The following is a 57,671-nucleotide window of genomic DNA, read 5'->3' on the forward strand; positions in this document are numbered from 1 at the left end:
TACGATTCATGCCGACTGCTGGCTATCAATCTTTACTCATATGTTGTAAATCCATTTACAAAGGATGCATACTTTGATTTTGATTTGTTCAAGACACACGTAAGATATGCACAAAGAATAATGGACGATATTATCGACCTCGAACTGGAAAAGATTGGTCTCATCCTTGAAAAGATTGACTCTGACCCGGAAAACGATGAAGTTAAAAATACAGAACGTCATCTTTGGGAAAAGATATACAGAAAGTCAGGACTTGGAAGACGTACAGGAGTGGGTATTACAGCCGAAGGTGACATGCTTGCTGCTATGGGACTGAGATACGGAACCGAAGAAGCTACAGAATTCTCAGAAAAGGTACACAAGACCATTGCTATCGAAGCATACCGTTCGTCAGTTATTATGGCCAAAGAACGTGGCGCATTCGAAATCTATGACAGCGAAAGAGAAAAGAACAATCCTTTCGTAAACCGTATAAAGGAAGCCGATCCGGCACTGTACGAAGATATGGTGAAATACGGACGTAGAAACATTGCGTGTCTTACTATTGCTCCTACTGGTACTACAAGTCTTATGACACAGACCACTTCCGGTATCGAACCGGTATTCATGCCTGTATATAAAAGACGTCGCAAGGTAAATCCTAACGACGAAAACGTAAGAATTGATTTCGTTGATGAGACAGGTGATGCTTTTGAAGAATATATCGTATTCCATCACAAGTTCCTCACTTGGATGAAAATCAACGGTCTGGACACAACAAAGAACTATACTCAGGAAGAAATAGACGAACTTGTAGCGAAATCACCATACTACAAAGCTACATCAAACGATGTTGACTGGCTGATGAAAGTCAAGATGCAGGGACGCATCCAGAAATGGGTTGACCATTCAATCAGTGTTACTATCAACTTACCTAACAATGTTGATGAAGAGCTAGTAAACAATCTTTACGTAGAAGCATGGCGTTCAGGCTGTAAGGGATGTACAGTCTATCGCGACGGTTCGCGTGCCGGAGTACTTGTGTCAACACAAAAGACAGACAAGGAAGAAAAGCGCAAAGAAAAAGAAGAAGAATGCAGATGCAAACGTCCTGAAGTTGTAGAAGTAAGACCAAAGGTACTCGAAGCAGACGTTGTACGCTTCCAGAACAACAAAGAGAAATGGGTAGCATTTGTAGGCTTACTCGACGGTCATCCATACGAAATCTTCACCGGTCTTCAGGATGATGAAGAAGGTATAGTGCTTCCTAAATCTGTAACTTGTGGTAAAATCATCAAGAACATTGATGAGAATGGAAACAAGCGCTATGACTTCCAGTTCGAAAACAAACGTGGCTACAAAATGACAGTAGAAGGATTGTCAGAACGTTTCAACAAAGAATACTGGAACTATGCTAAACTTATTTCAGGAGTATTGCGCTGGAGAATGCCAATCGATCAGGTTATCAAACTTGTAGGTTCACTTCAGCTTGACAGCGAAAACATCAACACATGGAAAGTCGGTGTTGAACGTGCCCTGAAGAAATATGTACAGGACGGAACAGAAGCCAAAGGTATGAAATGCCCTAACTGCGGAAACGAAACATTGGTTTATCAGGAAGGCTGTCTTATCTGTACAACTTGCGGTTCTTCAAGATGCGGATAATATACTTAAAACATAAATGACAAACCTAGGCGAAGAATACCTACAAAATAACGGAATTCTTCGCCTTTTCTTTTAAACCATAGCATATATGAAAGCCCAATCAATGAACATCATCCTGAATGAGATGAAATTCTACTCTTATCATGGCGTACTTCCACAAGAAAACACCGTTGGTGCAGAGTATAAAGTCAGTCTTGACATAGAAACAGATTTCAGCGAAGCTGCTGCTACAGACAATCTCGAAGGTACTATCAATTATGCGGAGATACATCAGGCAGTAAAGGAAGAAATGAATATACCGGCAAAGCTCCTTGAACACCTGGCTTACAGGATATCCAAACGTCTGTTCACTGATTTCCCGACCATCAAAAGCATAGAGATAACCATATTCAAGGAAAACCCGCCAATGGGCGCCGACTGCAAGAATGTCGGAGTCAAAGTGAAATATTTTCAATAAAAAATCAGCCAAATGTTTGGATTATAAAAAATAATACATACATTTGCCGCAGAAACAATAAACAACATAACATTTATGACAAATTCAATGGTAAATACATTCTTCTGGTGGCGCCACTTACAACTCCAAAAGTCGTAAGGGCATCAGTCGCGTGTATATACCAAATTTAAAGATATAAGTAATTTTAAAAAGCAGAGCGGGCTGTCGTACTTTACGGCAGCCCGTTCTGCTTTTTTGCATTTTCAGAAACAATTTAAAAAACAATAACGATATGAAATCTTACCAAGTAAACGAAAAAGGTTATTACGGAGAATTCGGTGGAGCATACATCCCCGAAATACTGCACAGATGTGTAAGCGAACTTCAGGAAGCGTATTCAAAGGTGCTTGAAGATGAAGGATTCAAGAAAGAATACGCGCAGTTGTTGAAAGACTATGTGGGCCGCCCTTCCCCACTCTATCTAGCCAAACGCCTGTCCGAAAAATACGGATGTAAGATTTATCTGAAAAGAGAAGATTTGAACCACACGGGAGCCCACAAAATCAATAATGCCATAGGTCAGGTACTGCTTGCCAAACGTATGGGAAAAACCAGAATCATAGCAGAAACGGGAGCCGGTCAGCATGGTGTGGCTACAGCTACTGTATGCGCACTGATGGGAATGGAATGTGTAGTATATATGGGAAAAACCGATGTGGAACGCCAGCACGTAAACGTGGAACGGATGAAGATGCTTGGAGCTACAGTCTGCCCGGTAACTTCCGGCAACATGACTCTGAAAGATGCCACAAACGAAGCCATACGCGACTGGTGCTGCCATCCTGCCGATACCTACTACGTGATAGGCTCAACCGTCGGCCCTCACCCCTATCCTGATATGGTGGCAAGACTTCAGTCCGTCATCAGCGAAGAAATCAAGAAGCAGCTCATGGAACACGAAGGACGCGATTATCCTGATTATCTGATGGCTTGCATAGGCGGAGGAAGCAATGCAGCAGGGACGATATTCCATTATCTGGACGATGAGAGAGTGAAAATAGTACTTGCCGAAGCAGGCGGACTGGGATTGAACAGCGGTATGTCGGCTGCCACAATCCAACTGGGTAAAATCGGTATCATTCATGGTTTCAAGACTCTGGTCATGCAGGATGCTAACGGACAGATTCTCGAACCTTATTCCATCTCTGCCGGTCTGGACTATCCGGGAATAGGTCCTATGCACGCCAATCTTGCCAAAGAACATCGCGCTACAGTATTGGCTATAAACGATGATGAAGCAATCAAGGCTGCTTACGAACTTACACTTCTAGAAGGAATAATACCGGCTCTTGAATCGGCACATGCTTTGGGAGCTTTAGAGAAAATGAACTTCAAGCCTACAGATATTGTTGTACTTACAGTGTCGGGAAGAGGAGACAAGGATATTGAGACTTATTTGAAGTATAAGGGTTATTAGTTGTTAGTTGTTAATTGTTAATTATTAATTCTTAATTTTTAATTTTTAATTATCCAAAGATGAATACAAAATACCAATACACCACCATACATAAATCAATACTGGGCGATCTACATACCCCGGTAAGCACATATCTGAAAGTACGCGACCTTTTCCCCCAGAGTGTACTGATGGAGAGTTCGGACTATCACGGTACTGAAAACAACAAGTCCTTCATCGGCCTCAACCCGATAGCAAGCATAAGTATCAACCATGGGAAAGCCATCGCCACTTACCCCGACGGAACTACAGAAGAAACATCTGTAAATGATAAGAAAAGCGTGGAAGATGCCATAAATGCCTTCCTCGGACATTTCGGTATAGAAGGTGAATATTCATCATACTGCGGAGTGTATGGCTACACTACTTTCAATGCAGTCCGCTATTTCGAAAACATAGACGTTCAGGACAGTATCGACGAGAAGAACGACGCACCGGAAATTCTATACATATTATATAAATACCTCATCGTTTTCCACGGATTCAAAAGCGAGATGGTACTCCTCGAACTGCAGTCGCCCGGTGAAGCGAGCCATATAGACGAGATAGAAAAAGCCATAAACAACCGCAACTTCACAGCATACGAGTTCAGGGCTGTAGGAGAAACCACCAGCACACTGACAGACGACGAACACCGCGAGAACATACGCCGCGGTATAAGCCACTGCATGAGAGGCGACGTATTTCAGATAGTCATGTCAAGACGGTTTATACAGAGATACGAAGGCGATGACTTCAAGCTTTACCGTGCCTTACGGAGCATAAACCCGTCGCCATATCTGTTCTATTTCGATTTCGGCGGATTCAGAATATTCGGTTCGTCACCTGAAACTCATTGCAAGATTGAAGATGGCATAGCAAGCATCGATCCGATTGCAGGAACCACCAAAAGGACAGGAAGTAAGGAAGCCGACCGCAAAGCAGCAGAGGCCCTGCTTGCCGACCCAAAGGAGAATGCCGAACACGTCATGCTGGTAGATCTGGCAAGAAACGACCTTAGCCGCAACTGCCACGATGTGAAAGTTGATTTCTACAAGGAGCCTCAATACTACAGCCACGTGATACACCTCGTGAGCCGTGTGAGCGGAAAAGTAAACACCGGAGCCGACGCTGTAAGTACATTCATCGACACCTTCCCGGCAGGAACACTGAGCGGAGCACCAAAAGTAATGGCTATGCAACTCATAAGCAAGTACGAACCACACAACCGCGGAGTTTACGGCGGATGCATAGGATTTATCAGCCTTGACGGTAAAAGCATTAATCAGGCGATAACGATACGCACATTCGTAAGCCGCAACAACGAGCTATGGTTTCAGGCAGGAGGCGGAATAGTGGCAAAAAGTAATGTAGAAAACGAACTGCAGGAAGTAAACAACAAGCTCGGAGCACTGAAAAAAGCCATCGAACTGGCAGAGAAATTATAAAACACTAAATAACATCAAATATGAAAATAGTAATCATAGACAATTACGACTCATTCACATACAACCTCAGCCACCTCGTAAAGGAACTTGGCGCAGAAGTGACAGTACTCAGAAACGACTGTTTCAGTATGGAAGAACTTGAGGAGTTCGACAAGATACTCCTCTCTCCCGGCCCGGGAATACCCGAAGAGGCAGGACTCCTTCTCGACGTGATACGCACCTACTCCGGCCACAAGCCTATCCTCGGTGTATGTCTTGGCGAACAGGCCATAGGCGAAGTGTTCGGAGGAAAACTAATAAACCTGAAAGAAGTCTATCACGGCATACAGAGTAAAATCCGCATCACAGCCGATGACTATATTTTCAATGGTCTGCCAGAAGAAATCCCCGTAGGAAGATACCACTCATGGGTTGTTGATAACGATTCTCTCCCCGACTGTCTGGAAGTGACAGCCGTAAGCGCGGAAGGCTACATAATGGCAATCCGACATAAAGAATACGATGTACGAGGAATTCAGTTCCACCCGGAATCGGTACTCACACCCGATGGAAAGAAGATGATAGAGAACTGGATTTCTATGAATTAAAAATTAAAAATTAAAAATTAATTCATCCACTAATTCTTAATTATTCATTCTTAATTATTAATTAAAATACGCTACAATGAAAGAAATACTTAAACTACTATTCAATCATGAGGAACTTACACGCGAGGAAGCATGTTCGCTCATGAAAAACATAACGGGAGAGAAATACAACAACACCCAGATAGCATCACTCCTCACGGTCTTCCAGATGAGGGGAATAACAGTAGAAGAACTGATAGGTTTCCGCGAAGCACTCCTCAGCACACGTGTCAATGTCGATTTGAGCGAATACAAACCAATCGACATTGTAGGCACGGGAGGTGACGGCAAGAACACATTCAATATCTCCACATGTGCCTGCTTCGTAGTGGCGGGAGCCGGATATAAGGTAGCCAAACACGGTAACTACGGCAGTACCTCCGTGAGCGGAGCAAGCAACGTGATGGAGGAACACGGAGTGAAATTCACCAACGACAATTCCCGTCTGAGAAAGTCGATGGAAGAATGCGGAATGGTATATATGCACGCGCCCCTCTTCAATCCGGCGATGAAGACCGTGGCATCCGTAAGAAAGGAACTCGGAGTGAGAAGCATCTTCAACCTGCTCGGTCCGCTCATCAACCCATGCATCCCGGCATACCAGTTGCTCGGAGTGGCCGACCTTACACTGATGCGCCTATACACCAACACACTGCAACGCCTCGGAATAGGTTTCGCCGTAGTAAACAACCTTGACGGATACGACGAAATATCCCTCACCGACGAGTTCAAGGTTATGACCAACCGCTACGAGACCATCTGTAAACCTTCCGACATAGGTTTCACCATAGCGCGCCGCGAAGAGCTGTACGGAGGAAACACCACGCGCGAGGCGGCAAAGATATTCGACAATGTGCTGGACAACCGCGCCACAAAGGCACAGACCGAATGCGTACTGATAAACGCATCGTTCGCCATCCAGGCCATAGAGCCTCAACTGCCGATAGAGGAATGTGTAGCCAAGGCACGCGAATCGCTAGAAAGCGGACGTGCCATGCAGACACTCAAGAAATTCATCGAGATAAACCAATAATCACCCCACCAGTATGAAAGAAGATATTCTCACACAGATAATAGCCAACAAGCGCAAGGAAATCAGCCGGCAGATGGAAGCCGTAAGCATGAAGCAGCTCGAAGCTATAATAGCCATGCGTGAAACACGAGAGCCTTTAAGCCTCAGCCGTTCGGTAATGTCATCACCCACCGGAATAATATCAGAATTCAAAAGACGTTCTCCATCAAAGGGCTGGATAAACCGCGAAGCCGATATCCGGCTGATAACCGGAGGATATGCCGAAGCCGGAGCCGCAGGACTGTCAGTCCTGACAGACACAGATTTCTTTGGAGGCAGCGAAGGCGACCTACTCAAAGCCCGCCTTTCAGCTCCATCCACCCCTATCCTGAGAAAAGATTTCATCATCTCGGAATATCATATATTACAGTCCGTAGCCATTCAGGCAGATGCCATACTCCTGATAGCCGCCGCACTTGAAAAGGACGAATGCAGACACCTCGCAGAAATGGCACACAGACTGGGACTTGAAGTTTTATTGGAAATACATTCGGAAGACGAACTGGAATATGCGACAGACTGTATCGACCTTATAGGAGTGAACAACCGAAATCTAGGCAGCTTCCATACCGATGTGGAAAACTCATTTTGCCTTGCCGAAAAACTTCCGAAAGGAATACCGCACATATCGGAAAGCGGCATCTCAGAAGCAGAAACAATCATCAAACTCCGACAGGCCGGATACAACGGATTCCTCATGGGAGAATCATTCATGAAGACCGCAGAACCGGCCGGAGCGCTAAGAACACTTATCGAGAAACTTGAAACAGTCCGGAAGCAATAAAAAACTTCAATATAGTCATCGTTACACGTACGTGTGACGAGCGTAACACGAATGTGTGACTTGTGTGACACGAACGTGTGACGAGAGTGACACGAACGTGTAACACTAAATATACACTATCATTTAACAATACAATAATGATTATCAAAGTATGTGGCATGAAATATGCCGAGAATATAAGAGCATTGGACAAACTGAAACCGGACATGACAGGTTTCATCTTCCATTCTTCCTCCCCGCGTTTCGCAGATTCGGTTCCGGAGTACATGCCATCTTCATCGCTCCGCGTCGGTGTATTCGTAAACAGCGAAACGGACTATATACTATATAAGGTAAGGGAATTCAGTCTCAACCTCGTTCAGCTACACGGAAATGAATCGCCCGAGCAATGCAGAGCCATACGAAGCAAAGGCATAGACATAATAAAAACCTTCTCTCTAAAAACTGACAATGCCGACACCATAACAGCCCCATATGACGGACTGTGCCGATACTATCTGTTCGACACACCATGTGCTGCCTATGGAGGATCAGGCAAGACATTCGACTGGACTCTCACACAGAGTTATCACGGCAAGACACCATTCCTGCTAAGTGGTGGAATAAGACCTGAAAGCCTGGAGCAGATCTCTTCATTCCGCCATCCGTTCTTCGCCGGAATAGACATCAACAGCGGTTTCGAAACGGCTCCGGGCATGAAAGACACCGAAGCAATCTACGAATTCATAAAACGATTAAGATAACTATAAAAACAGATACAACTATGGACAGAATAAACAAACTCTTCAGCAACAAAAAACATGACATCCTCTCAATTTATTTCTGTGCAGGCGCACCTAAGGCCAATAATACAGCAGAAGTGATAACATCCCTCGAAAAAAACGGAGTGGATATGATTGAGATAGGAATACCTTTCAGCGATCCTCTTGCCGACGGTCCTGTGATTCAGGACGCATCATGTCAGGCGTTACGCAACGGCATGACACTGACCGGCCTGTTCGCACAACTGGAAGGTATCCGCAACACAGTGAGCATACCTCTCATCCTGATGGGTTATCTCAATCCGATAATGCAGTACGGAATGGAACAGTTCTTCATGAGTTGCAGCAGCACAGGCATCGACGGGGCAATCATCCCCGACCTGCCTTTCGATGAGTACATGCAATCAGTTAAGCCAATAGCCGAAAAGTACGGCATCAAAGTGATAATGCTCATCACCCCCGAAACATCGGAAGAAAGAATACGCCTCATCGACGATAATACCGAAGGATTCATCTACATGGTATCGTCGGCAGCCGTAACCGGAGCACAGAAGGACTTTGACGCCCGGAAACAGGAATACTTCAAGAGGATAGAAGGCATGAACCTGCGCAACCCGCGCATGATAGGTTTCGGCATCTCAAACCGCCGTACATACGAGGCGGCGGCAGCACACGCCGCAGGGTGCATCATCGGAAGCCGGTTCGTGACCCTACTCAACGAAGAAAGCGGAAACGCTGAGCGGGCGATAGAACGGCTGAAAATGAATCTGGAAATACAGTAAAAAAATATTTATTTCCCTGATTTATACTTTATTTATCGTCAAAATACGCTATCTTTGCGGCAGTTAATAAATTGAATTAAAATGTATTCCGGTTTGCGGCCCATTTTTGGAAATATAGTAATCTGTTCAGACAATGTTCTGTTGTCTGCCGCATCCTGCATATATTTTCCTTCAAAAAAATGTGCTGATAATTTGGAAATGTGTGAGATTTGCGTAAACACACACACACACACACACATTGCGACCGGCGAATCTTCGCGCGTTAATATACGTATTATCATCCATACATGCAAGGGTGGGAACTCCTTTTTACAGGGGTTTCCACCCTTTTTCCGTATTCATATCCCCCTTTTTATCCACTACAAGTCCTTAAACAACATCAAACAATAATTATCATAACATGAAAAAAAGGAACTATATCCTGTTACTCTGCATCCTGCTCTGTGCAGCTCCGCTCATGGCCCAGGATGCTTCTGAAAATACCAAATTTCCCGGCTGGTATGTGGGTCTGCAAGGTGGCGTACCCTTCGGTGTGAGCCAGTTCAGCAGTTTCGGTTTCGACAAGACCCGTGCGGGATTCAGCGGCGGAGTTTATGGAGGCTACCGTTTCAATCCTGTACTTTCTTTGGAGGCTCTGGCTGTTTTCGGGAAAATGAGCATGAGCCAGAGAGATTGCTGCATCTCCGGCAATTACTGGCTTGGTTCGGACGGTGTCCGTTATCATGCTCCGGTACTCGGAATGGAAGGCTGGGACTACGCCGGCCTGAAAAGCAGTGTGACGACGCAACGCTACGGTTTGCAGCTCAATGCCGATGTGCTTGGTTTTTTCCCGTCCACCCGTCAAAGCCGGTGGAGCGTGGAGGTGTCGCCCCTGCTGGCAGCCGTTGGCACGAAAGCCTCCCTGTCCACCCTTGACGGCGGAAAAGAGGCATGCAAGGAAAATACGGAATGGCATCTGGGTGCAGGCGGAAACATTCAGGCAGGATACCGTTTTGCCTGCGGTATAGGTGTCGGCATTTACAGTGGTGTCACTTACCTTACGGGCGACGGCATGGACGGACTTCCCAAGAGCGGGCACAAAGCCAACTATATATGGGAAAGCGGCATACGTGTCAGTTTCGCGTTCGGCAAGAAAAGCGGAAAGAAAGCAGACCACGGCATTGCTTACCCGGCATCTACCGGTCAGCCGCAGGATGAGAGGGACAATGCCGTAGAAACAGCCCCGGCGGAAATACCGGAACAGACCGTCACGGACAGTACGGCACAGAAAACTGTTGTCACGGCAGCAGACAATTCAACCGAAACCGATTTTGAATTCCCGACTGTCTATTTCGATTTCAACAGCACTTCGCTTCGTCCGTCCGAGACATCCAAGCTTGAAACGATACTCGGCATACTGAAAGAACATCCCGACATGCACATAGTCGTGACGGGCTGGTGCGACACCCGTGGCTGCCGGAGCGTAAACGAACGCTATTCCATCCGACGCGCCGAAGCGGTTAAACAGTGGCTTGAAGGCCGCGGCATCGCAGCCGGACGCATTACAGCCGTAGGGCGTGGCAGCGACGTGAACGAGAAGGACGCGGAGAAAGCCCGCCGTGCCGAAGTGACAGACAAGGAAAGAAAGGAGGACAGACGATGAAAAAGACAATCAGACATTGCCTATATGTATCCCTGCTCATGCTGTTGCCGCTATGGACGGCCTGCGACAAGGATATACACGAAAATGACAGGCACGGACTTGCCGTCGGCATGGAATGGATTGAAGGCATCGAGCCGACCGACATCACAAGTCCGGTAAACCTGTGGATATACGATGCGGAGGGGCATGAAGTGGAAGCGCACGAGTTTTCCTCTCCGCAAGAACTGGCATCCGGCCTGTTCAGCCTGCCGGAGGGCGACTATACGCTTGTAGGCGTCTGCGGCCTGACAGAGCCGTACCGGTATGATTACGAGAACGGTACACGGACAGCCGACATGCTGCGCGTTTCGCTTGCCGACCCGTCGGCTTCGCCCGCACACGCCGTCGGCGGCGTGGCCGTGGCAAGCGTGACCGACACCAGAATCAATCTCCGTTCCGTCATCCGTGTCGCTCCGTTGCTGGCAGAGCTTGCCGTCCGTATCGACGGCGCGCCCGAAGGAGCGTCGCTTGCCGTCACGGTACGCAATGCCGCCACCTGCCTTTATCCGGCACGGCGCGGCGATGACAACAGCTACGTCGTACCTTCCGCCGAAAAGACAGATGCGCTCCTGCCGCAAGCCGTTGCCGACAGGGGGACGCTCTCTACCGATGCCCGCCTGATGCCGACGGCACAGGGCGAAACCTGCACGATGCTCTACATGGTCATGACCTTTGCCGACGGCTCCCGTCATGAATACACGGCAGAAGCTCCCCTGATGCTTGCCGGAAAACGCTACGAGCTGGCATTGGAATACGACAGGATGCAGCCCTACATGTATATCACCGCCACCGACATTAACCCCTGGGGCGAAGGCTGGATTACGAGTGATGACATCTTTAATCCCGGAATATAATTAACAAATAAAATAAAGATAGAGTTATGATGAAGAGCATGTTATCCGTTGCAGCCGCACTCCTTGTACTGGCGGCATGCACGAACGACCATGAACCCGGCTATGCTCCGGCAAAAGAGATCCGGGTGGATGCTTCCATCGGGCAGATGACCCGTGTGACAACCGACGGCGACGAATCGGTGTTTGAGACGGGCGACCGTATCAGCGTCTATGCCTGGTTGGGTGCAGCCGACGATGCACAGCAGCTTGTGGTGGACAATTCCGTCAACACCTTAGGCGACGACGGCACATGGACGGCCAGCCCGCAAATGCTGTGGGCAAACAGCAGTTCGGCGCATTACTTTCTGGGCATTTATCCGGTGCAGGAGGTAAGCGACCTGAAAGCCATGAACTATGTACTGACCCCTGAAGACCAGGAGGCAAGCGACCTTCTTTATGCCATGAATGCCGGCACTGAGAACAAGGGCATAACGCCCACTAACACGCCCGTGGCGCTGACCTTCAGCCACCTGATGTCGAAATTAGTCATCAACCTGAATTTCCGCAGCCAGTGGTCCGGAACACCGGTCGTGGAATCGGTCAGAGCCATTGCAAAGGCGGAGGCAAGCGTCAATCTCCTCTCCGGAGAGATTACGCCACAGGGCGACAATAAGGCGATAGACATCCCGGCTTTGGAAACACCGGCACCCAACTATGCTTGCAGCTATGCCGGTATCATGATTCCTAACAGCAATTTAATTGAAATACAGATCAAGGTAAAAGACATTGACGAGCCATACGTCTATAACGTAGGGGTTTCCATCCCGTTGGAAACAGGCAAGTACACCACCGTCAACCTGACATTGGGACGCGACGAAATCACCTTAGACAATGACATCACCATCACCGACTGGGCTCCGCTCGAAGGCGACTATGGCGGTAACATATTTTTTCCGGGTGCGTAAACCGCTGTGCTGACTATATATTTATAACTGATTAAAACAGCAAACGTATGAATATAAAGAATCTATTATTGGCAACAACCGCTATCCTGTTGGCTGCGTGCAGCACCGACAGCGATGTACTGCCACCGCAAGACCTTGGACAGATAAGGGTAACGGCATCCGTGGGAGCCATGACCCGTGTGGCCCATAGCGGCAACTCGACCACCTTCGAGACGAATGACCGGATCAGTGTCTATGCCTGGCTGGGAGCCGACAACGACATGCAGCGGCTTGTGGTGGACAACTCCATCAATACATTAGGCGGCGACGGCACATGGACAGCCGACCCGCAGATGCTTTGGGCCGACAATACGTCCGACCACTATTTCCTCGGCATCTATCCCGAGCGCAACGGAGCTACCGATTACGATGCCGACCCCTATACGCTGGACTTCAATAACCAGACCGCGAGCGACCTGCTGGTGGCGAGGACCACGGCCAAGCCCACCGGTTCTGCCGTGAAGCTGGAGTTTGAGCATGTAATGGCCAAGCTCGTGGTAAACCTTTCGTTCCGCAACGAGTGGACAACCGCACCCGAAGTGGCTTCGGTAACGGCAACCGCATGCACCGAAGCCACCGTGAATTATTTAGAGAATCCTGTCGAGGTAACCCCGGCCACCGGTCAAAACCTTGTGGTGATTCCCTTCACGGGCACATCCGCCAGCTTTGCCGGCATCATGATTCCCGGGCAGAGCGGGTTCCGCACCATCAACGTCACGCTGGAGAACGGCAAGGTATATACCTATACCCACTCTGCGGACATCGACCTGCAACCGGGCAGATACACTACGGTGAACCTTGTGCTGGGACGCGACAGGATCGAACTGGACGATGCGGGCATCAACGTGTCGGACTGGGAAAACGGTACTTCCATTGATGGCGCAGAAGCGAACGAAGCCTACTCATACGATTCCAATACCAAAACCATCACCATTTACAGCGGTGAAGGACTGAAGGTAGCGGCAGATGTGGTGAACAGCGGTGATAACGACATCAACATCATCCTCGACAATGACATCGACCTCTCGGACATCGACTGGACGCCGATAGGAACTGAAAGCCGACCATACACCGGCACCTTCGACGGCGGCACCTATACCATCACGGGGCTGACCGTAAACCAAACAAGAGAGAATGTAGGGTTGATTGGGTGTATTGGTTCTAATGGAACAGTGAAGAATGTGAAACTGGAGAATGTGAATATAACCGGTGACGGCTATTTCGTCGGTGGTGTTGCAGGAACAAACTATGGCACAATAGAAAATTGTTCGGTTGATGGCACTTTAACAAACAATAGACATTACCTCGGTGGTGTGGTTGGAAATAATTATGGTAGTATCATAGGCTGTTCATCGTCGGGAACAATAACGGGTACCAGCCCGAATGTAGGTGGGATAGGCGGACAATCTGTAGGTGGAACTATCATGGCCTGCTACTCCGTAGCCAATATAAAAGGATGGAGCAGTTCTGGCGGAGTGCTTGGACAAACGAATAGAGAAACGGTCGTTATAGCCTGTTATCACGCCAAGGGCAATGTTACAGGTGAACAGTCTCGGATGATAGGCGGTGTGATAGGATGGAATTATGGTAAAGTCACCGCTTGCTACTGGGAAAACAATCAGGGACAAGGCATCGGCGACAATCAGGGCAGCACCACCATCGAAACCACCAAGGTGGACGGCACTGACGTTACCTGGCAGACGGCAGTTGCCGCCATGAATACCGCCTTGCAGAGTGCAGGCTCAGGTTGGCACTACGTACTCAACGGAGCGCTGCCGACATTGGAGGAAAAATAATAAACCGTCGGGCGGAATTCCGGTTCCATCCGAAAAAAGGAATCTTTGAAAGATAAATAATTAACAACTTAACAGAAAATAGTTCAAATGAAAAAAGCAAACATTTTGGCAACAGCAGCGCTGGCCACCCTTTTGGCAGCCTGCTCCAACGACAGCGACGTATTCAATACGCCCGACTATGCCGACACGCCTATCGGACTGAATGTGAACGTAAGCCCGATGGCCACCCGTGCCGGTTATGAACAGGGAGCATTGACCGAAGGAAGTTTCGGACTTTATCTGACAACGGAAGGCACGAACAGCGACGAACGCTACAACTGCACGAACCGGGAAGTGAAATATGACAATGGCTGGACGATTCAGGGCGGACAACTCCTGTGGAAAAGCAATGATGCAACAGTAACCTATTACGCCTATCTGCCCTATACAGGAACAGTGAGAGATGCTGTAAACTATGCCTTTGCGGTACAGACCGACCAGAGCACCGAAGATAACGTCAAGGCTTCCGACCTGCTTTGTACCGGACAGCAACCCGCCACACCCGGAACGGCACTCGACATTACATTCAAACATGCGCTGTCCAAGCTAAACGTGACTCTGAAAAAAGGCTCTGAGCTTGAAGACGGACAGAACCTGACCTTCACATCGGTAAGGCTCTCCAACTGCGCCACGACCGCTACCGTGAATCTGACTGACGGAACAACCGGTAACACTACCAACAGCGGACAGACCATCACCCTGTATGCTGCAACGCCAAACGAGCAATACGAGTGCATCCTCGTACCGCAGACCTTCGCTCAGAGCCTGAAGGTGGAAATCACCGACAACAACGGAAAGGTATATACATTCACATCCAACAAAGACCTTACGTTTGCCAGCGGCAAACAGTACACGCTGAATCTTACCGTAGGCCGCGACAAAGTGACGACGGGCACCATTTCTGCCGAGTCATGGGGTGAGGAACAGCAAGGCGGCGACTTAGTAACAGAATAAAAGTAAACAACGTTCATAAACATAACAAGAATGAAAATAGCAAAATATATTCCGGCTGCCGCCCTCGCACTGGTGTTGGCAGGCTGCCAAAGTGAAGATGATTTCATCTCTTCCGACTATGCCAACGACCCGATGGCCGTACACATCCGTGCAGGCATCGAGACTCTGCAGACCCGTGTGAACACGACAGGAGCAGGCAACGCATGGGACGAGAACGACCAGATTTCGGTAACAAACACCTCGCCAGAAGCGATAACAGGCAAGGACAAGGCGGTTTACGAATACAGCAATGGCGCATGGAGTCCGGCAGGAACCGACTACATAGTCTGGTCTGACGATGTCGAAAACACCTTTGAAGCCTATTATCCCGTCGTGGAAGGGAAAACGGACTCCTACACGCAGTTTGAACTCCCGGCCGACCAGAGCAGCAGCAATCCAACTGAAACCAATTACATAGGCCGTGCGGACTATATGACGGCGGCAGCGTCACAAAGTAAGAGCGACGCGCTGAACCTGACATTCAAGCACCACCTGACCAAGGTTACCGTGAAGATAAGCGGTTACGGCAACCAGTACGCCACACAGAAACCTGTATTCCAGGCTCCTACATTCACGGTACCTACCGCAACGACTACAGTAGATGGAAAGACACTGACCGTTGCCGGCAATGGAACGACAGTAACCGGACTATTCAGCGAGGACACTTCGGCAGAAGCCAAACACAGCTTCACCGCCGTCCTGCTGCCGGCAAAGTATGCTGCTGACAATACGTTTGTCCAGCTGAACATTCAGGGCGGCACTCCGCTTATCGTCAAAGCCAACGAGCAACTGACTACCGGTTTGGAATCGGGCAAAGCCTATACCTTCAACGTGACCGTAGGTAAGAATGGTGCCACCATCAACAGCGTTACGGTTGGCGACTGGGGTACCGACGGCTGGACGGAAAGCGGAACGGCAGACACAGCCCTTTCATTCAGCATCCAGACTTCGACGGACGGACTGACACCTGACGATGGCGAGTATATCCTTGCCGATTGACAAACAATAAAATTCAGACCATAAAATAAACGGAATAACAAAATGAAGACAAGAAACAAACTATACGATAAGAGCCGGCTGCGCCTCCTTTGTCTGCTGACAGCGTTGCTCGGCATATTCGGTGCCGGACAGACATGGGCGGGCAATCCCACCACCCTCACCGTGGGCGGCACCAATGCACTTAACGGCGGCTACTGGACGACCGACGAAAGCGGCACCCTGACCGAGGCCAGCGCAGACAACTACAATGTCTACTACGACGGCAACGGCACCCTGACCCTGAAGGGCGCCACCATCAACGGCACGAATATCATCGGTCATGTCGGAGCGGGCATCTACGCAGAGGGCGACCTGACCATCGTGCTGGAGGGCACCAGCACCGTCACGGGCGTTCAGGATCCAAACGACGAATCCCAGAGCATCCGTGTGTCTGGGAACCTGACCATCCAAGGCGGCGGCAGCCTGACCGCGCAGGGCGCTGAGACAAGCTCAGGCAGCAGTTATGGTGTCTTTGTCATTGGATCATTCACCCAGCAAAGCGGCAGCGTCACCGCCATCGGCGGCGACGTTAGCGGAAACTATACTTCGACAGGTCTCTATGTATACGGTGGCACAGTTACGGCGCAGGACGGGACGCTGACCGCCACCGGCGGTGACACCAGTGGCAGCAGTTACGGCATCTCTATGCCTTCGTCTTCGTCTGTCACCGTGGGCAGTGCCACCGTGACCGTCACCGGCGGCACAGGCAATTACAGTTATGGCCTTTATGTTAACCCCTCTTCCCCTTCCGTTTCCCCTTCCGTGACCCTATCCGGCAGCGGCTCCCTCACCGCCCGGAGCGGATCGGGGACGGACACGGCGGTCGGCATCTACCTTGTTAACATTTGGAGCAGCACAGGGTCTGTGACCGTCGGGAACGGCTCCACCCTGCTGACCAACAGTGTGATATTTAGGGATTCGTCTTTCAATGAAAATCCGCTGGCCCCCACCGGCGACGGCAGCTGGCTGATCTACGGCCAGAGCGGCCAGACCAGCGCCGTGGGCGGCACCTATACCCTGACCGATAACCTCACCATTGAAAGCGGGAACACCCTCACCATCCCGGCGGGCAGCACCCTGACGATTCCGGAAGATAAGACTTTGACTGCCGATGCCAACCAGTTGGTTGTAAACGGAGAACTGGTATTGGAAGGTACGTTCGATAATGCAAAGGAATTGGAAGGTTCGGGAAATCTTGTTTTGGGCGAAATAACGCTGACGGACGATAAGGGTATGGATGAGTATAAGGATTACCAACTCAAGTTGAAAAGCAAAAAGGTTACTTATGTCCGTGCCCTGTCAGATAACTCCCAATATGGAACCATCTGTCTACCGTTCGTTCCTACTTCTGTAGCTGACGGTCAGGTTACTTACTATCAGGTCGAGAAGTTGGGAAGCAACGTGATTACCCTCGTAGAAACCGATTTTGAAGCCGGCAAGCCGCTGTTCTATCAAACACCCGGTACAGGCAGCATCACCTTCAGCGCCGAAAGTGCCGCAGGCGTGGAACTGGTAACCATCCCTGCGACAGACAGCTTCATGGTAGGTACAATGAGTGAGGTTATACCCAACGCGGGCTACTTCCTGAAGAACGGCAACTTCTATCCGATAGCCAATGGAGACAAAGTAAAGGTGAAGCCTTTCCGTGCGTATGTGAAGGGGCAGAATGATGCTTCGCAAGCAAGCGTCATGTCTGTCAATGTGGCAAGACCGTAACAAATCAAACAATGCTTAACCGGCGTTTAAACGGTATTTAAATACTGTTTAAACGCCGGTTAAGTTTATTTAGGCATAATAGAGAACTATAATCCTAACATCGCAGATGGCTTGATATTAAGAATCTGGCACAATAATCTGGCAATTCTCAAAGTTGGTTCCGAACGTCCTGAGATGTAATCACTTACCCTTGAAGGACTTACCCCAAGCTTTGTAGCAAGTTGTTTTTGTGTCATACCTTTCTCTTCTAACGAAAGTTCTATTAGCTCCGATACCGTAGGTTTATCAATAGGGAAATGTTCTTTCTCGTAAGCAATCACTATATCAGACATCATCGTGAGTTCTATAGCCTTATTATCATTGGCCGGAGTATCATCACCTACCAGAGGAAGAAGTTCCTCGATACGTTCTAACGCAAATTCATATTGTTCCTTAGTAATATTACTCATATTATCCATAAAATTCGTTTTTGTAAAGTTATCAATTATTCTGAAATTCAAAACTATTACGCTAAGATATTTTCAAATCCAATATTAACGTTATCACTTTAACATTACAATATTTACAGACCAGATAAATATTTTAGTTTTTTTATAATATCATCAACCGTAAAACATATAGCAGATTTACCTTTCATAATACACAAAGGCTAGAGCATAATCCCGACAAATAGTAAGCGAATTAGTAGTACAATCATCACTCAACAATACTTTCAATTGACAATAGACACATTCCATACACAAATTAAATTGATTAACATTTTTAAATAAGGCATAAAATTCCTACCTTTGCACCATTAATTAAGATACAAAAACCGCATTATGATTAAACCGGATTACCCGTCAGTACTGCTTATATACACAGGAGGTACCATAGGTATGATAGAAAACCCTGAGACAGGGGCACTGGAAGCATTCAATTTTGACCAACTGCAGGAAAACGTTCCTGAACTGAAAAGATTTAACTACCGAATATCATCATATCAGTTTAACCCGCCTATCGACTCATCGGATATGGAGCCTGCACTTTGGGCTAAAATGGTGAAAATAATCGACTACAATTATGACAATTTCGACGGCTTCGTGATACTTCACGGAACTGACACCATGGCATATACAGCGTCGGCACTCAGTTTCATGCTAGAAAATCTGAGTAAACCAGTAATCCTAACAGGAAGCCAGCTTCCTATCGGAGTTCTGCGCACCGACGGTAAGGAAAACCTCATAACATCAATAGAAATTGCAGCTGCAAAACATCCGGACGGAACAGCCGTGGTACCCGAAGTATGTATCTTTTTCGAGAACCATCTGCTGAGGGGTAACCGCACAACAAAAATCAACGCAGAAAATTTCAATGCCTTCCGTTCATACAACTATCCGGCACTTGCCACTGCCGGAATACACATAAAATATGAGTATGACAAGATAAAGAAGGTACAGCCTGGAGTGCCGATGCACCCTCACTATGTGTTCGACACCAACGTTCTGGTATTGACCATATTCCCTGGAATTCAGGAGAAACTGGTACGCACAGTACTCAACACTCCGGGCCTGAAAGCTGTTGTGCTGAAGACATACGGCTCGGGAAACGCACCACAGAAAGAGTGGTTCATAAAACTACTGGCAGAAGCGACACGTAACGGAATTGTAATAGTTAATATAACACAATGTCAGACAGGAATGGTGGAAATGGGACGTTACGAAACAGGTCTCCATCTTCTTGACGCAGGAGTGATAAGCGGCTATGACGCTACTGTAGAGAGTGTTTTGACAAAACTCATGTTCCTGCTCGGTCACGGACTGACACCGCGTGAGGTAAGAAACGAAATGAGCCGCTCAATAGCCGGAGAATTCACAAAACCGGTGTTGTAACACAATTGTAATATTTATTTCACACATCAGTAATAAAATCGCATCATCTTTGCACCTGAAAATAATATTGAATACATTTGTGAAACAATAAATAAAGGCATTATGAACGATTACAGAATTTTAGTCGTAGATGATGAAGAAGATTTGTGTGAAATCTTGAAATTCAACTTAGAGACCGAAGGCTATCTGGTGGATACGGCCAATTCGGCAGAGGAAGCTTTGAAACTGGACCTGACCCAATATAATGTCCTTCTACTGGACGTAATGATGGGCGAAATTTCAGGTTTCAGAATGGCAAGCATGATGAAAAAGAACAAGGATACGGCAAATATCCCTATCATTTTCATCACTGCAAAGGACACGGAAAACGACACACTCACAGGATTTAACCTGGGAGCGGACGACTACATATCCAAACCTTTCTCACTGCGAGAAGTACTGGCCAGGGTAAAAGCAGTAATCCGACGTACAGCAAGCGTACAGAACAAGAGTAACGACCAGCTGGTATTCAAGGATCTGGTAGTTGACTCCGGTAAAAAGAAAGTAGTCATACGAGGGGAAGAAATATCACTGACAAAAAAAGAATTTGAAATACTCCTGCTCCTACTGCAAAATCAGGGACGAGTATTTTCTCGCGAGGACATACTGGCAAAAGTATGGCATGACGAAGTATATGTACTGGACCGCACTATCGACGTAAACATCACACGATTAAGAAAGAAAATAGGAGAATACGGAAAATACATTGTAACACGTCTGGGATATGGATATTGTTTCGAATGTGAATAATTAATTGTAAACAAAAAAATGACAAAGTTTAACATACGTCTCCTCACTTTCAGCCGTAAGTTGTTCTTGTCTGTCATAACTCTGTTCGTAGCATTTGCAGCTTGCTTCATGCTGTTCCAATATCAACGCGAAAAATCATACAAGACAGAACTTCTGAACACCCAATTACAAAACTACAACGAACAGCTATACAGCTACATGGCTGATGCCGGTTCATTAGACTCGCTGAAAAACTATATAATGACCCACATGATTCCAAATCTAAGGGTTACTATAATCACTCCTGAAGGTAAAGTTATCTTCGACTCTACAGACAAGAACCTGGAAGAATTCCAGAACCATTCTTCCAGAAAGGAAGTACAGGACGCACTCATGTACGGCAGCGGATATGCCATAAACAGGTTCTCTGAAAGTATTGACGGAGAAGAATTCTTCTACTCTGCAAAATACTTTCCTAAACATCGTATAATCTTACGCTCGGCACTGCCATACAATCTAAGCCTCACCGAACATCTGGAAGCCGACATGGGATATGTGTGGTTTACAATACTCATCTGCATAATTCTGATGGTTATATTCTACAGATTTACCTACAAGCTGGGAAAATCAATCACCAACCTGCAGCAATTCGCCCTGAAAGCCGACAAGAATGAACCTATAGACATGGATATTCTGCGTACATTCCCCAAAAACGAACTGGGAGAAATTTCGCAGCACATCATTACCATCTACAAAAGACTGCACAGAGCCAAAGAAGCACTCTACATAGAAAGAGAAAAGCTGATTTCGCACTTGCAGACATCGCACGAGGGGCTTGGTGTATTTACTAAAGAAAGAAAGGAAATCCTGGTTAACAGCCTGTTCACACAATATATCAATAATATTTCGGACCGTAACCTGAGTTCTACCAACGAGATTTTTACAATACCGGAACTCAAACCGATAATAGAATTCCTCAACAAAAACGAAGGCAACTACAGTAAGGAAGAGAAAAGAACAGTACTACACCTCAACAAAAATGCGCGAACATTCACCATAGAATGTATAATTTTCCAGGATCTGTCGTTCGAAATATCAATAAACGACATAACACAGGAAGAAGAGCAGGCACGCCTGAAGAGACAGCTCACCCAGAACATCGCACACGAACTGAAGACACCGGTAAGCAGCATACAGGGATATTTGGAAACGATTCTAAGCAATCCGAACATTCCGAAAGAAACAGTCAAGACATTTCTGGAAAGAAGCTATGCACAAAGCAACCGACTCACTACCCTGCTGCGCGACATATCCGTACTGACAAGAATGGACGAAGCACCGGAAATGATGGAAAGAGAAGCCGTGAACCTGAGCCTGGTAGTAGAAAACATAATCAATGAGGTTAATCTGGGACTGGAAGAAAAGCATATAAAGGTTATAAATCTGATGCCACAGGCATTGATGATAAATGGTAATCACTCATTGCTATACTCCATATTCAGAAACCTGATGGACAACGCAATAGCATATGCCGGAACAAACATACAGATAACCATCAACTGTTTCCGCCAAGACGATACGTTCTATTATTTCAGTTTCTCTGATTCCGGAGTCGGTGTAGAAGAAGAACATCTGACACGTCTGTTCGAACGATTCTACAGAGTCGATAAAGGGCGTTCAAGAAAACTTGGAGGTACAGGTTTGGGACTTGCGATAGTCAAAAACGCCGTACTCTTCCACGGAGGAACGATATTTGCAAAGAATGCTCCAAACGGGGGACTCGAATTCGTATTTACCCTGCAAAAATAGGAACTATCAACGGGACTGCCCTGCAAGAAACGGCAGCCCCGTTTCTTTATATATATAATAAGGTAAACATACTATATAGAAATATAAAAAACATTTTGACAAGTGGAGTTTGCAAAATGACAGAAGCACATAAAAATAATTATAAAATGCAAGAAAAAGTTTGCATCCTAGGGTTGCAAAAAAGAATAAAAGAAGTAAATTTGCGTTCGGAAAAGACAAGTGTGCCTATCCAAAGTTTTACGAAATAACTTATTTTTTTATTATCAATAAAAACGTAAAGAATATGACTTATTCACACGAAGTTGAACACATGTGTGTTGTAAAAAAAGGACCTAATCATGGTCCGGCTCCAATTCCTGAAGAAGGAAAATGGGTTAAATCAAAAGAAATCAAAGACATTTCAGGTTTGACTCACGGTATCGGTTGGTGTGCTCCTCAGCAGGGTGCTTGTAAACTGACTCTTAACGTGAAAGAAGGTATCATCCAGGAAGCATTGGTTGAAACAATCGGTTGCTCTGGTATGACTCACTCTGCAGCTATGGCTTCAGAAATCCTTCCAGGTAAGACAGTTCTCGAAGCATTGAACACAGACTTGGTTTGCGACGCTATCAACACTGCAATGCGTGAATTGTTCTTGCAGATTGTTTACGGTCGTACTCAGTCAGCTTTCTCTGAAGGCGGTTTGATGATCGGTGCAGGTCTTGAAGACTTGGGTAAAGGTCTCCGTAGCCAGGTAGGTACATTGTACGGAACATTGGCTAAAGGTCCTCGTTACCTTGAAATGGCTGAAGGATATATCAAGACTATCGCTTTGGATGAAAACGATGAAATCTGCGGATACGAATTCGTTCACCTTGGCAAGTTCATGGATGAAATCAAGAAAGGTACAGACGCTAACGAAGCATTGAAGAAAGTAACAGGTACTTACGGACGCTTCACAGCAGAACAGGGTGCAGTTAAACACATTGATCCACGTCACGAATAATATAAGGAGGAAAGAACATTATGATTAGAGAAGTAAAATTTGAAAGCCAGGACCGTCGTATCAAACAGATTCTTGCTGCTTTGAACGCTAACGGTATCAAAGACATCGAAGAAGCTAACGCTATCTGCGAACAGTATGGTCTTGATCCTTATAAAACTTGTGAAGAAACTCAGCCTATCTGCTTCGAAAATGCTAAATGGGCATACGTTGTAGGTTGTGCTATCGCTTTGAAGAAAGGTTGCAAAAACGCTGCTGAAGCTGCTGAAGCTATCGGTATCGGTTTGCAGTCATTCTGTATCCCAGGTTCAGTAGCTGACGACCGTAAAGTAGGTCTTGGCCACGGTAACTTGGCTGCTATGTTGCTTCGCGAAGAAACTAAATGTTTCGCATTCTTGGCAGGTCACGAATCATTCGCTGCTGCTGAAGGTGCTATCAAAATCGCTGCAAAAGCAGACAAAGTACGTAAAGAACCTCTCCGTTGTATCTTGAACGGTCTTGGAAAAGACGCTGCTCAGATTATCTCTCGTATCAACGGATTTACATACGTTCAGACTCAGTTCGACTACTACACTGGCGAATTGAAAGTAGTTCGTGAAATCGCTTACTCAAACGGTCCTCGTGCAAAAGTAAAATGCTACGGAGCTGACGATGTTCGCGAAGGTGTAGCTATCATGTGGAAAGAAGGCGTAGATGTATCAATCACTGGTAACTCTACTAACCCTACTCGTTTCCAGCACCCAGTAGCAGGTACTTACAAGAAAGAACGTGTTCTTGCTGGTAAGCCATACTTCTCAGTAGCTTCAGGTGGTGGTACAGGTCGTACACTTCACCCAGATAACATGGCTGCTGGTCCTGCTTCTTACGGTATGACAGATACTATGGGTCGTATGCACTCAGATGCTCAGTTCGCTGGTTCTTCATCAGTTCCTGCTCACGTAGAAATGATGGGATTCTTGGGTATCGGTAACAACCCTATGGTAGGATGTACAGTTGCATGTGCAGTTGACGTTGCTACTGCTTTGAATAAGTAATCTATACTTAATCAAATATATAAACTCCTGTAATCTAAATGGTTGCAGGAGTTTTTTTGTCATTTGCCTTAACGTAAATGGAATGCAAATAAATACGCAAATTAGTCTAAAACCATAATTTATACTATCTTTGCAGCATAAATCATTGATAATCATGTGTGAATACGCTGAAATAGAAAAAATCAAACTATCCAACGGAAAGACCATCAAAGAAGTAAATGAAGAAGTACGCAAAGAAGTAGAGCGCATTTACTTGGAAGGATGGGCTAAAGGAATTTCCATACCATTTTGGGATAAAGAAGGAAATTACTATTTAGCAAATCCAGATGGTAGTGAAGATTTGGTAAGCTATGATATAAATACAAGAAGCTATCAAATTATTTCACGAACTGCTGATAAAGGAAAAGGCAGATATGCTTATTTATTAAATAAATAAAGGAATGGAAGCACGTCCAGAATTTACAGTCATAGCAGGTCCTAACGGAGCTGGGAAAAGTAGATTATCCCCTTATTACATTCACTGCAAATCTTTTGATGGCGATTTACTTGCACTCAACTTACGTAAAGAACATCCAGAATGGGAAGAACGGTGGATTGGTGGTACAGTAGCCGGCGAGTTACAAAAACAAATACATCTATTGCACTTCCAATGCAATAAATAAATTTTTAAGAATATCATGCCGAAATCAAGCCCTATACAGATAAGCATAAAATTAAGACTTAAAATAATTATATTTTCCACTATTTGTATCCTGTTGACATGTCAGGCACAAGAAAACATTCTTCCAGCCATACAGCAGCAGGAACAGATATTAAAACGCAATCCGAAAGATGTACAAGTATTAAAAGAACTTTGTTTTTTGTATTTACACAAAGCTGATTACCGCAAAGTAATAGAGTATGGGGAAGAATTATTTCGTATAGGATATGAAAAACAAGATTATGAATATAGCTTGCTGTATGCACATATCGCATTAGGGCAAGCACACGTCATGTTAGGTGATTCGAGCGCAATAAATCATCTCGGGCAAGCATCTTTACTGGGAAAAAGCACCAATAACTATTCGGCTTTATGTTCCGTTTATAACGGAATGGGGTTATATGCCAGTAACATTAACAAAGACTATTATTCTGCCCTGCATTATTTCTTTAAAGGAATAGAAGCGGCCCACAAAAGTGAAAACAGTGAACTTGAAGCTATTCTGCTGGGAAATATCTCCAGTATTTATTTTTTACAAAACAATCCTGAGGGCCTGACTTATGCACTGCAAACTTACGAAATGGGGCATAAACAAAATTCAGCCTATCTTATATTTATCGGTTCATTAAACACTTCATATATGTATTATCTGCGTAAGGAATATGATAAAGCTTTACCGTATATAAAGGAAGCCGAATTTATCATGAACCAGAACGAGTATTACAATCAAGGAAATGTGTACGCAATATACGGCATGATAGAATTTGCTAAAGGTAATAAAAAACAGGCGATTGAATATTACAGGAAAGGATTATCGCTGAATACTATGAACCAGACCTCATACAAAGTAATTTTACTGAATGAATATGCGATAGCATTAAAGGAAGATGGATACAATAAGCAGGCTATAGATTTACTTCTAAAAGCCTTATCACTCACAAAAGAAGAGAACTGTGCGGTATATAGAAACCAAGTAATCAATACATTGTCTGTCTGTTATGAAAACATGGGACAGTATGCCGAAGCACTTGCCTGGCAACGAAAGTTACAGCAGGAAACAGACAGTATTTTCAATATTGATAAAGAAAAAATGCTGAGTGAACTTCGCATAAAGTACGATACAGAACGTCAGGCAAATGAAATCCGGGAAGGGAAACTTGTTTTGCTACAGAAAGAAAAAAAGGAACAAGCCCTTTTTAGCGTCCTTATAGTGATTCTGATTGTCACCTTTACGTTATGGCTTATGTATAGGAGGAAAAACATTTTATATACCAGTATCGTGCGACAGCATCAGGAATCAATCCGCAAGGAGGAACATCTCAAAGCCATAATTAATTCCTTACAGCAGGAACATATAAATACAGCAGCAAGTGTAACTTCTTCTACCAATGAAAAGTATGCGGCCTCTTCATTGAGTAATGAAAAGAAAACTTTCCTGTTTCAACGACTGGAAAAACTAATGCAGGAACAAAAGGTATATAAAGAAAACTTATTGACAAAAGAGCGTGTTGCCGACTTACTTGAAACAAACCGCACTTATCTGTCGCAAGTAATCAATGAGCAGACACAACAGAATTTTACGCAATACGTCAACAGCTATCGAATTCAGGAAGCCATCCGTTTACTTAGCGATCCTAAAAATGATATACCATTAAAGGCTGTAGCTTCTGAAGTGGGCTTTAATTCCATGAGCACATTCTATAAAATTTTTCAGGATATTGTAGGGATTCCACCAAAACAATATCGCAATAAGGTTATTACCATGCATAAAAAAGAAGGATGAAAAACGTTTTAACAAAAAATCTTCTCCTAAAGTAACAATTGTCGAATTTGAATGCGTATTTAGTATCAATATTATATCTTTTTTTTACATTTTTGCACATGAGCAAAATTCAAGTTTAAATCTATAACCTTAAAAAAAGATATAAGTATGGAGAAAGTAGCATTACATGAAACTCGTTTCAGAATCCTCTTCCTGCTTTGGCTATGTACGTTTATTATGTTTGTCTGCGAAACTCATGCGCAGGGCAACCGCACAATTCATGGCATTGTAGTGGATGAAAACAACGAGCCGCTGCCTGCAGCCCACGTAAAACAGGTAAATGATGACGCCAAAGGATCTGTTGCAGCTGTCATTACGGATGTTCAGGGACACTTTACACTGACATTTCCATCTGATACAAAAGAGATTGAAGCTTCCTATCTGGGATATAAAACACATCGGGTGAAACTGAATGCCGATAATGATTATTTTATCGTTTTACAGCCTTCATCAGAACTTCTTGATGAGGTAGTCGTAACAGGTTATCAAACCATTTCTAAAGAACGTGCAACAGGAGCATTTTCAAAAGTTGACTCCAAAAAGTTGGAGACACAACGCCTTAGCAATATGGGAGCAATACTCGAAGGCCGTGTTGCAGGATACAGTGATGGAAAAATCCGAGGAGTTACCTCAATGAACGGACTTACTACCCCATTGTACGTAATTGACGGCTTCCCCGTAGAGAAAACGACCAACGATGGTTATGGTAACTGGATAGAAAGTGTACCAGATCTTAATATGGAAGACATTGAGAGCATCACTGTACTAAAAGACGCTGCCGCTACTTCTATTTACGGAGCTCGCGCTGCAAATGGAGTCGTTGTAATCACAACAAAAAGAGCAAAAAAAGACGAGCTTAATGTATCATTTTCCGCTACACTGACAGTTAATCCTTATGACACGTATGCTGATAAATATCTGGCAGGATCGGCTACGATGATTGAACTGGAACGTGAATGGGCTGCACAGAACCCCCAACTACATGAAGGTGATGTAAGAAGCTACGCTAACACAGTTTTGGATAACATGTCATATTCAACTCAGGGAATACGTAATATACTAAACTATTATGCCGGAAATATCACTCAGGACCAACTTGAAAGCAATCTGAAAGGACTGGCTTCACAAGGCTACCGTTATTACAAGGATATAGAAAAATACGGCAAACACAATCCGTTTTCTCAACAATATAACCTGAACATCGGAAAAGGAACAGAGAAAAACACTTTCAACGCATCCGTATCATATCGCCAAAACCAGCTGGAGGATAAGTTCTCAGAAAATAACACTATCGGTATTAATTTGCAGAACTCAACACAAATGACTTCGTGGCTTACTCTGGATATAGGAACTTATCTGAATTATGGAAAAGGAACCACACAATCATTTAATATCTTTTCGCCGGGCTATACTTATATGCCTTATGACGGACTGATGAACAGTGACGGTACGTATTATACAAATACAGAAGAAGACCGTTACAGTCTGTACAATCTGAATCTGTTGCACAACAACGGCTTATATAATCTGGACATAACACCGCTGGATGAAATCGGAATGAATCTGACGAAAAGCCGTGATTTCAGCAACCGTACATTCGCCAGACTCACTTTCAAGTTTACCGACTGGCTAAAATACACAGCGTCCTTCCAGTATGAATATGCAGAATATAAAACTGAGCAATTGAAAGGAAAAGACTCTTTTGAGGTGAGAAACATGGTAAATACATTTTCTACATCAAATAATGACGGTACTTCCACATTTGCCTTACCTTATGGCAATGTATTTTTTACATCAGCAAATACGACACATGCTTATAATTTCCGTCAACAGTTGGATTTTAACAAAACAATTGCCGGGAAACATGATATAACCATGATTCTGGGTACGGAAACCCGAGAAAACAAAATGGAATATAACGACCGTACACTCTACAATTATGATCCACAACTGCTGACTTACAGCATGATTAATGCCGGACAACTAAGCAACTTCAATGGGCAATGGGGATATGCGTCCTTTAGCCAACAAAAATTTGCTTACATTCGTGAACTTGTAAACCGTTATGTATCGGTCTATAGCAATGCCGCCTATACTTACGACGGAAAGTACATGGTAAGTGGAAGTATTCGTTGGGACAAGACGAATCTGTTCTCAACCGGTTCCAAATATCAGAAAAGACCTATTTGGTCGGTAGGAGCCGGCTGGAATATTGATCGTGAAGCATTCTTCAATGTTGCTTGGATAAACATGCTAAAACTTCGTGCAAGTTATGGTATCGGCGGTAACATTGCAAAAAACTCAGCTCCTTACATGATAGCATATTATAACAATAACAACCAGGTAGGAGGTATTCAGGGTACTATTTCAAGTCGTCCGAATCCCAATTTACGTTGGGAAAAGACTACAACTCTCAATGTAGGAATAGACTTTGCATTGTTAGGTAACCGCCTGAACGGTTCTATTGAATATTACAATAAAAAAGGAACAGACCTTCTTGCCAATACCAATGGCGTACCGACTGAAGGATGGGGATATAGCACATATTCCATCAATAACGGAGAAATGACGAATAAAGGTTTTGAACTGACACTGTCGGGAGATGTTATTCGCAATAACGACTGGAACTGGAATGTAAGCGGTGTATTAGGTTACAACAAAAATAAAGTAACGTATGTAAATGTGAAAGCTCCGGTAGCATATCTGGTAATTGACTACCCTACCGCATATCCACGGGTAGGAAATCCATACAATGCCATTTATGGCTATCAATGGGCAGGATTGAGTGAGACCGGAACTCCGCAAGTATATGACGCAGAAGGAAAATTATATACAGATATGACTCCTTCGGAAATTGAGGACCTCGTTTACCTGGGAACTACCGTACCAATATATAATGGTTCTGTCAGTACAAATCTACGCTGGAAGAACTGGGAACTGGCTGCTCAGTTCCTGTTTGAAGGCGGACATAAAATGCGTAACACAAACACAGCATTTATTTCGTCGGGTATGGGAGTAGTCAGCAAAGACATAGAAAATCGCTGGCGTGAACCTGGTGACGAAGCTCATACTGATATACCACGCTATATATCTACGGAAAGCCCACTCTACAACTATAACTACCAAAGTATGTATGCCAACTCCTCTATAAACGTAATTGATGCAACAAACTGGCGTTTAAGAAACCTTTCATTGACCTACCGCATTCCTTCAAAATGGTGTCATAAACTATATCTGAAGAATGCACGTATCATGCTGGGCATGGAGAATGTGTTTACAATGGCCAAAAGCAGCAATGCCAAGTATTTGCTTGGCGGATATACCAAGCCTAACTACCTGTGTGGCGTTTACCTGAATTTCTAACCATTTATATTGCATGACATTTATGACTAAATTTATAAATCTTTTGATTGTACTCACATGCATTATATGCAGTGCATGCAACGATTACTTGAACATACCGCCGAAAGGCTCCAAAATACCAACTACACTGGCTGACTTCGAAGCACTGTTACGAGACCAGTACACAAATGGCCGTACACCTATTTTGAACGCTTTGTATCTGCTGAACGACGTTTACCTGAAAAATGCACAAGTCAACTCACCAAGCCTCAATCGGGCCAACTACATGTGGGATGAGTCTGCCGACCGTATCATGCTGAACAATTCAGATGAAGATACTTATTATGCACTATATGCGACAATATCCAACTGTAACCTGATTGTAGAAAATGCTCCGACAGCCACTGAAGCTACAGACGCAGAACGGAACGAGGTGATAGCATACGCCAAAGTGATACGGTCGCTTTGCTATGATGTCCTGACTAACTATTATGCAGATACCTACGATGCCTCTACTGCCGAAGAAAAGCTAAGTGTACCCCTTATTACAAGTGCCAATATTGATGCACCCTATAAACAGGTTTCTATTCAATATTTGTATGACTTCATGTTAAATGATATTAAAGAAGCCATTGAAATGGGATTACCAGCTCAATCAATGACAGCAATTCATCCTAATTTAGGGGCTGGTTATGCTTTACTTGCCAGGATATATCTGCAAATGCAGAATTATGAAGAAGCATTACGCTATTCCAATTTGGCCTTGGAACAGAACAATCAGCTATATGACTGGAATTCTTTTTACGAAGAACATCATATCGCTATTGAAGACCCCGATAACTACGACAAGCTCGCCACCCCTATGCAATATGATTACGTGGAAAACTATTATTTACGCTACGGTGGACAGTCAAACTACGACAGCTATGAATATAACATTCCTGTAGAAAGAGCCGCACGCTTTGAAGATGGAGATGCCAGATTCCTTTCACGCTGGAAACTTAAGGTAGATAATAACGACACATATTATGCGGCTTTGACTTCCGGTTTCTTCAATCATGGAGGACTAACCACATGCGAGGCATATCTCATCAAAGCCGAATGTCAGGCAAGACTAACAACGCAAAATGATTTTACAGAAGCGATGAATACGCTCAATGCAGTACGCGCTACACGCATCCGCCCCGAGATGTATCGTCCTGCAACTGCAAGTACACTTGAGGAAGCTCTTTCTTTAATTCGGGACACTAAAGACAATGAGTTGATATTCTCCATAGTTCCTTTTGCAGATGCCCGTCGTTTTAACAGCGAAGGAAAGTACTTACGTAGAATGACAAAAAATTACAATGGAACAGAATATACTCTAAGCCCGACTTCACATTTGTGGACTATGCCTTTCCCAGCCGGCGCTTTGAATAATCCTGGAAACGGAACAATTGAACAGAATGTATCTAAATAAAACCACGTTATGAAAAAGAAAAATCTCTCTTGGATGGCCTTTTTAAGTTTGGCCATGATGGCATGTACAGGTCAGCCTGTAACCGATGGATATGTATTGAAAGGAAGTATTGAAGGATTACCTGATGGAACACATGTACAACTGGTACCAGTGAGCCACGACAACGAAGCTCCAATGGCAGACACAACAGTAACCAATGGACAGTTTATATTTCAAGGAAAAGTGGAAGAACCAAGGGCTGTGCGCCTGATAGTGAAAGATGCCTACGGATGGCGTAGCCTTATATTGGAAAACACACCAATAGAAATAAGTGGAGCTGTAACTGAACAAGAGACAAACGGTAATCTATCTTACAATCTTTCCGGTTTATCAGTTAGCGGTTCGCCACTCAGCTCAAAGTATGATTCGTTATTGTCTGTACGTACTTATTTGGATTCACTGTATGCTGATAATGCACGTCAGTTTGCAGATTACGATAGTCTGATGATGAAAGCATACCAGCAAAAGGATCAAGGCATGATTCAAGAACTGCAACAAAGTGAAAGAGGAAAAGCTAGAATGTCAGCTGACAAGAAATTCTTAAACATAGTAGATTCTATATATTATCAGACAGTAATGGCTAATAAAGACTCATTTTGGGGACCTTTAATGATGATATCATTTACGAGTTATCTAAGTGAAGATATGAAGCCATGGTATGAAGCACTTTCTCCATCAGCCAAGCAATCTTACTACGGACAGAAGGTAAAGGAAGAGCTCTATCCTGCCGGAAAAGAAGGAACCAAAGTCCCTGAATTTACCGTTAAAGACAAAAACGGAAACGATGTTACTCTTTCTACTTTGCGTCAAGGAAAGAAATATTTACTAATTGATTTTTGGGCATCCTGGTGCAATCCTTGTCGAAAGGAAATACCTAATCTAAAAAAACTATATGCTCAATATAGCGAAAAGGGATTCGAAATTGTCAGTATCTCAATCGACAAGAAAAAAGAGGACTGGGAAAAGGCTTTAAAAGAAGAACAACTTGCTTGGCCTAACTTTTTAGACGAGACCGGTGTAGCCAGCCTTTATAAGGTAAGATTTGTACCGACTACATACTTGATTGATTCAGAAGGTGTAATGATAGGAGAAAACATTTTAGGAGAAGAACTCGCCAATAGGTTAAAAGAACTTCTTCAATAAAATTTAGAAGGAAACCTTTTTGAATAAGACAAATTAAACAATCTTAATTCTGGAACAATATCATCACATTTTAATTATAATTCACTGTTTCTAGTTGGGTAACTTACTATACAAAAAAATAGTTACCCAACAATGGCAGAAATGTGCGTTTTCTATTTTTTTATTTGATATGACTATCTCAATAAATAAGTATAGCATATACAAAAAAAATCCGTCAAGCAATAGCTTAACGGATTTTCATGCGGAGAGACAGGGATTCGAACCCCGGGTACCTCGCGGTACAACGGTTTTCAAGACCGCCGCAATCGACCACTCTGCCACCTCTCCAAAACTCCTTTCGAAGTGCTTTATTTCTCAAAAGCGATGCAAAGGTAGGGATTTTTTTTGAATCTGCAAACTTTTACAGAAAAAATCATTCATTTTTTCTCAAAAAAGGTCTAAACCACCAGTAAAACACATAAAAAATCATATAAGAGAATTAGCAAAATTATAAATCATATAAAAAATGCGTATCTTTGCATAGAAATTATCAACTCTTAATTTTATTGTAAAAAATGACGAAAAGACTATTGTTCTACTGGCTATTGTCAGTCCTCTTAGCCTTACCGGCTCTAGCTCAAATACAAGAGCCAATAAAATTTAAAACTGAATGGAAACAAAATTCAGACAGTGAGGCTGAAATTATTTTTAATGCCACAATTGATAAAGGATGGCATGTCTATTCAACAGAATTAGAAGAAGGTGGTCCGATTTCCGCATCTTTCAACATTGATCAAATCCAAGGAGCTGAAACTATAGGTAAACTGACTCCTGTTGGAAATGAGATAAACGAAATGGATCCTATTTTCGGTATGAAAGTAAGATATTTCAAAGATAAGGCTACATTCATACAGAAAATAAAAATAACAGATAAGAACTATAGTATTAAAGGTTATCTGGAATACGGTGCATGTAATGATGAAAATTGCCTCCCTCCTACCAGCGTGGATTTCAGCTTTAACGGAACAAGTACAAGTCCTGCTACTGCAAGTGAAAGTAAAGAAGATATTACTAATAATGCAGATAGCAGCTCTGAAATAAGCATGACTCCTCTAAAAATTGCTTCGTCTGAAAAAACTGACTATTGGAAACCTGTAATAAACGAACTTAACAGTTTCGGCGAGCATGCGGGAGAAGAATCAATGTCGTGGATATATATATTCCTGACAGGTTTGGCCGGAGGTCTTCTTGCACTGTTCACTCCTTGTGTATGGCCTATAATACCTATGACAGTAAGTTTCTTCCTCAAACGTACTAAGGACAAGAAGAAAGGAATACGCGACGCATGGACATACGGTGCTTCAATAGTAGTTATATATCTTACCCTTGGACTTGCCATCACACTTATTTTCGGCGCTAGTGCCCTTAACGCATTATCAACTAATGCTGTATTCAATATACTTTTCTGTCTGATGCTTCTTGTTTTTGCCGCATCATTCTTCGGAGCTTTCGAAATAACACTTCCTTCAAAATGGAGCAATGCAGTTGACAGCAAGGCAGAACAGACAACAGGTCTGTTAAGCATATTCCTCATGGCATTCACATTGTCACTTGTATCATTCTCTTGTACAGGTCCTATAATCGGTTTCTTGCTGGTAGAAGTTTCTACTACTGGCAGCGTTATTGCACCTGCCATAGGTATGCTTGGTTTCGCCATAGCTCTTGCCTTACCGTTCACACTCTTCGCCCTATTCCCGTCATGGCTTAAATCAATGCCTAAATCAGGTGGATGGATGAATGTCATCAAAGTGACATTAGGTTTCCTTGAACTGGCTTTCGCACTGAAATTCCTTTCTGTTGCCGATCTTGCATACGGATGGAGAATACTTGACCGCGAGACATTCCTCGCATTGTGGATTGTTATATTCGGTCTGCTTGGTATGTATCTGTTGGGTAAAATCAAATTCCCTCATGATGATGACGACCAGAAAGTAAGCGTACCGAGATTTTTCATGGCGCTTATATCACTATCATTTGCCATATATATGATTCCTGGTCTTTGGGGTGCACCTCTAAAGGCTGTCAGTGCTTTTGCTCCACCTATGCAGACACAGGATTTCAACTTATATAAAAATGAAGTACATGCAAAATTCACAGATTATGAAGCAGGTATGGAATACGCACGTATGAATAAGAAACCGGTAATGCTAGACTTCACAGGATATGGATGCGTAAACTGCAGAAAGATGGAACTGGCGGTTTGGACAGACCAGAATGTGAGCAAGCTGCTGACAGAAGATTATGTACTTATCACACTATACGTTGACGACAAGACTAAATTGGCTGAGCCTATTACTGTAACAGAAAACGGTAAGGAACGTACATTGCGTACTGTAGGCGACAAGTGGAGCTATCTGCAACGTTCTAAGTTCGGAGCAAACGCGCAACCTTTCTACGTATTGGTTGACAATGAAGGTATGCCTCTGAACAAATCATATTCTTACGATGAGGATATTAAACTTTATATAGATTTCCTCGAAACAGGATTAAAGAACTACAAAAAATAAAAATCCGAAAATGATTTCAAAATCAGAAAGAGAGCAAATAATAGCACTCATAAAAAAAGAAGTAGTCCCGGCAATAGGTTGTACAGAACCTATTGCTGTGGCTCTTTGTGTAGCAAAAGCCACTGAGACACTAGGTGAAAGACCTAAAAAGATTTCTGTACTTCTAAGTGCTAACATACTAAAAAATGCTATGGGAGTAGGAATACCCGGCACCGGTATGATAGGTCTTCCGATAGCCATAGCACTGGGGGCAATCATAGGAAAATCGGAATATCAACTTGAAGTCTTGAAAGACTGTACTCCAGAGGCTGTGGAAGAAGGTAAAAAAATGATTGAATCGCAGGCTATAGACATTAGTCTGAAGTATGGAATAGAAGAAAAGCTTTATATTGAAGTGAAATGTTCATCTGATAAAGGCGAAGCAACAGCAATAATAAGCGGCGGACACACACACTTCATATATGTAAGCAAAAACGAGGAAATACTTCTGAATGAAAAAGTTTCAGAAAACAATGAAACAAACGAGGAAGAACTAAACCTCAACCTATACAAGGTTTACGAATTTGCCACAACTGCCCCTCTTGATGAAATACGATTCATACTTGAGTCAAAACGACTGAACAAGCAGGCAGCTGAACGCTCTATTAACGGACATTATGGACATGAATTAGGCAAAACCCTGATGGAATGCAAGAACGAGAGAGAGATAATGGGTAACAATACATTCACTCATATCTTGTCTTATACCTCGGCCGCTTGCGACGCCAGAATGGCAGGAGCTATGATTCCAGTAATGAGTAATTCAGGCAGTGGCAACCAGGGTATAGCAGCCACTCTACCAGTTGTAGTTTATGCGGAAGACAACAACAAGTCTGAAGAGGAACTTATACGTGCACTTGTCCTGAGTCATCTTTCTGTTATATATATAAAACAAAGCCTTGGTCGCCTTTCAGCATTGTGCGGATGTGTAGTTGCAGCCACAGGAAGCAGTTGCGGAATAACATATCTGATGGGGGGAAAATACAAACAGATAGTATATGCTGTACAGAACATGATTGCAAACCTCACAGGAATGATTTGCGACGGTGCAAAGCCTAGTTGCGCACTGAAAGTAACAAGTGGAGTATCAACTGCGGTATTCTCAGCCATAATGGCTATGGAAGAAAAGTGTGTGACATCTGTAGAAGGTATCATTGAAGACAACGTAGATCTAAGTATAAGAAACCTCACAAGAATAGGCTCTGTAGGTATGAACGAGACAGATAAGGTTGTACTCGACATAATGACACATAAAACATGTGAATACTAAAAATACATTAATACACCACACACAAGCGCAAGACTAAACGAAATATTATGCTCCCTACTGACGAATACTATATCCAAAAACTGATAGACGAAGGAGAACATGTCCATCAGGATTTTAAATTCGCTATTTCGGATGCAAGAAAAATAGCCAAAAGCATATCCGCCTTCTCGAATACGGAAGGCGGCAGGCTGTTGGTTGGAGTAAAAGACAACGGCAAAATAGCCGGTGTACGCTCAGAAGAAGAAATATACATGATAGAGGCTGCAGCCAAAATGTACTGCACCCCTGAAGTCAACATATCAAACAAAATATTCAGAGTCCAAGGTAAAGATGTTCTGGAAGTCTGCATAGAAGAAAGCAAAAACAAGCCTGTTTGTGCAATTGATGAGAACAATAAGCTATGGGCATACGTTAGAATAAATGACGAGAATATTCTTGCCGACACTGTTTTCCTAAACAGATGGAAACATAACAAACAGGAAGAAAAGGTAATTGTAACATACTCTGAAAGGGAAAAATATCTTCTTGATATCCTGTCAAAAAACAAGGAACTTACATTAAACCAATGCAGCAGACTCTCAAGAATTCCACGTATAACAACAAGCAGATTACTGGCCGATTTCATACGCTTTGATTTAGTGGAACAAATCTTCAGAGAGCACACATTCTATTTCAGACTTAAAGAAGAAAATACAAAATAATATGCATTTTTAAATTCAAGGAACAAACATGAATTTCATTACAGAATTAATAAACCAGGCTAATTATATACTTTGGACATACATACTTGTGGCTATGTTGCTAGGATGTGCCCTATGGTTCAGTTTCAAGACCAGGTTTGTACAGTTCAGAATGATATCTGAAATGGTAAGACTCCTAGGAGACTCAACAGCAAAAATTGACGGTCACGAGAAACATATATCTTCCTTTCAGGCATTTACAATATCTTTGGCAAGCCGAGTCGGAACCGGAAATCTGGCAGGAGTTGCAACTGCTATAACCGTAGGAGGCCCTGGAGCTATATTCTGGATGTGGGTAATAGCATTGCTTGGTGCAAGCAGCGCTTTCGTTGAATCTACTTTAGCACAACTTTTTAAGGTGAGAAGCAAACATTCATACATTGGCGGACCTGCCTATTATATGGAAAAAGGTCTTAAAAAAAGATGGATGGGAGTAATTTTCGCCATACTGATAACCATCACATTCGGTTTCGCATTCAACTCCGTACAGAGTAACACTATATGCGCCGCTTTCGACAGTGCATTCAACATACCTCCTATATATATGGGAATAGGAATTACGATACTTACTATCATTATTATATTCGGGGGCGTACATTGGATAGCCAATGTCAGCAGTATCCTTGTTCCTATAATGGCTCTTGGATATATAATTCTTGCATTATATATAGTGATAAGCAATATTACCCATCTTCCTGATATCTTCGGTATAATAATAAAGAACGCTTTTGGCTTTGAGCAAGCCTTAGGAGGAGGTATAGGCGCGGCATTAATGCAAGGCATTAAACGAGGATTGTTCAGCAACGAAGCCGGAATGGGTTCTGCGCCTAATGCAGCAGCTACAGCACACGTCACCCACCCTGCCAAACAAGGTTTCATTCAAGCTCTCGGGGTTTTCACAGACACACTGCTCATCTGCACATGCACTGCATTTATAATTCTTTTCAGTGGGAAACATTTCAACACTGACCTTGACGGAATACAGCTCACACAAGCTGCACTGAACAGCCAGATAGGTAACATTGGAAGCACATATATAGCAATAGCGATACTGTTCTTTGCATACAGCAGCATTCTAGGCAACTATTATTACGGTGAGGCCAACATACGTTTCATTACCAAAAGAAAAGAAGTTATACATATATATAGAATACTTGTAGGCGGAATGGTGTTTTTCGGTTCTATAGCAAGTCTAAAATTTGTATGGAGCCTTGCAGACGTCACAATGGCACTGATGGCTATATGTAATCTGATAGCAATCATTATGCTTGGCAAATATGCATTCAGACTACTTGATGACTATCTGACACAAAAGAAAAACGGAATAAAAAGCCCAGTCTTTTCTAAAGATAAGATGAAAGACATTGAGGAAGATATCACTTGTTGGTGATATTCTGTTGCAATTTCAACGAAACAATATAATTAGAATACACAGTTAACAGATACATTGGAAACAATAGTGTTCAAAATCAATTTATTTCCGTATATTTGCACCAGTAAAAAATAAATAACATTTAAATATATGAGCATATTTTCAAAACTATTCGGGAAAAAAAATGCCGAAAATGCAGAAGAACCTGTAAGAGTAGGTGGAATGGAAGATTTTATGACCCTTATACGTGTGTATTACCAAGCCGTAATGGCATCACAGATGGGCATAAGCAATATAAACTTTTTGCCTGACTTGGCAGTATTCAAACGTACACTTAAAGTACCTACTCAAAACAACAAGCTTGGTATTGCAGAAAAATCACGCTGCAAAAAAATGCTTATTGATATTTACGGGTTGAATGACGGTTTCTTTAAGGAAATAGATGCATCAGTAAAGAAAAACTGTAAAAACGTAAACGACATCAAATCATACCTGTTCATGTTCCAAGGTTTCAGCCAAGACCTGATGATGGTTATCGGCAATTTGATGCAATGGAAATTCCGTATGCCTAGCCTTCTGAAAAAGATGCTTCGCAACATGACAGAAAAAGCCATAAACGATATACTTACGAAAACAGACTGGAAAGACGATGGAGTACGTAAGACTTGTAATAATATCCGTCAATACAAACACGCATTAGGATATTCACAAGAATGGATGAATGATTATGTATATAACATTGTCCTTCTGGCTAAGAAAGAGCCAAAACCAAAAGCATAAGATTAAATATAGAACGAACTGTAGGCGGAGTTGGTAAATCACAAGCAATCAACCCCGCCTTAATATTATAGGTATGATGACAAACCCTAAAGACATTGAACAACACCCGTTGGAACCATTCCTTCCGGCCAATGCCTCAATACTTATGTTAGGAAGTTTTCCACCTCAACGTAAAAGATGGAGTATGGACTTCTTCTACCCTAACCTCCAGAACGATATGTGGAGAATATTCGGTTACATTTTCTTCAACGATAAAGAACATTTTCTTACTGAAGACAAAAAAGCATTCAACAAAGAGCAACTTGAATCATTCCTCACAGAAAAAGGTATTGCATTATATGATACAGCTACAGCAGTAATAAGACTTCAGGACAATGCTTCTGACAAATTTCTGGAAGTTGTAGAAGCAACAGATATCGAACTACTGTTAAGACAGCTGCCGAAATGCAAAGCCATAATCACAACAGGACAAAAGGCTACAGATATTATATGCGAATATTTTTCTGTCAAACAACCATCCATAGGCAATAAAACAGAAATATTATTCCACGACAGAAAGCTTCTGCTGTATAGAATGCCATCATCCAGTAGAGCATATCCATTAAAGCTGGAAAAAAAATCAGAACTATATCGTCAGGCTTTCAATGACTTAGATATTTAGAACAAAATATTTTCATTTTTTATTTCATTAAAGGCTTGCCAATATAAAAAAAAGTACTACCTTTGCACACGCAAACACGGGAATAGCTCAGTTGGTAGAGCATCGGTCTCCAAAACCGAGTGTCGGGAGTTCGAGCCTCTCTTCCCGTGCGAAAGTAAAAAGCTGTAACTCAATAAGTTGCAGCTTTTGCTGTTTTAGAGGTCGGACAAATGTCGGACACGAATTTTCGGGGATCAACGTAAAAACCTGAGGGATTCTGAAATTAAGCATAAACTTTCAATAGTCTAAGCAGAAAGGAAGCCTCATCTCTCCGGACATCAAACCATATCAAGATATCCAACACAGAAAAACTATCATAGTTTACTATAATTCTACTCTTATTTTCCACAAAAATCAGCAATTCATACGTTTTTAAAAAACGATCTGTCATTTTTTTAACAGATATTTACATTGCAGATAGGAAGAAAACTCAATAAAACATCAACCTAGAATCTATAAGTGTAAAAATAACACTTTAATGCTGTATAACATATATTTTTTTGAACAATGGAATAAAATAAGTGTTACTTTTACACCGTGAAAAAACATTTACCATTTAATATATTAATGAGAAACATGAAAAAGTCATTTTTAAGTATTGGAGCTGCAATCATACTATTGAGTGGATGCGCCTCACAAGAGAAAAAAACTGAGTTGACACTTTCAGGACTTGACCCAGCTAAATTTGAAACTATTATTGACGGAAACAAGAAAACGGGTCTATACAGACTTACCAACAATAACGGAATGGAGGTCTGCGTAACAAACTTCGGAGGTAGAATAGTTTCCATCATGGTGCCTAACAATAACGGAAAAATGACTGACGTGGTACTTGGATTCGATAATATAAATGACTATCAGAATATACCAAGTGACTTCGGAGCAAGCATAGGCAGATATGCAAACAGAATAAACAAGGGGAAAATAAATATTGACGGACAGGAAATACAACTTCCTACAAACAACTTCGGACATTGCCTGCATGGCGGACCTACCGGATGGCAATATCAGGTATATGAGGCAAATCAAACAAACGACAGCACTATCGTACTTACAATGAAATCGGCTGATGGAGACAACAATTTCCCTGGCAATGTTACAGCTAACGTGACATATACTCTGACATCAGACAATGCAATAGACATTAAATATGATGCTACAACAGATAAGACAACTGTCATAAACATGACTAATCACTCTTATTTCAACTTAAGCGGAGATATGTCGAAACCTGCAACCGATCATATACTATATGTAGCATCCGACAGTATAACTCCAGTTGACAGTACATACATGACCACAGGTGAAATGATGGCAGTAAAAGATACTCCTTTCGACTTCAATACACCAAAAACAATTGCTCCGGACGTAACTGCATTCGACAACGAACAGGTGAAATTCGGAAATGGCTTCGATCACAACTGGGTACTGAACACAAAAGGTGATGATACAAAAGTGGCAGCCAGACTTACAAGTCCTATAAGCGGCATAACACTGGAAGTTTATACTAACGAACCGGGGATACAGGTTTATACAGGAAATTTCCTTACAGGAGAAGTTAAAGGAAAACAAGGTATAGCATACCCACAGCGTGCTTCAGTATGTCTTGAAACACAACATTATCCTGACAGCCCAAACAAACCACAATGGCCTTCTGTAATACTGAAACCTGGTGAAACATATTACAGCCATTGCATTTTCAAATTCGGAACTGAGAAATAAATAAAAGTATAATATCATAAAAAACACATTTTCATTATGAATTGGAGTTCAAAAGAATTTATATGGTTAGACTGGGTTGTTCTGATCATAGGTATATTTGGAGTAGCATGGGCTGTATGGCGAGCAGTGCGTAAAGATAAACTTGCTATGCAAGGTGCCGACAGCCAGGACTATCTGTTTGGTAAAGGTGAACCATGGTATGTGATAGGTGCTGCAATATTTGCTGCAAATATCGGTTCTGAACATCTTGTAGGTCTTGCCGGAACAGGAGCAAAAGACGGTGTAGGCATGGCACACTGGGAAATGCAGGGTTGGATGATTCTTATCCTGGGATGGTTATTCGTTCCTTTCTATCAGTTACTTAACAATAAGATGGGTAAAATCATCACTATGCCTGACTTCCTGAAATACCGTTACACACAGAGAACAGGTTCATGGTTGAGTATAATTACACTTATCGCATATATCCTTACAAAGGTTAGTGTTACAGCTTTCACCGGCGGTATTTTCTTCGAATATCTTTTAGGACTTCCATTCTGGTGGGGAGCTTTGGGACTGATTGCAGTAACAGCCGTATTTACAGTATTGGGTGGTATGAAAGGGGTGATGACAATGTCAGCTATACAGACCCCTATTCTGATTATCGGTTCATTCCTTGTTCTCTTCCTCGGATTGTCTGCACTTGGACAAGGAAGCATAGCCGACGGATGGAGCAACATGATGGATTACGCACGTTCCGCTCACGACGGATATGGAATAAACCATATGTTCCATTGGGATGAAGGCGATCCTATGTATCCTAAATTCCCTGGATTTGCAGTATTTATCGGAGCATCTATCATCGGTTTCTGGTACTGGTGTACAGACCAGCACATAGTTCAGCGTGTACTCGGACAGCAGAAAGGCGAATCGGACGACGTAGTAATGAAACGTGCCCGCAGAGGTAGTATAGCTGCTGGTTATTTCAAACTTCTTCCTGTTTTCATGTTCCTTATCCCAGGTATGGTAGCTGTTGCTTTGGCACAAGATCCAAACAGCGGTATTGTAATGGATCTTACAAACCAGCACGACACTGACGGAGCATTTGCAATGATGGTGAAAAATATTCTTCCTGCAGGAGTGAAAGGATTGGTAACAATCGGTTTCATATGTGCCTTGGTTACATCTCTTGCAGCGTTCTTCAACAGTTGTGCAACTCTGTTTACAGAAGACTTCTACAAACCAATGCGTCAGGGCAAGAGCGAAGCACACTATGTATTCGTAGGACGTGTGGCTACAGTAGTGGTTGTTATCCTCGGATTGCTATGGTTACCTATAATGATGAACATGGATAATCTGTACAGCTACTTGCAAGACATCCAATCACTGTTGGCACCTGCAATGGTAGCAGTGTTCACACTTGGTATATTCTCTAAGAAAATCACTCCTAAAGCGGGTGAATGGGGACTTATCGGTGGTTTCATCATAGGTATGATAAGACTCATTACAAACGTAATAACAAAGAGTGGTACAGCAGCCATGGAAGGCTCTTTCTGGGATGCTACAGCTTGGTTCTGGCAGACCAACTGGTTGATTTTCGAAATATGGTTACTGGTATTCCTGATTGTATTTATGATTGTTGTGTCTTGCTTCACTCCTAAACCATCAGCACAACAGATAGAAGCAATAACATTTACAGACAGCTATAAAGAACTTATCAGAAAGAGCTGGAACAAATGGGACGTAATAGCAACACTTGGAGTTATAGTCCTTTGCGGATTATTCTATGCATATTTCTGGTAATAAAAATAAATATTGTTCTACATTTGCATATTCAATGTAGAACAATATAAAATCTGTATTTACATGACAGCTTATTACAAACAAAATCCAAAATTCTACGTCGGCATTGACTGTATAATATTCGGTTTCGACAAAGGCGAACTGAACCTCCTACTGTTAAAGAGAAATTTTGAGCCGGCTAAAGGGAAATGGTCTCTTATGGGAGGGTTTATACAGGAAAATGAAAACGCAGATGATGCCGCAAAACGTGTGTTGAGCGAACTTACAGGACTGGAAAATGTCTATATGGAACAAATCGGTGCTTTTGGAGATGTTGACAGAGATCCGGGAGAAAGAGTTATATCGCTGGCCTATTACGCACTTATAAACATAAACGAATACGACCGTGAACTGGTTCAGCAACACAATGCACATTGGGTAAACATTAACGAAGTTCCCGAATTGATTTTCGACCACTCGGAAATGGTAAGGAAAGCCAGAAAGATAATGAAGGAAAAGGCATCGCACAAACCTATAGGTTTCAACCTGCTTCCGGAACTTTTCACCCTGACCCAACTGCAAAATCTTTATGAAGCCATTTACGGTGAGACCATGGACAAGAGAAACTTCCGCAAGCGCATAGCAGAAATGGATTTTATAGAACAGACTGACAAAATAGACAAGACAGGATCAAAAAGAGGTGCACGCCTGTTCAAGTTTAATGACAAGGCATACGAAAAGGATCCGAAATTCAAAATTTGACTTTAAAAAAAACAACTCAAATATGTTAGAAGCATTAAAAGAAAAAGTATTCCATGCCAATCTTGATTTGGTGAAACATGGACTTGTTATTTTTACATGGGGAAACGTTTCTGCCATTGACCGCGAGTCAGGACTGGTAGTTATAAAACCAAGTGGAGTGTCTTACGACGAAATGAAGGCTGAAGATATGGTAGTGGTTGACCTCGACGGCAACGTAGTAGAAGGCAACCTTCGTCCTTCAAGCGACACCCCTACTCATCTTGTCCTTTATAAAGCATTCCCGGAAATTGGTGGTGTAGTACACACTCACTCTACATACGCTACAGCTTGGGCTCAGGCAGGTCTTGATATTCCTAACATTGGAACAACTCATGCCGATTATTTCCACGAGGCTATCCCATGCACTGCTGATATGACAGAAGAAGAAGTTAAGGGTGAATATGAAAAAGAAACAGGTAACGTAATAGTAAAACGTTTCGAAGGCATGAACCCTGTCCATACTCCTGGAGTTCTGGTAAAAAATCATGGTCCTTTCTCATGGGGTAAAGACGCACACGACGCTGTCCACAATGCCGTAGTGATGGAACAGGTAGCTAAAATGGCAAGCATAGCGTTTGCTGCAAATCCAAATCTTACAATGAATCCGCTTTTGGTTGAAAAACACTTCAACCGCAAACACGGTCCTAACGCATATTACGGACAGAAAAAATAATATTTACAAAACAAATTCCAAAACAATAATAAACTAACCTTTTAATAAAATAAAAATTATGAACGCATTCAGCCAGTATGAAGTATGGTTCGTAACAGGAGCACAGCTCCTTTACGGAGGTGACGCTGTAATAGCAGTAGATGCACACAGCAACGAAATGGTAGCAGGTCTTAACGAAAGTGGCAAACTCCCTGTCAAGGTTGTTTACAAAGGCACCGCAAACTCTTCAAAAGAAGTTGAAGCAGTATTCAAAGCAGCAAACAATGATGAGAAATGTGTCGGTGTAATCACATGGATGCACACATTCTCTCCTGCCAAGATGTGGATACACGGACTTCAGCAGTTGAAGAAACCGTTGTTGCACCTTCACACTCAGTTCAACAAGGAAATTCCTTGGGATACAATGGACATGGACTTCATGAACTTGAACCAGAGCGCTCACGGCGACCGCGAATTCGGACATATCTGCTCTCGTATGCGTGTGCGTCGTAAAGTAGTTGTAGGCTACTGGAAAGAAGAAGAAACTCTCAAGAAAATCGCAGTTTGGATGAGAGTTTGTGCTGCGTGGGCAGATTCTCAGGATATGCTTATCTTGCGTTTCGGCGACCAGATGAACAATGTAGCCGTTACAGATGGTGACAAGGTTGAAGCTGAACAGCGCATGGGATACCATGTTGACTACTGTCCTGTAAGCGAACTGATGGAATATCACAAGAATGTAAAAGACGAAGAAGTTGAAGCATTGGTTAAGACATACTTCAATGAATATGATCATGATGCAGAAATTGAAGACAAATCAACTGAAGCATACCAGAAAGTATGGAATGCGGCTAAAGCTGAACTTGCTCTTCGTGCTATCCTGAAAGATAAAGGCGCTAAAGGTTTCACTACAAACTTCGACGACCTCGGACAGACTGACGGTAGCTACTTCGACCAGATTCCGGGTCTTGCTTCACAGCGTCTGATGGCCGAAGGTTATGGCTTCGGAGCTGAAGGTGACTGGAAATCTGCAGCACTTTACCGTACAGTATGGGTTATGAACCAGGGACTTGCAAACGGTTGCTCTTTCCTTGAAGACTATACTTTGAACTTCGACGGAGAAAACAGCTCTATCCTTCAGGCTCACATGTTGGAAGTTTGTCCACTTATCGCTGCCAAGAAACCTCGTCTTGAAGTTCACTTCCTCGGCATCGGTGTACGCAAGAGCCAGACTGCACGCCTTGTATTCACTTCAAAGGTTGGTACAGGATGTACAGCTACAGTCGTTGACCTCGGAAACCGTTTCCGTCTGATTGTAAACGACGTAGAATGCATCGAGCCAAAACCACTTCCAAAACTTCCTGTAGCTTCTGCTTTGTGGAAACCTATGCCTAACTTCGAAGTAGGTGCAGGCGCATGGATTCTTGCAGGTGGTACTCACCACTCTTGCTTCTCATACGATCTGACAGCTGAATACTGGGAAGACTATGCAGAAATCGCTGGCATAGAAATGGTTCATATCAACAAAGACACTACAATCAGCGAATTCAAGAAAGAACTCCGTATGAACGAAGTTTACTACATGCTGAACAAAGCTCTTTGCTAATTCATAAGTTATATATAACCCTAATTAAAAGTGCTCGGCGAGCAATCGTTTGAAGCACTTTTAATTTTTTAAAACTTAAGAGTTCAAAAACTTAGAAACTCGTAAACTTAAAAACTTAAAATCTATGAGTCTTAATACTAAATCTACAATAGAAAACGGTAAAGCCATATTGGGTATCGAATTTGGTTCAACAAGAATCAAGGCCGTTCTGATTGACGAAGAAAACAAACCTATTGCACAAGGTAGCCACACATGGGAAAACCAGCTGGAAAACGGCTTGTGGACATATAGTATCGATGCTATCTGGAACGGAGTACAGGATTGCTACTCTGACCTTAGAGCCAATGTAAAAAAAGAATACGGAATTGAAATCGAAAACCTGGCTGCAATTGGTGTCAGCGCCATGATGCACGGATATATGGCTTTCAACGACAAAGAAGAAATCCTCGTTCCGTTCCGTACCTGGAGAAATACAAATACTGGCAAAGCTGCCGCTGAATTGTCCGAACTTTTTGTATATAACATCCCTCTGAGATGGAGTATCTCACATCTGTACCAGGCTATCCTGAACAAGGAAGAACACGTAAAAGACATCACATTCCTTACAACACTGGCAGGATACGTTCACTGGCAAATCACTGGAGAAAAGGTTTTGGGTATAGGTGATGCTTCAGGTATGCTGCCTATCGACCCTGAGACTAAGAACTATTCAGCCGAAATGGTTAATAAATTCAATAACCTTATCAAGCCATACGGATTTAGCTGGACACTCGAGGATATCCTTCCAAAAGTTCTGCTTGCTGGCGAAAACGCAGGTTGCCTGACAGAAAAGGGAGCCAAGAAACTTGACGTTTCCGGACATCTGAAAGCAGGGGTTCCTGTATGTCCTCCTGAAGGAGACGCAGGTACAGGTATGGTAGCTACAAATGCAGTAAAACAACGTACCGGTAACGTTTCTGCAGGTACTTCATCATTCTCTATGATTGTTTTGGAAAAAGATTTGTCCAAACCTTACGAAATGATTGATATGGTGACAACACCTGACGGAAGCCTTGTTGCCATGGTACACTGCAACAACTGTACTTCAGATCTTAACGCTTGGGTAAACCTGTTCAAGGAATATCAGGAGCTGATGGGTATGCCTGTTGATATGGACGAAATCTTCGGAAAACTTTACAACAATGCACTAACCGGTGATGCCGACTGCGGTGGTCTGATTTCGTACAACTACTTCTCTGGCGAACCTGTAACAGGACTTGCAGAAGGTCGTCCTTTGTTCATCCGTACTGCCGGCGACAAATTCAATCTTGCAAACTTCATGCGTGCCCACCTGTATGCTTCCGTAGGTGTACTTAAAATAGGTAACGACATCCTGTTCAACGAAGAAAAGATTAAGGTTGACAGAATCACTGGTCACGGAGGTTTGTTCAGAACCAAAGGTGTAGGACAAAGAGTCCTTGCTGCCGCAATCAACTCTCCTATCTCTGTAATGGAAACTGCAGGCGAAGGTGGAGCATGGGGTATCGCGCTTTTGGGTTCATATCTTGTAAACAATGACAAGAAACAGTCTCTGTCCGACTTCCTGGATGAAAAGGTATTCGCTGGAAATACAGGTACAGAGGTAGCTCCTACAGCAGAAGATGTAGCCGGATTCAATAAATACATAGAAGAATACAAGGCTTGCATTCCAGTGGAAGAGGCAGCTGTAAAATACAAAAAGTAACATGTATAAAATACAATAAGTAGCCACTAAACAGCCTGAATGACTGACTTTTCTATAAAAAAGATTAATAAAAAAAGCTGGTATTCAGGTTGTGGTTTACAATAAAAGTTATATTTTTGCTTTCGAAATAAGGAAACAAACCAACAACAATAAAAACATTCAATAAAATATCAATTAACTATGAACAGCAAACAAGTTATGAACCATGCTGCCGACAACATCCGTATCTTGGCAGCTTCAATGGTAGAAAAAGCTAAGTCAGGACACCCAGGTGGTGCTATGGGTGGTGCAGATTTTATCAACGTTCTGTATTCAGAATATTTGCAGTACGACCCTAAAAATCCTAAATGGGAAGGTCGTGACCGTTTCTTCCTCGATCCTGGTCACATGTCTCCTATGCTTTATTCACAGTTGGCTTTGGCAGGTAAATTCACTCTTGACGAACTGAAACAACTTCGCCAGTGGGGTTCACCTACTCCTGGACATCCTGAAGTAGATGTAATGCGCGGTATCGAAAACACTTCAGGTCCACTTGGTCAAGGACATACTTTTGCTGTAGGTGCTGCCATTGCAGCCAAATTCCTTGCTGCACGTACTGGCAACCCAACTTTTGCTAAAGAAACTATCTACGCTTACATTTCTGACGGTGGTGTTCAGGAAGAAATCTCTCAGGGTAGCGGACGTATAGCAGGTCACCTCGGACTTGATAACCTTATCATGTTCTACGACTCAAACGACATCCAGCTTTCTACTGAAACAAAGGATGTAATGACTGAAGATACTGCAATGAAATACCGTGCATGGGGATGGAACGTAATCGAAATCAACGGTAACGACTGCGATGAAATCCGCAAGGCTCTTGATGCTGCAAAAGCTGAATCAAAACGTCCTACACTTATCATCGGTAAATGTATCATGGGTAAAGGCGCACGTAAAGACGACAATTCATCATACGAACACAACTGCAAGACTCACGGCGCTCCTCTTGGCGGTGATGCTTACAAAAATACAATGATTAACTTGGGCGCTGACCCTGAAAATCCATTCGTAATCTTCGACGATGTGAAAGAACTTTACGCAAAACGCGCACAGGAACTTGAAACTATCGTTGCTGCAAGATACGAAGAAGAAAAAGCATGGGCTGCTGCAAATCCTGAAAAAGCCGCTCAGTTGAAAGACTGGTTCAGCGGTGTTGCTCCTAAAGTTGATTGGGCAGGAATCCAGCAGAAAGCTAACGATGCTACTCGTAACGCATCTGCAACTGTTCTTGGTGCTCTTGCTGAACAGGTTCCTAATATGATCTGTTCTTCTGCCGACCTTTCTAACTCAGACAAGACTGACGGTTTCTTGAAGAAAACTCACTCGTTCCAGCCAGGCGACTTCACTGGAGCATTCTTCCAGGCAGGTGTTGCCGAGCTTACTATGGCTTGCTGCTGTATTGGTATGGCTCTTCACGGTGGTGTAATCGCTGCTTGCGGTACATTCTTCGTATTCTCAGACTATATGAAACCAGCTGTACGTATGGCCGCTTTGATGCAGTTGCCTGTTAAGTTCATCTGGACTCACGACGCATTCCGCGTAGGTGAAGACGGTCCTACTCACGAACCGGTAGAACAGGAAGCACAGATCCGCTTGATGGAAAAACTGAAAAATCACCACGGAAAGAACTCTATGCTTGTTCTTCGTCCTGCTGACGCTAAGGAAACTACTGAGGCTTGGAAACTTGCAATGGAAAACACAGATACTCCATCTGCATTGATTCTTTCTCGCCAGAACATCACAGACCTGCCAGAAGGTACAAAATATGCTGAAGCTGCCAAAGGTGGTTACATCGTGACTGACTCTGAAGGTACTCCGGACATTATCATGGTTGCTTCAGGTTCTGAAGTTTCTACATTGGTTGCCGGTGCTGAACTGTTGCACAAAGACGGTATCAAGACTCGTATCGTTTCTGTTCCTTCAGAAGGTTTGTTCCGCAGCCAGAGCAAGGAATATCAGGAAAGCGTAATCCCAACTGGAGCCAAAGTATTCGGACTTACCGCTGGTCTTCCTGTAAACCTTGAAGGTCTTGTAGGTTCTAACGGAAAGGTTTGGGGTCTTGAATCATTCGGTTTCTCTGCTCCTTACAAGGTATTGGACGAAAAATTGGGATTCACTGCAGAAAATGTATATAACCAAGTAAAAGCAATGTTATAATGAAAGTAGTGGGACTGGCATCCGACCATGCAGGTTTCGAACTGAAACAATATGTTAAGCAGTGGCTGGAAGCAAAAGGATTAGAATACAAAGATTTTGGAACTTACACTACAGACAGTTGCGATTATCCTGACTTCGCGCATCCTTTGGCTGAAGCTGTAGAAGCTGGCGAATGTTATCCGGGTATTGCAGTTTGTGGTAGCGGCCAAGGTATTGGTATCACTCTAAACAAGCATCAGGGAATACGTGCCGCTCTTTGCTGGATTCCTGAAATTGCCAAGTTATCACGCCAGCATAATAACGCCAACGTACTTGTTATGCCGGGCAGATTTATCGATACTGACATGGCAGACAAGATAATGACAGAATTCTTTAATACTGAATTTGAAGGCGGACGTCATCAAAAAAGAGTAGATAAGATTCCTGTAAAATAATCCTTGTCTTATAGAATAATAGAATATTAAAAGCAGGAAGGAAGCCGTATGGTTTTCTTCCTGCTCTTTTTTTGCGCATTTCGTTTTGAAAAATCACATTTCGTTTTGGAGTAATCGGACATATAATATGCCGGCGTTTTCTGGTGCTGACTATAGTGGGCAGCATTGCCGACGATGGTCGGCAGCATTGCTGACAATGGTCGGCAGCTCTGCAGACAATGGTCGGCACCAAAACATGAAACCGTATTTCATTTTTTGCGGTTAGTTATTATAGTTTATCCTACATTATAAATAGGAAAATCTTATCTTTGCAAAAAATTATACCATAAGATAAATGGCTACTACACAAAAAAGACCAGCACGAACAACAAAGGTAAGCAAAGAAAAGCTTACGGATGAATATGGACACCTTCAGCCTCAGGCTCCGGAACTGGAGAAGGCTGTGCTTGGTGCGTTGATGATTGAAAAGGATGCATACTCGCTTGTGAGTGAGATTCTTAAACCGGAATCTTTCTACGAGCACAGACATCAGCTGATATATGCCGCCATAACAGACCTGGCTATACAGCAGAAACCTATCGACCTGCTTACAGTGACAGAACACCTGCGATTCATGGGACACCTTGATGAAGTGGGCGGTCCGTTCTATATCACTCAGTTGAGCGGTATGATGGCATCATCCGCACATATAGAATACCACGCACGTATCATCGCACAGAAGTTCCTTGCCAGAGAGCTTATCACATTCACAAGCAATATTCAGAAAAAGGCGTTCGACGAGACTGAAGACGTGGACGACATTATGCAGGAAGCAGAAGGACGTCTGTTTGAAATCTCGCAACAGAACATGAAGAAGGACTATACACAGATTAACCCTGTGATACAGGAGGCGTATGAGATGCTTCGTACCGCCGCGGCACGTACCGACGGTTTGAGTGGTCTGGCAAGCGGTTTCCACAAGCTCGACAAGATGACTTCCGGTTGGCAGAACTCAGACCTTATCATCATTGCCGCACGTCCTGCGATGGGTAAGACTGCGTTCGTTCTTTCTATGGCCAAGAACATAGCCGTAAACAACAAGGTGCCGGTAGCATTATTCTCGCTTGAAATGAGTAACGTCCAGTTAGTCAACCGTTTGATAGTAAACGTGTGTGAGATACCGGGCGAGAAAATCAAGAGCGGACAGCTTGCTCCTTACGAATGGGGACAGCTGGACTATAAGATTAAAGAACTGTACGATGCTCCTCTATATGTGGATGATACTCCTTCACTGTCAGTATTCGAGCTCAGAACAAAGGCACGCCGTCTGGTGAGGGAACATGATGTGAAAATCATCATCATCGACTATTTGCAGCTGATGAATGCCAGCGGTATGTCGTTCGGCAGCCGTCAGGAAGAAGTCAGCACCATATCACGTTCGCTCAAAGGTCTTGCCAAGGAATTGAACATACCTATCATAGCCTTGAGTCAGTTGAACCGTGGTGTGGAAAACCGTGAAGGTGTTGACGGTAAACGTCCGCAGTTGAGCGACCTCCGTGAATCGGGAGCCATAGAGCAGGATGCCGATATGGTTTGCTTCATCCACCGTCCTGAATACTACAAAATATATACCGACGAAAAGGGTAATGACCTACACGGTATGGCCGAAATCATTATTGCAAAGCATCGTAATGGTGCCGTGGGCGACGTGCTTCTGCGATTCCGCGGCGAATTTGCACGATTCCAAAATCCGGAAGACGAAATGATTGTACCATTGCCTACCGAAGAGAATGCGACACCGGTCATACGTTCGAAGATGAACAAGGGAAATGGCTCCATACCTCCCCCACCGGCAGATATGGCTCCTGTGCAGGATGGAAATCCGTTTGGCGGACCATTGCCTGACGTACCGTTCTGATTTCGCAAAAAAACTTTTACGCAGTCTTGTAAACCAAATATTTATATTAACTTTGCGCATCATTCATAAAAATACATAAAACTATCTATATATGAATATTTCTTATAACTGGCTGAAAGAATATGTCAATTTCGATTTGACTCCAGATGAAGTAGCAGCCGCACTTACCTCAATCGGTCTCGAAACCGGAGGCGTAGAGGAAGTTCAGACTATAAAAGGAGGTCTCGAAGGACTTGTAGTAGGTGAAGTCCTGACTTGTGAGCCTCATCCAAACTCAGACCACATGCACGTCACTACTGTAAACTTGGGACAGGGAGAGCCTGTACAGATAGTTTGTGGTGCAGCTAACGTAGCAGCAGGTCAGAAAGTAATCGTAGCAACTCTTGGAACAAAGCTTTACGATGGCGACGAATGTTTCACCATCAAGAAATCAAAACTCCGTGGTGTAGAATCAAACGGTATGATTTGTGCGGAAGATGAAATCGGTGTGGGAACAAGCCACGACGGTATCATCGTTCTTCCTGCAGACACTGTTCCGGGAACTCCTGCAAAAGAATACTACAATATAAAGAGCGAATACGTACTTGAAGTCGATATCACTCCAAACCGTTCGGATGCATGCTCACACTATGGTGTGGCTCGCGACCTTTATGCGTGGTTAATCCAGAATGGCTACAAAGCTGAGTTGAAACGTCCTTCAGTAGATGCTTTCAAAGTAGATAGCAACAATCTGAATATCGACATCGAAGTGGAAAACACTGAAGCATGTCCAAGATACGCTGGTATCGCCATCAAGAACGTAACCGTAAAGGAAAGTCCTGAATGGCTTCAGAACAAACTTCGCCTTATCGGTGTTCGACCTATCAACAATATCGTCGATATTACAAACTATATACTTCATGCTTACGGACAGCCAATGCACTGTTTCGATGCAAACAAGATTAAAGGTGGCAAAATAGTAGTAAGAACATGTGCTGAAGGTACTAAGTTCGTTACACTTGATGAAGTGGAACGTACACTTTCTGAACGCGACCTTATGATTTGCAACGAAGAAGAACCAATGTGTATTGCCGGAGTATTCGGTGGTCTTGATTCAGGTACTACTGAATCTACAACAGACGTATTCCTTGAAAGTGCATACTTTAACCCTACTTGGGTTCGTAAAACTGCACGCCGTCACGGACTGAGCACAGACTCTTCATTCCGTTTCGAACGCGGTATCGACCCTAACATCACTATCTATGCACTGAAAGAAGCTGCTATGCTGGTGAAAGAACTTGCCGGCGGTGAAATAGCTTCTGAAATCAAGGACAACTACCCTGCTCCTATCGCTGATTTCGCTATCGAACTTTCATACGATTATGTAAATACACTTATCGGAAAGGTTATCCCTGCCGAAACAATCAAGAGCATAGTAAGCAGTCTTGAAATGAAGATTGTAAACGAAACAGCTGAAGGTCTTTCTCTTCTTGTTCCTCCTTACCGTGTTGACGTACAACGCCCATGCGACGTAGTGGAAGATATCCTCCGTATCTATGGATACAACAATGTAGAGATCCCTACCAGCCTGAAATCAAGCATCAATGTTAAAGGTGCTGAAGACAAGTCTGTAAAACTTCAGAACATCGTTTCAGAACAGCTTGTAGGATGCGGATTCAATGAAATAATGAACAACTCGCTTACTGCTGCTGCCTATTACGAAGGACTTGAAACTTACAAGCCTGAAAACCTGGTTCGCCTGATGAACCCGTTAAGCAACGACTTGAACGTAATGCGTGCAACTCTGCTGTTCGGTGGCCTTGAAAGCATCCAGCACAATGCAAACCGTAAGAATGCTGATTTGAAATTCTTCGAATTCGGTAAGTGCTACCACTTCAACGAAGAAAAGAAGAACCCAGAAAAGATTCTTGCCGCATATTCTGAAGAACTTCACCTAGGTATGTGGGTTACAGGTAAGCGCGTAAGCAACTCATGGGCACATGCTGACGAAAATTCTTCTGTTTATGAGCTTAAAGCATACGTTCTCAATATCTTCCGTCGTCTTGGTGTAAACTTCGGTGGCCTTGTATTCGGAAATCTTACAGACGATATCTACTCTGTAGCGATATCAGTACATACTCGTGGAGGAAAACTGTTGGCTACATTCGGAGTAGTAAGCAAGAAGATTCAGAAGGCATTCGATATAGACAATGAAGTTTATTTTGCCGACATCTGCTGGAACGAACTTATGAAATCAATTAAGGGCAACAGAGTAACTTACAAGGAAATATCTAAATTCCCTGCTGTTAAACGTGACCTTGCATTGCTTATCGACAAGAAAGTACAGTTCGCTGAAATCGAAAAGATAGCTTACGAAACAGACAAGAAACTCCTGAAATCTGTTGAACTGTTCGACGTTTACGAAGGCAAGAACCTCGAAGCAGGCAAGAAGAGCTACGCAGTAAGCTTCATGCTTCAGGATGAGAATGCAACATTGAACGACAAGCAGATTGACAAGTTCATGCAGAAACTTATCACTAACCTGCAGAACAAGCTTGATGCTAAATTGAGATAATAATACAACAATAAAAACAACAATATAAAATTATAAACCAATGGGAAGAGCGTTTGAATATAGAAAAGCTGCCAAATTGAAAAGATGGGGTCACATGGCTAAGACCTTTACACGTCTGGGTAAACAAATCGCAATTGCTGTAAAAGCAGGTGGTCCTGAACCTGAAAACAACCCTACACTACGTTCTATCATCGCTGTCTGCAAGCGTGAAAACATGCCGAAGGACAACATCGAACGTGCTATCAAAAACGCACAGGGTAAAGACCAGAGCGACTACAAGAGCATGACTTACGAAGGATATGGTCCTCACGGAGTTGCTGTATTTGTTGATACTCTTACTGACAACACTACTCGTACAGTAGCAGACGTTCGTTCAGTATTCAACAAATTTGCCGGTAACCTTGGAACTACAGGTTCACTTGCTTTCTTGTTCGATCACAAGTGTGTATTCACTTTCAAGAAGAAAGATGGTCTTGACATGGAAGAACTTATCCTCGATCTTATCGACTACAACGTAGAAGATGAATACGACGAAGATCCGGAAGAAGGAACAATCACTATCTACGGTGATCCTAAGAGCTACTCTCTTATCCAGAAACACCTTGAAGAATGTGGTTTCGAGGATGTCGGTGGTGAGTTCACATACGTACCAAACGATTTGAAAGAAGTTACTCCTGAACAGCGCGAAACTATCGACAAGATGGTAGAACGTCTTGAAGAATTCGACGATGTGCAGAATGTTTACACTAACATGAAGCCGGAAGAAGAGTAATCATTCTTAATGATACTTACAAAACAGATTTCGCATAAAGTTTTCTTCGTGTGAAATCTGTTTTTTTATAATAAGATAAAAAGTAAAAACGATGAAAATAAACTACAGAACACAAGGAACATGCAGTTCATTTATCGAAGTTGAAGTAGAAAACAACAAGATTAAGGAAGTAAGCTTCACTGGCGGATGTAACGGAAATCTTAAAGGCATCTGCTCGCTCGTAAAAGGAATGGAAGTAAATGAAGTTATCTCTCGCCTTGAAGGTATCCGTTGCGGAAACAAGAACACTTCATGTCCAGACCAGCTTTGCAAGGCTTTGAAAAGCATTTAATACAACTCAAACTATATAAAAAATAAAGCAATGACTCTTATACACAACAATAGGTGTCATTGCTTTTCGTTTTATATATCCATTCTCATTATCTGTTTTCAGCAGTATCACTATTACCTTTTTGTAACAAATACAATTTTTATATAATAATATATTGAAAATAGATTGTTTTTACTATTTTTGCACTCAAATACACAGAAACAACTTTCTTAAGACTTATAACGACACAAAAATGGCGAAAAATATCTACCTGATATTATTATATCCTATAATGGCAGCAGTCATTATACAATATTTTGCAGGAAATTTCCCGTTCCACTTCTTTGAATTCCCACTGAATATTATTCTTGGGGCAATATGGATTTATTCCGTTTATATGCTCTTACGCAAAAATAACTGTACCAATAATATAACAAGAGTTCTTGTATCTCCCGAAACTACAGCATTCAGCCTGTTCTTGTTCGTTTGCGGAACACTCGTCATTGGACTGTTTCCACAACTGTCAGCTATAGAAGCAGAGCAAAAAGAAGGAATTCTGGGACAACTTGGATTCTACAATTTCATGTACTCATGGATTTTTGTATCGATACTGTTTATTTTGCTCTCACATCTTGCAGCCATAACCATAAGAGGATTTAAATCAAGGAAAAAGAAAAGA

General features: G+C 43.1%; 47 protein-coding genes, 2 tRNA genes and 1 pseudogene (2 of these 50 cut by a window edge). 48 read left to right on the forward strand and 2 right to left on the reverse strand.

The features are described from left to right. The 17 genes and pseudogenes from OCV82_RS08590 to OCV82_RS08665 all read left to right on the forward strand — a co-directional run. Window positions 1-1,644 carry the 3' portion of an adenosylcobalamin-dependent ribonucleoside-diphosphate reductase gene (locus tag OCV82_RS08590; RefSeq protein ID WP_154044035.1) on the forward strand. 915 nt of this gene lie to the left of the window's left edge, so the window shows 1,644 of its 2,559 coding nt (coding positions 916-2,559); its start codon lies off the left edge, out of view; it ends in the stop codon at window positions 1,642-1,644. Window positions 1,645-1,732: 88 nt separating this feature from the next. After that, window positions 1,733-2,101: a dihydroneopterin aldolase gene (gene folB / locus OCV82_RS08595; RefSeq protein ID WP_154044036.1), complete on the forward strand. Its 369-nt coding sequence runs from the start codon at window positions 1,733-1,735 to the stop codon at window positions 2,099-2,101. A 271-nt stretch (window positions 2,102-2,372) separates the two neighbouring features. Beyond that, the gene (gene trpB, locus OCV82_RS08600) at window positions 2,373-3,557 is read left to right on the forward strand and encodes a tryptophan synthase subunit beta (RefSeq protein WP_154044037.1); all 1,185 of its coding nucleotides are present in this window, start codon (window positions 2,373-2,375) and stop codon (window positions 3,555-3,557) included. Window positions 3,558-3,616: 59 nt separating this feature from the next. Next, on the forward strand, window positions 3,617-5,023 hold the full coding sequence (locus OCV82_RS08605; protein WP_154044038.1) for an anthranilate synthase component I family protein: 1,407 nt from the start codon (window positions 3,617-3,619) through the stop codon (window positions 5,021-5,023). A gap of 20 nt (window positions 5,024-5,043) precedes the next feature. Further along, a complete protein-coding gene (locus OCV82_RS08610; RefSeq protein WP_154044039.1) occupies window positions 5,044-5,610 on the forward strand; it encodes an anthranilate synthase component II in 567 nt (188 codons plus the stop codon). Window positions 5,611-5,686: 76 nt separating this feature from the next. Further along, a complete protein-coding gene (gene trpD / locus OCV82_RS08615) occupies window positions 5,687-6,682 on the forward strand; it encodes an anthranilate phosphoribosyltransferase (RefSeq protein ID WP_154044040.1) in 996 nt (331 codons plus the stop codon). A gap of 13 nt (window positions 6,683-6,695) precedes the next feature. Next, complete coding sequence (trpC, locus tag OCV82_RS08620) at window positions 6,696-7,505, forward strand: indole-3-glycerol phosphate synthase TrpC (RefSeq protein WP_154044041.1); 810 nt, start codon at window positions 6,696-6,698, stop codon at window positions 7,503-7,505. 137 nt (window positions 7,506-7,642) lie between these two features. After that, the gene (locus OCV82_RS08625) at window positions 7,643-8,248 is read left to right on the forward strand and encodes a phosphoribosylanthranilate isomerase (RefSeq protein ID WP_154044042.1); all 606 of its coding nucleotides are present in this window, start codon (window positions 7,643-7,645) and stop codon (window positions 8,246-8,248) included. Between the two features lie 20 nt (window positions 8,249-8,268). Continuing rightward, on the forward strand, window positions 8,269-9,048 hold the full coding sequence (gene trpA / locus OCV82_RS08630) for a tryptophan synthase subunit alpha (protein ID WP_154044043.1): 780 nt from the start codon (window positions 8,269-8,271) through the stop codon (window positions 9,046-9,048). Window positions 9,049-9,448: 400 nt separating this feature from the next. Continuing rightward, window positions 9,449-9,676: pseudogene (locus OCV82_RS15190) on the forward strand (outer membrane beta-barrel protein); the annotation flags it as partial. 228 nt (window positions 9,677-9,904) lie between these two features. Further along, entirely contained in the window at window positions 9,905-10,690 is a 786-nt protein-coding gene (locus tag OCV82_RS08635) for an OmpA family protein (protein WP_262543310.1), read from the forward strand. Further along, on the forward strand, window positions 10,687-11,583 hold the full coding sequence (locus tag OCV82_RS08640) for a FimB/Mfa2 family fimbrial subunit (protein ID WP_154044045.1): 897 nt from the start codon (window positions 10,687-10,689) through the stop codon (window positions 11,581-11,583). Before OCV82_RS08635 ends, OCV82_RS08640 begins: the two co-directional genes overlap by 4 nt. A 26-nt stretch (window positions 11,584-11,609) precedes the next feature. Next, window positions 11,610-12,527, forward strand: coding sequence for a fimbrillin family protein (locus tag OCV82_RS08645; RefSeq protein ID WP_154044046.1), 918 nt, complete (start codon window positions 11,610-11,612; stop codon window positions 12,525-12,527). A 170-nt stretch (window positions 12,528-12,697) separates the two neighbouring features. Continuing rightward, window positions 12,698-14,362 carry a fimbrillin family protein gene (locus tag OCV82_RS08650; protein WP_262543340.1) on the forward strand — a complete coding sequence of 555 codons (1,665 nt, stop codon included), beginning with the start codon at window positions 12,698-12,700 and terminating at the stop codon, window positions 14,360-14,362. An 87-nt stretch (window positions 14,363-14,449) separates the two neighbouring features. Then, window positions 14,450-15,355, forward strand: a complete 906-nt coding sequence (locus tag OCV82_RS08655) for a fimbrillin family protein (RefSeq protein WP_154044048.1) — start codon at window positions 14,450-14,452, stop codon at window positions 15,353-15,355. Between the two features lie 132 nt (window positions 15,356-15,487). Continuing rightward, the gene (locus tag OCV82_RS08660; RefSeq protein ID WP_262543341.1) at window positions 15,488-16,393 is read left to right on the forward strand and encodes a fimbrillin family protein; all 906 of its coding nucleotides are present in this window, start codon (window positions 15,488-15,490) and stop codon (window positions 16,391-16,393) included. Window positions 16,394-16,435: 42 nt separating this feature from the next. Next, window positions 16,436-18,148 carry an autotransporter outer membrane beta-barrel domain-containing protein gene (locus tag OCV82_RS08665; RefSeq protein ID WP_154044050.1) on the forward strand — a complete coding sequence of 571 codons (1,713 nt, stop codon included), beginning with the start codon at window positions 16,436-16,438 and terminating at the stop codon, window positions 18,146-18,148. Window positions 18,149-18,234: 86 nt separating this feature from the next. Here OCV82_RS08665 and OCV82_RS08670 read toward each other — a convergent pair whose 3' ends face one another. Beyond that, window positions 18,235-18,597, reverse strand: a complete 363-nt coding sequence (locus OCV82_RS08670) for a helix-turn-helix domain-containing protein (RefSeq protein ID WP_154044113.1) — start codon at window positions 18,595-18,597, stop codon at window positions 18,235-18,237. 372 nt (window positions 18,598-18,969) lie between these two features. Between OCV82_RS08670 and OCV82_RS08675 the strand changes: the two genes are divergently transcribed. The 11 genes from OCV82_RS08675 to OCV82_RS08725 all read left to right on the forward strand — a co-directional run bounded on the left by OCV82_RS08675 (window position 18,970) and on the right by OCV82_RS08725 (window position 33,117). Next, the gene (locus OCV82_RS08675; RefSeq protein ID WP_154044051.1) at window positions 18,970-20,019 is read left to right on the forward strand and encodes an asparaginase; all 1,050 of its coding nucleotides are present in this window, start codon (window positions 18,970-18,972) and stop codon (window positions 20,017-20,019) included. 102 nt (window positions 20,020-20,121) lie between these two features. After that, window positions 20,122-20,808 carry a response regulator transcription factor gene (locus tag OCV82_RS08680; RefSeq protein ID WP_154044052.1) on the forward strand — a complete coding sequence of 229 codons (687 nt, stop codon included), beginning with the start codon at window positions 20,122-20,124 and terminating at the stop codon, window positions 20,806-20,808. An 18-nt stretch (window positions 20,809-20,826) separates the two neighbouring features. Further along, complete coding sequence (locus tag OCV82_RS08685) at window positions 20,827-22,596, forward strand: sensor histidine kinase (RefSeq protein ID WP_154044053.1); 1,770 nt, start codon at window positions 20,827-20,829, stop codon at window positions 22,594-22,596. A 283-nt stretch (window positions 22,597-22,879) separates the two neighbouring features. Beyond that, a complete protein-coding gene (locus OCV82_RS08690; RefSeq protein ID WP_154044054.1) occupies window positions 22,880-23,581 on the forward strand; it encodes an iron-sulfur cluster assembly scaffold protein in 702 nt (233 codons plus the stop codon). Between the two features lie 20 nt (window positions 23,582-23,601). After that, complete coding sequence (locus OCV82_RS08695) at window positions 23,602-24,612, forward strand: GGGtGRT protein (RefSeq protein ID WP_154044055.1); 1,011 nt, start codon at window positions 23,602-23,604, stop codon at window positions 24,610-24,612. 154 nt (window positions 24,613-24,766) lie between these two features. Continuing rightward, window positions 24,767-25,048: a xenobiotic reductase B gene (locus OCV82_RS08700; RefSeq protein ID WP_154044056.1), complete on the forward strand. Its 282-nt coding sequence runs from the start codon at window positions 24,767-24,769 to the stop codon at window positions 25,046-25,048. Window positions 25,049-25,052: 4 nt separating this feature from the next. Next, a complete protein-coding gene (locus OCV82_RS08705; RefSeq protein ID WP_154044057.1) occupies window positions 25,053-25,274 on the forward strand; it encodes a hypothetical protein in 222 nt (73 codons plus the stop codon). Window positions 25,275-25,289: 15 nt separating this feature from the next. Continuing rightward, a complete protein-coding gene (locus OCV82_RS08710; RefSeq protein ID WP_154044058.1) occupies window positions 25,290-27,095 on the forward strand; it encodes an AraC family transcriptional regulator in 1,806 nt (601 codons plus the stop codon). Between the two features lie 216 nt (window positions 27,096-27,311). Next, entirely contained in the window at window positions 27,312-30,497 is a 3,186-nt protein-coding gene (locus OCV82_RS08715; protein WP_317258402.1) for a SusC/RagA family TonB-linked outer membrane protein, read from the forward strand. Window positions 30,498-30,519: 22 nt separating this feature from the next. After that, entirely contained in the window at window positions 30,520-31,935 is a 1,416-nt protein-coding gene (locus OCV82_RS08720) for a RagB/SusD family nutrient uptake outer membrane protein (protein ID WP_154044060.1), read from the forward strand. Between the two features lie 9 nt (window positions 31,936-31,944). Then, window positions 31,945-33,117, forward strand: a complete 1,173-nt coding sequence (locus OCV82_RS08725) for a TlpA disulfide reductase family protein (RefSeq protein WP_154044061.1) — start codon at window positions 31,945-31,947, stop codon at window positions 33,115-33,117. 242 nt (window positions 33,118-33,359) lie between these two features. Here the strand turns inward: OCV82_RS08725 and OCV82_RS08730 are convergent. Then, window positions 33,360-33,444, reverse strand: a tRNA-Ser gene (locus OCV82_RS08730). Between the two features lie 227 nt (window positions 33,445-33,671). Here OCV82_RS08730 and OCV82_RS08735 point away from each other — a divergent pair. The 20 genes from OCV82_RS08735 to OCV82_RS08830 all read left to right on the forward strand — a co-directional run. Continuing rightward, window positions 33,672-35,663 carry a protein-disulfide reductase DsbD family protein gene (locus OCV82_RS08735; protein ID WP_154044062.1) on the forward strand — a complete coding sequence of 664 codons (1,992 nt, stop codon included), beginning with the start codon at window positions 33,672-33,674 and terminating at the stop codon, window positions 35,661-35,663. 10 nt (window positions 35,664-35,673) lie between these two features. Further along, window positions 35,674-36,972 (forward strand): L-cysteine desulfidase family protein, encoded by a 1,299-nt coding sequence (locus tag OCV82_RS08740; RefSeq protein ID WP_154044063.1) that lies wholly within the window; start codon window positions 35,674-35,676, stop codon window positions 36,970-36,972. Window positions 36,973-37,019: 47 nt separating this feature from the next. Next, on the forward strand, window positions 37,020-37,673 hold the full coding sequence (locus OCV82_RS08745) for an ATP-binding protein (RefSeq protein ID WP_154044064.1): 654 nt from the start codon (window positions 37,020-37,022) through the stop codon (window positions 37,671-37,673). A 28-nt stretch (window positions 37,674-37,701) separates the two neighbouring features. Further along, on the forward strand, window positions 37,702-39,102 hold the full coding sequence (locus tag OCV82_RS08750) for an alanine/glycine:cation symporter family protein (protein ID WP_154044065.1): 1,401 nt from the start codon (window positions 37,702-37,704) through the stop codon (window positions 39,100-39,102). Window positions 39,103-39,234: 132 nt separating this feature from the next. Next, window positions 39,235-39,864: a hypothetical protein gene (locus OCV82_RS08755; protein WP_154044066.1), complete on the forward strand. Its 630-nt coding sequence runs from the start codon at window positions 39,235-39,237 to the stop codon at window positions 39,862-39,864. 76 nt (window positions 39,865-39,940) lie between these two features. Further along, a complete protein-coding gene (locus OCV82_RS08760) occupies window positions 39,941-40,525 on the forward strand; it encodes a uracil-DNA glycosylase family protein (RefSeq protein ID WP_154044114.1) in 585 nt (194 codons plus the stop codon). A 76-nt stretch (window positions 40,526-40,601) separates the two neighbouring features. Continuing rightward, window positions 40,602-40,674, forward strand: a tRNA-Trp gene (locus OCV82_RS08765). A gap of 466 nt (window positions 40,675-41,140) precedes the next feature. Next, window positions 41,141-42,286, forward strand: coding sequence for an aldose epimerase family protein (locus OCV82_RS08770; RefSeq protein ID WP_449500945.1), 1,146 nt, complete (start codon window positions 41,141-41,143; stop codon window positions 42,284-42,286). A 36-nt stretch (window positions 42,287-42,322) separates the two neighbouring features. Continuing rightward, entirely contained in the window at window positions 42,323-44,068 is a 1,746-nt protein-coding gene (locus tag OCV82_RS08775; RefSeq protein WP_154044068.1) for a sodium:solute symporter, read from the forward strand. Window positions 44,069-44,131: 63 nt separating this feature from the next. Then, window positions 44,132-44,809, forward strand: a complete 678-nt coding sequence (locus tag OCV82_RS08780) for an NUDIX hydrolase (protein ID WP_154044069.1) — start codon at window positions 44,132-44,134, stop codon at window positions 44,807-44,809. Window positions 44,810-44,831: 22 nt separating this feature from the next. Further along, window positions 44,832-45,521 carry an L-ribulose-5-phosphate 4-epimerase gene (locus OCV82_RS08785; RefSeq protein ID WP_154044070.1) on the forward strand — a complete coding sequence of 230 codons (690 nt, stop codon included), beginning with the start codon at window positions 44,832-44,834 and terminating at the stop codon, window positions 45,519-45,521. 58 nt (window positions 45,522-45,579) lie between these two features. Further along, a complete protein-coding gene (gene araA / locus OCV82_RS08790; RefSeq protein ID WP_154044071.1) occupies window positions 45,580-47,106 on the forward strand; it encodes an L-arabinose isomerase in 1,527 nt (508 codons plus the stop codon). A 124-nt stretch (window positions 47,107-47,230) separates the two neighbouring features. Continuing rightward, window positions 47,231-48,829: a xylulokinase gene (locus OCV82_RS08795; protein ID WP_154044072.1), complete on the forward strand. Its 1,599-nt coding sequence runs from the start codon at window positions 47,231-47,233 to the stop codon at window positions 48,827-48,829. Between the two features lie 180 nt (window positions 48,830-49,009). Further along, window positions 49,010-51,025 carry a transketolase family protein gene (locus tag OCV82_RS08800; protein ID WP_154044073.1) on the forward strand — a complete coding sequence of 672 codons (2,016 nt, stop codon included), beginning with the start codon at window positions 49,010-49,012 and terminating at the stop codon, window positions 51,023-51,025. After that, a complete protein-coding gene (gene rpiB, locus OCV82_RS08805) occupies window positions 51,025-51,459 on the forward strand; it encodes a ribose 5-phosphate isomerase B (protein ID WP_154044074.1) in 435 nt (144 codons plus the stop codon). The genes OCV82_RS08800 and rpiB overlap by 1 nt, the downstream gene beginning before the upstream one ends. 334 nt (window positions 51,460-51,793) lie before the next feature. Continuing rightward, window positions 51,794-53,356: a replicative DNA helicase gene (gene dnaB / locus OCV82_RS08810; RefSeq protein WP_154044075.1), complete on the forward strand. Its 1,563-nt coding sequence runs from the start codon at window positions 51,794-51,796 to the stop codon at window positions 53,354-53,356. Between the two features lie 91 nt (window positions 53,357-53,447). Next, complete coding sequence (pheT, locus tag OCV82_RS08815; protein ID WP_154044076.1) at window positions 53,448-55,910, forward strand: phenylalanine--tRNA ligase subunit beta; 2,463 nt, start codon at window positions 53,448-53,450, stop codon at window positions 55,908-55,910. 40 nt (window positions 55,911-55,950) lie between these two features. Continuing rightward, the gene (locus OCV82_RS08820; RefSeq protein WP_154044077.1) at window positions 55,951-56,682 is read left to right on the forward strand and encodes a YebC/PmpR family DNA-binding transcriptional regulator; all 732 of its coding nucleotides are present in this window, start codon (window positions 55,951-55,953) and stop codon (window positions 56,680-56,682) included. 91 nt (window positions 56,683-56,773) lie between these two features. Then, entirely contained in the window at window positions 56,774-57,013 is a 240-nt protein-coding gene (locus tag OCV82_RS08825) for a TIGR03905 family TSCPD domain-containing protein (protein WP_154044078.1), read from the forward strand. 232 nt (window positions 57,014-57,245) lie between these two features. Beyond that, window positions 57,246-57,671, forward strand: partial view of a cytochrome c biogenesis protein ResB gene (locus OCV82_RS08830; protein ID WP_154044079.1) — the beginning only. Its footprint extends 480 nt past the window's final position; the window shows 426 of its 906 coding nt (coding positions 1-426); it begins with the start codon at window positions 57,246-57,248; its stop codon lies off the right edge, out of view.

This window comes from Bacteroides cellulolyticus (assembly GCF_025567135.1).
Classification (GTDB): domain Bacteria; phylum Bacteroidota; class Bacteroidia; order Bacteroidales; family Bacteroidaceae; genus Phocaeicola; species Phocaeicola cellulolyticus.

Excerpts from the sequence above, each read along its gene's own strand:
- OCV82_RS08785 (WP_154044070.1), top strand. The coding sequence starts at position 44,832 with ATGTTAGAAGCATTAAAAGAAAAAGTATTCCATGCCAATCTTGATTTG.
- OCV82_RS08605 (WP_154044038.1), top strand. The coding sequence starts at position 3,617 with ATGAATACAAAATACCAATACACCACCATACATAAATCAATACTGGGC.
- OCV82_RS08715 (WP_317258402.1), top strand. The coding sequence starts at position 27,312 with ATGTTTGTCTGCGAAACTCATGCGCAGGGCAACCGCACAATTCATGGC.
- rpiB (WP_154044074.1), top strand. The coding sequence starts at position 51,025 with ATGAAAGTAGTGGGACTGGCATCCGACCATGCAGGTTTCGAACTGAAA.
- OCV82_RS08675 (WP_154044051.1), top strand. The coding sequence starts at position 18,970 with ATGATTAAACCGGATTACCCGTCAGTACTGCTTATATACACAGGAGGT.
- OCV82_RS08775 (WP_154044068.1), top strand. The coding sequence starts at position 42,323 with ATGAATTGGAGTTCAAAAGAATTTATATGGTTAGACTGGGTTGTTCTG.
- OCV82_RS08660 (WP_262543341.1), top strand. The coding sequence starts at position 15,488 with ATGGCCGTACACATCCGTGCAGGCATCGAGACTCTGCAGACCCGTGTG.
- trpB (WP_154044037.1), top strand. The coding sequence starts at position 2,373 with ATGAAATCTTACCAAGTAAACGAAAAAGGTTATTACGGAGAATTCGGT.
- OCV82_RS08825 (WP_154044078.1), top strand. The coding sequence starts at position 56,774 with ATGAAAATAAACTACAGAACACAAGGAACATGCAGTTCATTTATCGAA.
- OCV82_RS08705 (WP_154044057.1), top strand. The coding sequence starts at position 25,053 with ATGGAAGCACGTCCAGAATTTACAGTCATAGCAGGTCCTAACGGAGCT.
- OCV82_RS08750 (WP_154044065.1), top strand. The coding sequence starts at position 37,702 with ATGAATTTCATTACAGAATTAATAAACCAGGCTAATTATATACTTTGG.
- trpA (WP_154044043.1), top strand. The coding sequence starts at position 8,269 with ATGGACAGAATAAACAAACTCTTCAGCAACAAAAAACATGACATCCTC.
- OCV82_RS08780 (WP_154044069.1), top strand. The coding sequence starts at position 44,132 with ATGACAGCTTATTACAAACAAAATCCAAAATTCTACGTCGGCATTGAC.
- OCV82_RS08695 (WP_154044055.1), top strand. The coding sequence starts at position 23,602 with ATGATTAGAGAAGTAAAATTTGAAAGCCAGGACCGTCGTATCAAACAG.
- OCV82_RS08740 (WP_154044063.1), top strand. The coding sequence starts at position 35,674 with ATGATTTCAAAATCAGAAAGAGAGCAAATAATAGCACTCATAAAAAAA.
- OCV82_RS08650 (WP_262543340.1), top strand. The coding sequence starts at position 12,698 with ATGACCCGTGTGGCCCATAGCGGCAACTCGACCACCTTCGAGACGAAT.
- OCV82_RS08690 (WP_154044054.1), top strand. The coding sequence starts at position 22,880 with ATGACTTATTCACACGAAGTTGAACACATGTGTGTTGTAAAAAAAGGA.
- OCV82_RS08795 (WP_154044072.1), top strand. The coding sequence starts at position 47,231 with ATGAGTCTTAATACTAAATCTACAATAGAAAACGGTAAAGCCATATTG.
- folB (WP_154044036.1), top strand. The coding sequence starts at position 1,733 with ATGAAAGCCCAATCAATGAACATCATCCTGAATGAGATGAAATTCTAC.
- OCV82_RS08760 (WP_154044114.1), top strand. The coding sequence starts at position 39,941 with ATGACAAACCCTAAAGACATTGAACAACACCCGTTGGAACCATTCCTT.
- OCV82_RS08670 (WP_154044113.1), bottom strand. The coding sequence starts at position 18,597 with ATGAGTAATATTACTAAGGAACAATATGAATTTGCGTTAGAACGTATC.
- OCV82_RS08625 (WP_154044042.1), top strand. The coding sequence starts at position 7,643 with ATGATTATCAAAGTATGTGGCATGAAATATGCCGAGAATATAAGAGCA.
- OCV82_RS08710 (WP_154044058.1), top strand. The coding sequence starts at position 25,290 with ATGCCGAAATCAAGCCCTATACAGATAAGCATAAAATTAAGACTTAAA.
- pheT (WP_154044076.1), top strand. The coding sequence starts at position 53,448 with ATGAATATTTCTTATAACTGGCTGAAAGAATATGTCAATTTCGATTTG.
- OCV82_RS08745 (WP_154044064.1), top strand. The coding sequence starts at position 37,020 with ATGCTCCCTACTGACGAATACTATATCCAAAAACTGATAGACGAAGGA.
- OCV82_RS08665 (WP_154044050.1), top strand. The coding sequence starts at position 16,436 with ATGAAGACAAGAAACAAACTATACGATAAGAGCCGGCTGCGCCTCCTT.
- OCV82_RS08800 (WP_154044073.1), top strand. The coding sequence starts at position 49,010 with ATGAACAGCAAACAAGTTATGAACCATGCTGCCGACAACATCCGTATC.
- OCV82_RS08645 (WP_154044046.1), top strand. The coding sequence starts at position 11,610 with ATGATGAAGAGCATGTTATCCGTTGCAGCCGCACTCCTTGTACTGGCG.
- OCV82_RS08820 (WP_154044077.1), top strand. The coding sequence starts at position 55,951 with ATGGGAAGAGCGTTTGAATATAGAAAAGCTGCCAAATTGAAAAGATGG.
- OCV82_RS08755 (WP_154044066.1), top strand. The coding sequence starts at position 39,235 with ATGAGCATATTTTCAAAACTATTCGGGAAAAAAAATGCCGAAAATGCA.
- OCV82_RS08640 (WP_154044045.1), top strand. The coding sequence starts at position 10,687 with ATGAAAAAGACAATCAGACATTGCCTATATGTATCCCTGCTCATGCTG.
- araA (WP_154044071.1), top strand. The coding sequence starts at position 45,580 with ATGAACGCATTCAGCCAGTATGAAGTATGGTTCGTAACAGGAGCACAG.
- dnaB (WP_154044075.1), top strand. The coding sequence starts at position 51,794 with ATGGCTACTACACAAAAAAGACCAGCACGAACAACAAAGGTAAGCAAA.
- trpD (WP_154044040.1), top strand. The coding sequence starts at position 5,687 with ATGAAAGAAATACTTAAACTACTATTCAATCATGAGGAACTTACACGC.
- OCV82_RS08680 (WP_154044052.1), top strand. The coding sequence starts at position 20,122 with ATGAACGATTACAGAATTTTAGTCGTAGATGATGAAGAAGATTTGTGT.
- OCV82_RS08685 (WP_154044053.1), top strand. The coding sequence starts at position 20,827 with ATGACAAAGTTTAACATACGTCTCCTCACTTTCAGCCGTAAGTTGTTC.
- OCV82_RS08725 (WP_154044061.1), top strand. The coding sequence starts at position 31,945 with ATGAAAAAGAAAAATCTCTCTTGGATGGCCTTTTTAAGTTTGGCCATG.
- OCV82_RS08720 (WP_154044060.1), top strand. The coding sequence starts at position 30,520 with ATGACTAAATTTATAAATCTTTTGATTGTACTCACATGCATTATATGC.
- OCV82_RS08655 (WP_154044048.1), top strand. The coding sequence starts at position 14,450 with ATGAAAAAAGCAAACATTTTGGCAACAGCAGCGCTGGCCACCCTTTTG.
- OCV82_RS08770 (WP_449500945.1), top strand. The coding sequence starts at position 41,141 with ATGAAAAAGTCATTTTTAAGTATTGGAGCTGCAATCATACTATTGAGT.
- OCV82_RS08610 (WP_154044039.1), top strand. The coding sequence starts at position 5,044 with ATGAAAATAGTAATCATAGACAATTACGACTCATTCACATACAACCTC.
- OCV82_RS08735 (WP_154044062.1), top strand. The coding sequence starts at position 33,672 with ATGACGAAAAGACTATTGTTCTACTGGCTATTGTCAGTCCTCTTAGCC.
- OCV82_RS08700 (WP_154044056.1), top strand. The coding sequence starts at position 24,767 with ATGTGTGAATACGCTGAAATAGAAAAAATCAAACTATCCAACGGAAAG.
- trpC (WP_154044041.1), top strand. The coding sequence starts at position 6,696 with ATGAAAGAAGATATTCTCACACAGATAATAGCCAACAAGCGCAAGGAA.